This is a genomic window from Sporosarcina sp. FSL K6-6792 (assembly GCF_038004885.1).
GTDB classification, from domain to species: domain Bacteria; phylum Bacillota; class Bacilli; order Bacillales_A; family Planococcaceae; genus Sporosarcina; species Sporosarcina psychrophila.
Genome location: NZ_JBBOSA010000001.1, coordinates 1,942,672 through 2,000,342, shown reverse-complemented (window position 1 = coordinate 2,000,342; position 57,671 = coordinate 1,942,672). Strand labels below are relative to the sequence as shown.

The 57,671-nt window shown below is 40.2% G+C and carries 53 protein-coding genes, 1 pseudogene and 1 riboswitch (2 of these 55 only partly in view); of the genes and pseudogenes, 40 read left to right on the top strand and 14 right to left on the bottom strand.

Annotated elements, in window-relative coordinates; genetic code table 11:
* The 4 genes from MKZ26_RS09640 to MKZ26_RS09625 form a co-directional block, all read left to right on the top strand.
* On the top strand, positions 1-308 hold the final stretch of the coding sequence (locus MKZ26_RS09640) for a response regulator transcription factor (RefSeq protein WP_340765995.1). Its footprint begins 379 nt before the window's first position; the window shows 308 of its 687 coding nt (coding positions 380-687); its start codon lies beyond the left edge, outside the window; its stop codon occupies positions 306-308.
* Entirely contained in the window at positions 301-1,599 is a 1,299-nt protein-coding gene (locus tag MKZ26_RS09635; protein ID WP_340765994.1) for a sensor histidine kinase, read from the top strand. The genes MKZ26_RS09640 and MKZ26_RS09635 overlap by 8 nt, the downstream gene beginning before the upstream one ends.
* A 115-nt stretch (positions 1,600-1,714) precedes the next feature.
* Positions 1,715-2,524, top strand: a complete 810-nt coding sequence (locus tag MKZ26_RS09630; RefSeq protein WP_340765992.1) for a polyphosphate polymerase domain-containing protein — start codon at positions 1,715-1,717, stop codon at positions 2,522-2,524.
* Complete coding sequence (locus MKZ26_RS09625; protein ID WP_340765991.1) at positions 2,493-3,179, top strand: DUF4956 domain-containing protein; 687 nt, start codon at positions 2,493-2,495, stop codon at positions 3,177-3,179. The genes MKZ26_RS09630 and MKZ26_RS09625 overlap by 32 nt, the downstream gene beginning before the upstream one ends.
* 790 nt (positions 3,180-3,969) lie before the next feature.
* Here MKZ26_RS09625 and MKZ26_RS09620 read toward each other — a convergent pair.
* Complete coding sequence (locus tag MKZ26_RS09620) at positions 3,970-6,354, bottom strand: polyprenyl synthetase family protein (protein WP_340765990.1); 2,385 nt, start codon at positions 6,352-6,354, stop codon at positions 3,970-3,972.
* 345 nt (positions 6,355-6,699) lie between these two features.
* Here MKZ26_RS09620 and MKZ26_RS09615 point away from each other — a divergent pair, with 345 nt between their 5' ends.
* From MKZ26_RS09615 to MKZ26_RS09600, 4 genes are all read left to right on the top strand, one after another.
* A complete protein-coding gene (locus MKZ26_RS09615; RefSeq protein ID WP_340765988.1) occupies positions 6,700-6,894 on the top strand; it encodes a general stress protein in 195 nt (64 codons plus the stop codon).
* A gap of 15 nt (positions 6,895-6,909) precedes the next feature.
* A complete protein-coding gene (locus tag MKZ26_RS09610) occupies positions 6,910-7,131 on the top strand; it encodes a DnaB-like helicase C-terminal domain-containing protein (RefSeq protein WP_340765986.1) in 222 nt (73 codons plus the stop codon).
* A gap of 2 nt (positions 7,132-7,133) precedes the next feature.
* On the top strand, positions 7,134-7,583 hold the full coding sequence (locus MKZ26_RS09605; protein ID WP_340765984.1) for a hypothetical protein: 450 nt from the start codon (positions 7,134-7,136) through the stop codon (positions 7,581-7,583).
* 116 nt (positions 7,584-7,699) lie between these two features.
* Positions 7,700-8,197, top strand: coding sequence for an LURP-one-related/scramblase family protein (locus MKZ26_RS09600; protein WP_340765982.1), 498 nt, complete (start codon positions 7,700-7,702; stop codon positions 8,195-8,197).
* Between the two features lie 26 nt (positions 8,198-8,223).
* Here the strand turns inward: MKZ26_RS09600 and MKZ26_RS09595 are convergent, their stop codons facing one another.
* The 3 genes from MKZ26_RS09595 to MKZ26_RS09585 form a co-directional block, all read right to left on the bottom strand.
* A complete protein-coding gene (locus MKZ26_RS09595; protein WP_187046761.1) occupies positions 8,224-8,634 on the bottom strand; it encodes a hypothetical protein in 411 nt (136 codons plus the stop codon).
* Positions 8,635-8,858: 224 nt separating this feature from the next.
* Entirely contained in the window at positions 8,859-9,557 is a 699-nt protein-coding gene (locus MKZ26_RS09590) for a hypothetical protein (protein ID WP_340765980.1), read from the bottom strand.
* A gap of 211 nt (positions 9,558-9,768) precedes the next feature.
* Positions 9,769-10,203 (bottom strand): SMI1/KNR4 family protein, encoded by a 435-nt coding sequence (locus MKZ26_RS09585; protein ID WP_340765979.1) that lies wholly within the window; start codon positions 10,201-10,203, stop codon positions 9,769-9,771.
* Positions 10,204-10,955: 752 nt separating this feature from the next.
* On the opposite strand from MKZ26_RS09585, the gene sstT reads away from it, so the two are divergent.
* Together sstT and MKZ26_RS09575 are read left to right on the top strand one after the other, a co-directional pair.
* The gene (sstT, locus tag MKZ26_RS09580; RefSeq protein ID WP_340765978.1) at positions 10,956-12,188 is read left to right on the top strand and encodes a serine/threonine transporter SstT; all 1,233 of its coding nucleotides are present in this window, start codon (positions 10,956-10,958) and stop codon (positions 12,186-12,188) included.
* A 188-nt stretch (positions 12,189-12,376) separates the two neighbouring features.
* Positions 12,377-13,297, top strand: a complete 921-nt coding sequence (locus tag MKZ26_RS09575; protein WP_340765977.1) for an HNH endonuclease — start codon at positions 12,377-12,379, stop codon at positions 13,295-13,297.
* Positions 13,298-14,263: 966 nt separating this feature from the next.
* On the opposite strand, the gene MKZ26_RS09570 is transcribed toward MKZ26_RS09575, so the two are convergent.
* Positions 14,264-14,653 (bottom strand): hypothetical protein, encoded by a 390-nt coding sequence (locus MKZ26_RS09570; RefSeq protein WP_340765976.1) that lies wholly within the window; start codon positions 14,651-14,653, stop codon positions 14,264-14,266.
* Positions 14,654-14,964: 311 nt separating this feature from the next.
* On the opposite strand from MKZ26_RS09570, the gene MKZ26_RS09560 reads away from it, so the two are divergent.
* The 11 genes and pseudogenes from MKZ26_RS09560 to MKZ26_RS09510 all read left to right on the top strand — a co-directional run bounded on the left by MKZ26_RS09560 (position 14,965) and on the right by MKZ26_RS09510 (position 25,015).
* Positions 14,965-15,393, top strand: coding sequence for a hypothetical protein (locus MKZ26_RS09560; RefSeq protein ID WP_340765975.1), 429 nt, complete (start codon positions 14,965-14,967; stop codon positions 15,391-15,393).
* Between the two features lie 575 nt (positions 15,394-15,968).
* Positions 15,969-16,700: pseudogene (locus MKZ26_RS09555) on the top strand (class I SAM-dependent methyltransferase).
* A gap of 176 nt (positions 16,701-16,876) precedes the next feature.
* Positions 16,877-17,386, top strand: coding sequence for a DUF3916 domain-containing protein (locus MKZ26_RS09550; protein ID WP_340767632.1), 510 nt, complete (start codon positions 16,877-16,879; stop codon positions 17,384-17,386).
* Positions 17,387-17,768: 382 nt separating this feature from the next.
* Positions 17,769-18,176, top strand: coding sequence for a hypothetical protein (locus MKZ26_RS09545; RefSeq protein ID WP_340765974.1), 408 nt, complete (start codon positions 17,769-17,771; stop codon positions 18,174-18,176).
* Positions 18,177-18,479: 303 nt separating this feature from the next.
* Positions 18,480-18,992 carry an NUDIX domain-containing protein gene (locus tag MKZ26_RS09540; RefSeq protein WP_340765973.1) on the top strand — a complete coding sequence of 171 codons (513 nt, stop codon included), beginning with the start codon at positions 18,480-18,482 and terminating at the stop codon, positions 18,990-18,992.
* A gap of 562 nt (positions 18,993-19,554) precedes the next feature.
* Complete coding sequence (locus tag MKZ26_RS09535; RefSeq protein ID WP_340765971.1) at positions 19,555-21,237, top strand: hypothetical protein; 1,683 nt, start codon at positions 19,555-19,557, stop codon at positions 21,235-21,237.
* A 218-nt stretch (positions 21,238-21,455) separates the two neighbouring features.
* Positions 21,456-21,797: a hypothetical protein gene (locus MKZ26_RS09530; protein WP_067206265.1), complete on the top strand. Its 342-nt coding sequence runs from the start codon at positions 21,456-21,458 to the stop codon at positions 21,795-21,797.
* 475 nt (positions 21,798-22,272) lie between these two features.
* The gene (locus MKZ26_RS09525) at positions 22,273-22,752 is read left to right on the top strand and encodes a hypothetical protein (RefSeq protein WP_340765969.1); all 480 of its coding nucleotides are present in this window, start codon (positions 22,273-22,275) and stop codon (positions 22,750-22,752) included.
* Positions 22,753-22,827: 75 nt separating this feature from the next.
* Positions 22,828-23,208: a hypothetical protein gene (locus tag MKZ26_RS09520; RefSeq protein ID WP_340765967.1), complete on the top strand. Its 381-nt coding sequence runs from the start codon at positions 22,828-22,830 to the stop codon at positions 23,206-23,208.
* Between the two features lie 261 nt (positions 23,209-23,469).
* The gene (locus tag MKZ26_RS09515) at positions 23,470-23,907 is read left to right on the top strand and encodes a hypothetical protein (protein ID WP_340765965.1); all 438 of its coding nucleotides are present in this window, start codon (positions 23,470-23,472) and stop codon (positions 23,905-23,907) included.
* Positions 23,908-23,998: 91 nt separating this feature from the next.
* On the top strand, positions 23,999-25,015 hold the full coding sequence (locus MKZ26_RS09510) for a serine hydrolase domain-containing protein (protein ID WP_340765963.1): 1,017 nt from the start codon (positions 23,999-24,001) through the stop codon (positions 25,013-25,015).
* 65 nt (positions 25,016-25,080) lie between these two features.
* On the opposite strand, the gene MKZ26_RS09505 is transcribed toward MKZ26_RS09510, so the two are convergent.
* From MKZ26_RS09505 to MKZ26_RS09495, 3 genes are all read right to left on the bottom strand, one after another.
* A complete protein-coding gene (locus MKZ26_RS09505) occupies positions 25,081-25,779 on the bottom strand; it encodes a ZIP family metal transporter (RefSeq protein WP_340765962.1) in 699 nt (232 codons plus the stop codon).
* A 171-nt stretch (positions 25,780-25,950) separates the two neighbouring features.
* The gene (locus MKZ26_RS09500; RefSeq protein ID WP_340765960.1) at positions 25,951-27,465 is read right to left on the bottom strand and encodes a glycine betaine uptake BCCT transporter; all 1,515 of its coding nucleotides are present in this window, start codon (positions 27,463-27,465) and stop codon (positions 25,951-25,953) included.
* Positions 27,466-27,668: 203 nt separating this feature from the next.
* The gene (locus MKZ26_RS09495; RefSeq protein WP_340765957.1) at positions 27,669-28,631 is read right to left on the bottom strand and encodes a hypothetical protein; all 963 of its coding nucleotides are present in this window, start codon (positions 28,629-28,631) and stop codon (positions 27,669-27,671) included.
* A gap of 1,023 nt (positions 28,632-29,654) precedes the next feature.
* Between MKZ26_RS09495 and hutU the strand changes: the two genes are divergently transcribed.
* The 3 genes from hutU to hutH are packed head-to-tail and all read left to right on the top strand — an operon-like array spanning position 29,655 to position 34,092.
* Positions 29,655-31,331 (top strand): urocanate hydratase, encoded by a 1,677-nt coding sequence (hutU, locus tag MKZ26_RS09490; RefSeq protein ID WP_340765955.1) that lies wholly within the window; start codon positions 29,655-29,657, stop codon positions 31,329-31,331.
* Positions 31,328-32,587 (top strand): imidazolonepropionase, encoded by a 1,260-nt coding sequence (hutI, locus tag MKZ26_RS09485; protein ID WP_340765954.1) that lies wholly within the window; start codon positions 31,328-31,330, stop codon positions 32,585-32,587. The genes hutU and hutI overlap by 4 nt, the downstream gene beginning before the upstream one ends.
* 26 nt (positions 32,588-32,613) lie before the next feature.
* Positions 32,614-34,092 carry a histidine ammonia-lyase gene (gene hutH / locus MKZ26_RS09480; protein ID WP_340765952.1) on the top strand — a complete coding sequence of 493 codons (1,479 nt, stop codon included), beginning with the start codon at positions 32,614-32,616 and terminating at the stop codon, positions 34,090-34,092.
* A 98-nt stretch (positions 34,093-34,190) separates the two neighbouring features.
* Here the strand turns inward: hutH and MKZ26_RS09475 are convergent, their stop codons facing one another.
* A complete protein-coding gene (locus tag MKZ26_RS09475; protein WP_340765950.1) occupies positions 34,191-35,429 on the bottom strand; it encodes an NAD(P)/FAD-dependent oxidoreductase in 1,239 nt (412 codons plus the stop codon).
* Positions 35,430-35,546: 117 nt separating this feature from the next.
* Here MKZ26_RS09475 and MKZ26_RS09470 point away from each other — a divergent pair, with 117 nt between their 5' ends.
* Entirely contained in the window at positions 35,547-36,434 is an 888-nt protein-coding gene (locus MKZ26_RS09470) for a 5'-3' exonuclease (RefSeq protein WP_340765949.1), read from the top strand.
* 767 nt (positions 36,435-37,201) lie between these two features.
* Here the strand turns inward: MKZ26_RS09470 and MKZ26_RS09465 are convergent.
* The 4 genes from MKZ26_RS09465 to MKZ26_RS09450 form a co-directional block, all read right to left on the bottom strand.
* The gene (locus MKZ26_RS09465) at positions 37,202-38,509 is read right to left on the bottom strand and encodes a sensor histidine kinase (RefSeq protein WP_340765948.1); all 1,308 of its coding nucleotides are present in this window, start codon (positions 38,507-38,509) and stop codon (positions 37,202-37,204) included.
* Between the two features lie 1,133 nt (positions 38,510-39,642).
* The gene (locus MKZ26_RS09460) at positions 39,643-40,155 is read right to left on the bottom strand and encodes a C39 family peptidase (RefSeq protein WP_340765947.1); all 513 of its coding nucleotides are present in this window, start codon (positions 40,153-40,155) and stop codon (positions 39,643-39,645) included.
* A 639-nt stretch (positions 40,156-40,794) separates the two neighbouring features.
* Positions 40,795-41,259 carry a histidine kinase gene (locus MKZ26_RS09455; RefSeq protein WP_067206293.1) on the bottom strand — a complete coding sequence of 155 codons (465 nt, stop codon included), beginning with the start codon at positions 41,257-41,259 and terminating at the stop codon, positions 40,795-40,797.
* 116 nt (positions 41,260-41,375) lie between these two features.
* Positions 41,376-41,696: a thioredoxin family protein gene (locus MKZ26_RS09450; RefSeq protein WP_067206296.1), complete on the bottom strand. Its 321-nt coding sequence runs from the start codon at positions 41,694-41,696 to the stop codon at positions 41,376-41,378.
* A 215-nt stretch (positions 41,697-41,911) separates the two neighbouring features.
* Between MKZ26_RS09450 and MKZ26_RS09445 the strand changes: the two genes are divergently transcribed.
* The 3 genes from MKZ26_RS09445 (at position 41,912) to MKZ26_RS09435 (ending at position 47,653) form a co-directional block, all read left to right on the top strand.
* A complete protein-coding gene (locus tag MKZ26_RS09445; RefSeq protein WP_340765946.1) occupies positions 41,912-44,296 on the top strand; it encodes a 3-hydroxyacyl-CoA dehydrogenase/enoyl-CoA hydratase family protein in 2,385 nt (794 codons plus the stop codon).
* A gap of 32 nt (positions 44,297-44,328) precedes the next feature.
* On the top strand, positions 44,329-45,504 hold the full coding sequence (locus MKZ26_RS09440; RefSeq protein ID WP_340765945.1) for an acetyl-CoA C-acetyltransferase: 1,176 nt from the start codon (positions 44,329-44,331) through the stop codon (positions 45,502-45,504).
* A gap of 361 nt (positions 45,505-45,865) precedes the next feature.
* Positions 45,866-47,653: an acyl-CoA dehydrogenase family protein gene (locus MKZ26_RS09435; protein ID WP_187046785.1), complete on the top strand. Its 1,788-nt coding sequence runs from the start codon at positions 45,866-45,868 to the stop codon at positions 47,651-47,653.
* A gap of 41 nt (positions 47,654-47,694) precedes the next feature.
* Here MKZ26_RS09435 and MKZ26_RS09430 read toward each other — a convergent pair whose 3' ends face one another.
* The gene (locus MKZ26_RS09430; protein ID WP_340765943.1) at positions 47,695-47,829 is read right to left on the bottom strand and encodes a hypothetical protein; all 135 of its coding nucleotides are present in this window, start codon (positions 47,827-47,829) and stop codon (positions 47,695-47,697) included.
* 525 nt (positions 47,830-48,354) lie between these two features.
* Between MKZ26_RS09430 and MKZ26_RS09425 the strand changes: the two genes are divergently transcribed.
* The 12 genes from MKZ26_RS09425 to MKZ26_RS09370 all read left to right on the top strand — a co-directional run.
* Entirely contained in the window at positions 48,355-48,714 is a 360-nt protein-coding gene (locus MKZ26_RS09425; protein ID WP_067206307.1) for an arsenate reductase family protein, read from the top strand.
* Positions 48,715-48,789: 75 nt separating this feature from the next.
* Positions 48,790-49,173: a glycine cleavage system protein GcvH gene (gcvH, locus tag MKZ26_RS09420; protein ID WP_067206310.1), complete on the top strand. Its 384-nt coding sequence runs from the start codon at positions 48,790-48,792 to the stop codon at positions 49,171-49,173.
* A 74-nt stretch (positions 49,174-49,247) separates the two neighbouring features.
* A complete protein-coding gene (locus tag MKZ26_RS09415) occupies positions 49,248-49,589 on the top strand; it encodes a toprim domain-containing protein (protein ID WP_067206312.1) in 342 nt (113 codons plus the stop codon).
* Positions 49,590-49,603: 14 nt separating this feature from the next.
* Positions 49,604-49,903, top strand: a complete 300-nt coding sequence (locus MKZ26_RS09410; RefSeq protein WP_338653378.1) for a thioredoxin family protein — start codon at positions 49,604-49,606, stop codon at positions 49,901-49,903.
* A 54-nt stretch (positions 49,904-49,957) separates the two neighbouring features.
* Positions 49,958-50,063, top strand: a riboswitch (SAM riboswitch).
* Between the two features lie 223 nt (positions 50,064-50,286).
* Positions 50,287-51,312, top strand: a complete 1,026-nt coding sequence (locus MKZ26_RS09405) for a methionine ABC transporter ATP-binding protein (protein ID WP_067206317.1) — start codon at positions 50,287-50,289, stop codon at positions 51,310-51,312.
* Positions 51,305-51,973 carry a methionine ABC transporter permease gene (locus MKZ26_RS09400; RefSeq protein WP_340765940.1) on the top strand — a complete coding sequence of 223 codons (669 nt, stop codon included), beginning with the start codon at positions 51,305-51,307 and terminating at the stop codon, positions 51,971-51,973. Before MKZ26_RS09405 ends, MKZ26_RS09400 begins: the two co-directional genes overlap by 8 nt.
* Positions 51,974-52,042: 69 nt before the next feature.
* Positions 52,043-52,903 carry a MetQ/NlpA family ABC transporter substrate-binding protein gene (locus MKZ26_RS09395; protein ID WP_340765938.1) on the top strand — a complete coding sequence of 287 codons (861 nt, stop codon included), beginning with the start codon at positions 52,043-52,045 and terminating at the stop codon, positions 52,901-52,903.
* A gap of 74 nt (positions 52,904-52,977) precedes the next feature.
* Entirely contained in the window at positions 52,978-53,814 is an 837-nt protein-coding gene (locus tag MKZ26_RS09390) for a MetQ/NlpA family ABC transporter substrate-binding protein (RefSeq protein ID WP_067206326.1), read from the top strand.
* Between the two features lie 149 nt (positions 53,815-53,963).
* Positions 53,964-55,187, top strand: coding sequence for a dicarboxylate/amino acid:cation symporter (locus MKZ26_RS09385; RefSeq protein WP_340765936.1), 1,224 nt, complete (start codon positions 53,964-53,966; stop codon positions 55,185-55,187).
* Between the two features lie 248 nt (positions 55,188-55,435).
* Positions 55,436-56,215 carry a Fe-S cluster assembly ATPase SufC gene (gene sufC, locus MKZ26_RS09380; protein ID WP_067206330.1) on the top strand — a complete coding sequence of 260 codons (780 nt, stop codon included), beginning with the start codon at positions 55,436-55,438 and terminating at the stop codon, positions 56,213-56,215.
* 19 nt (positions 56,216-56,234) lie between these two features.
* Entirely contained in the window at positions 56,235-57,542 is a 1,308-nt protein-coding gene (gene sufD, locus MKZ26_RS09375; RefSeq protein ID WP_067206333.1) for a Fe-S cluster assembly protein SufD, read from the top strand.
* On the top strand, positions 57,542-57,671 hold the beginning of the coding sequence (locus MKZ26_RS09370; protein WP_067206336.1) for a cysteine desulfurase. It continues 1,100 nt past the right edge of the window; only the first 130 of its 1,230 coding nucleotides appear in the window; its start codon is at positions 57,542-57,544; its stop codon lies off the right edge, out of view. Before sufD ends, MKZ26_RS09370 begins: the two co-directional genes overlap by 1 nt.

Sequence of the window (57,671 nt, the reverse complement as noted above, 5' to 3'; positions counted from 1 at the left end):
TAACTTTTAAGGAACTACATTTGAATATCAAAAATAAAACTGTGGAAATTAATAGGGAAACACTTAAGTTGAATGGCAAACAATTTGATTTACTGGAGTATTTGATGAACAATAAAAACGCTATTTTGACTAAGGAACAGATTTTTGATCGAATATGGGGATTTGAGTCTGATACTTCTACTACAGTTGTGGAGGTGTACGCCAGTAATTTACGAAAAAGTCTCAAGAAGTTTGGCTATGATCAATACATTAAAACCTTCCGTGGGCTAGGTTATATGCTGGAAGACCATGGTGAAGGAAATGTTTAATAAACTAATTTTCAAGAAACAGCAGCTAAAATTTATGATTTTCAACTTGATCGCTTTTACTGTGATTTTCACGATCTTTAGTATTATCATTTTCGGCCAAGTTCAAAATACATTATTTTCAAAGACAGACGAGGAACTGTTATCATTTAAAGAAATGATGATAGATAACAATCCAAAGGGGTTACGGCCGCCTCTTAAAGATGGAGACTTAGATCAGCCTGTGCCGGATGAAGAAAGACGGAAAAATGCACCAAATCCCAGGGTGATTGTCATGCATTGGGATAACGCAGGAAATATACGTAATGAAAATGAAATCGGAACCTTATTTTATGAAAACTATCTAACCGATTATAAGCTGGATAAAACAACTATGGACAAAATTACAATGACGAAAATCAGTGAACTGTATCACTTTAGATATATTCTTTTTGAGGACCATAATGATGAGGATGAAATTGCCTATACACAGCTGATGATCAACGTGGATGCTGAACAAACCATCATTTCCAACTTTGAGAATCTGTTCATTATCTGGTCGGTAATCTTCATCGTCCTCTCTATTTCTGCAAGTTTCATCTTATCTAAAAAGATGATGAAACCAATTATTCATTCTTGGAATAAGCAGGCGGAGTTTGTTGAAAATGCTTCACATGAACTCAGGACGCCTTTGACGATTATTCAAAATAAGCTGGAGCTTCTCCTAACAGCACCGCAAGAAAGAATTTCAGATAGGTTTGAAAATATAGCCCTAAGCTTGTCTGAAACAAGGCGTTTGTCCAAACTCACTTCGGATTTATTGACCTTGGCAAGAGCAGATTCGGCAGAAACACAGATTATGAAGCAATCCATTCATATCGATACATTCATCCGAAGTGTATGTACGCCTTATAAGGAAATTGCTGAGTCGCAGGAGAAGCATTTTTCGCTAAATTGTCAAAGCCCTTTTACTATAGAAGCAGATGAAACTCGGCTACATCAACTGATAGTAATTTTAGTGGACAATGCTTTAAAATATACGAGCGAAAACGATAGTATTCGTGTGAAAACATATGGCGAGGATCAGAAAGTCATAATTGAAGTGAGCGATACGGGGATTGGTATCAAAGAAGAAAATATCCAGTACATTTTCGATCGCTTTTACCGAGAAGACAAAGCCCGAACTAGGGAAACTGGAGGTATGGGATTAGGCTTGTCTATCGCCCAGTGGATTGTATCGATGCACAATGGAACGATTAATGTCATAAGGAACCAGAATAAAGGAACCACTTTTATAGTCAAACTTCCAAAGTAAGAGATCACATCATCGTGATCTCTTTTTTTGTATTGATAAATTGTTTTAAGGTTTGTTTAAGGTTCTTCTTTTAGTATTTAGTTCATAGAGCGACAGCAAAAAGGAGTAGATAGATATGGCGATCGAAATCTTCAGTCGGAAAGAGCAAAAGTATTTAATCACTCGCCGCCAATACGAAGAACTTGTGGAACGGATTGGACCAGAGATGCGAAATGATAAGAATGGCGTCGATGGAAAATATTCAGTCACTAGCCTGTACTTTGACAATGCGGAGAAAGGCATTTATTTTGAGACGAAAAACAAACTAAAATACCGCCAGAAATTACGTTTACGCGTATACGACAATGCAAATCTTACCAGCGTGGCATTTTTTGAAGTGAAGCAGAAACATAAGAAAGTCGTCAATAAAAGACGGATGCTTTTGCCGCTAGGGGAAGCGTATCGCTATTTAGAGGAAGACGGTCAAGCGGGTTTGGATCACTACAAAACCTCCAATTCACAAGTCATGAAGGAAATTGATTACTTCCGTAAATTCTATCAGTTACGTCCCGAAATGGTCGTATCGTATAGCCGTCACGCATTGCACGGTATCCATGATTCAGAATTGCGTATTACCTTCGACTTCGACTTACGTTGCCGTAAAGAAGATCTGCATATCGAGAATGGTCCGTACGGAGAGCATTTCATCGATCCAGATCTCGTCGTGTTAGAAGTGAAAGTCGATCACAGTGTGCCGCTTTGGCTAGCGCGTATTTTACAGGAGCTTCAGTGTGAGCAGCGCAGTGCTTCAAAGTTTTGTACCAGTATGGAACTGCTGAGTGGAGATGGATTACCGCAGGCAGGCTATTTTGAACCGAAAGAATTGGAAGAACAACTAACAGGAGGAATAGAAAATGGATCAACTCACGAACTTGTTTTCGTCTAATGGATTGGAAGGAGCCACTCCGACCATGTGGATGAGTATTACCGCGATGGCACTTGCTGCGGTCCTAAGTTTAATCATAACGAAAGTTTATCAAATTACATTTACAGGAGAGCGCTATTCACAAGCGTTCGTCCATACAATCATTATGATGAGTGTTGTCGTGTCAGTTGTTATGAACGTAGTAAGCGGAAATGCCGGTGTGGCGTTTGGTTTATTCGCCGTATTCTCCCTCATCCGCTTCCGAAGTGCCGTGACGAACGCCAAGGATATCGCCTACATCTTTTTCGGATTATGTGTCGGGATGACAGCGGGACTGTTTCAATTCCCTCTGGCCATTGCATTGACGTTATTCGCCAGTCTGATTTTCTATATTCTGTACAAAGTGGACTATGGCAAAGGGAAAGATACGCAAATCCTTAAAGTAACTGTCCCAGAAAATCTAAATCACGAAAATTTATTCGACGATATTTTGAATGAAAAAACCGAATACTTCCAACTTCGACAAGTTGAAACAACGAACTTGGGGACGATGATTCTCTATACATTTGCCATCCGAAGTAAGACTGATACAAAAGATCAGGACTTGCTGAATGAAATTCGTGTGCGTAACGCGAATCTGAAAGTATCCCTATCTTATCTTGAGATGCGAGACTGAACTGTAAGACCGAATTATGAAAAAAGCCGTCTACTACGATTTTTAAAAATCGAGGAGACGGCTTTTTTTTTCTTGCTGTACTTTAATGCTTATGGTTTGGCCACAGCAGGTAATGATCAAAACTTCACTATATGAATGTGTAATTGCATTTAACAAACAGAATATTCTCCGTTTGTAGGACACTTTGAAGCTTTGGTAGGACACTTGGCCGAGTTCGTTGGATAGCTCTGGGCTTTGGTTGAAGACTTCGAAGAGTTTGTTGGAAACCTGGTTGTTGGTAGGACACTTTGAAGCATTGGTTGGACACTTTGCCGAGTTCGTTGGACAGCTCTGGGCTTTGGTTGAAGACTTCGAAGAGTTTGTTGGAAACCTCGTTGTTAGTAGGATACTTTGAAGCATTGGTTGGACACTTTGCTGAGTTCGTTGGACAGTTCTGGGCTTTGGTTGTAGGCTTCGAAGAGTTTGTTGGAAACCTCGTTGTTAGTAGGACACTTTGAAGCTTTAGTAGGACACTTAGCCAAGTTCGTTGGACAGCTCTGGGCTTTGGTTGAAGACTTCGAAGAGTTTGTTGGAAACCTCGTTGTTGGTAGGACACTTTGAAGCTTTGGTAGGACACTTTGCCAAGTTCGTTGGACAGTTCTGGGCTTTGGTTGAAGACTTCGAAGAGTTTGTTGGAAACCTCGTTGTTAGTAGGACACTTTGAAGCATTGGTTGGACACTTTGCTGAGTTCGTTGGACAGTTCTGGGCTTTGGTTGAAGACTTCGAAGAGTTTGTTGGAAACCAACAAACTCAATGGTCTCGGTTCACGAGATAATTCAATAAATGCTTCAAAAAAGTCGTATTACGTGGTATTTCTTGTAACGTTTCCATCGCAAAACAATAATGTTCCCACATCGCTTTTCTGGCACCGTTAGCACCTAGGATTGATACAAATGTCGTATTGTTGTTTTCAGCATCTTTTCCAATGGGTTTCCCGAGTACGTTCTGATCTCCTTCCACATCAAGCAGATCATCCTTAATCTGAAATGCAATGCCGGCATGACGGGAGAATCTTTTCAAAGCTTCCATTTCCAACTCCGTTGCATGGGCCAGAATTGCAGGCATTATAAGAGAAGCTTCAAATGCGATTCCGGTCTTATAAAAGCACATCGTATTCAATTGTTCCAGCGTCAATTGTTTCCCTCTGGAATCCAAGTCCATCGCCTGTCCTCTACACATATCCCCTACGATTTGGGACGAATATCGAATCAAGCGTAGCACCGTTTTTGGATCATACTGGTCAAGAGATGTTTGTTCTTCAACCGCTTTTTGGGTCAGGAAAAGTCCAGTTAATTCAGCTGTGGCAACGTCATAGACCTGATGTAAGGTTGGACGCCCTCTACGCTTGGGCGCATTATCTTGGGATGGCATATCATCAAAAATGAGGGATGCCGTATGCATATATTCCAATGATCTCAGAAGCGGGACGATTGATGACTTATCCAATCCATATTCGTTCACACCCATGACCCAAGTCATGATTGGCCTTAGTCGCTTTCCATCACTTTTCAGACTGTAATTTGCCGCATCGATTATCGGTTCACTCATCGAAGAGGTATTTCCTATTTCGGAAATAGATAATACGTCGTTGATCTGGTCACGTACAGTTTCGATTGTAACTAAAAAGGCTTCCTGCTCTTTCCGTTCACTTTTCAGATTCGTAATCATATGATCTCGAAGCAGTTTATCAAAGAAATCAACATCATCCGCTTTTCGAACCATACGTTGAATGACTTTGCTGAATGTAGGATTTCCCGAAGCAAATAACTTCATAACTTCGTTGTATTTATTAGTGCCCATTCGTTTTTTAAATCGTTTCAGCCCGTTTATGGCACGATCGAGTATCACCTCACGCGTCTTGCTATCAGAGCTATAGACATTATGGATCAAATTATAGATGACTGTCCAGTACAATTCAAAGGGATTTACGAGGTCCGAGCGCTTATCGTGATATTTCAAATAATAGGTATAGGGTGTTACTCTTTCTTCATTTAAGTCATCAAACATATCCGCAAAATCATCCGCTAGCTGGTTGTAAATGCCATATAAAAATGTTCGGTTATGGAAGCCCTCATCCTCAGGAGCACTGATGACTGAACGGGTAATCAAACGTGAAGAAGAGGATTTTAAAATGACAGGTATATAAAGTTCTTCATTGGTGTAATTCGCATTGGATAGAACCTTTACACGATCCACTTCCTGGGAATTGAAAAACACATAAGACTGCTCGAAAAAACTTTTTCTTGTCTCTGGTCGTTGAAGGCTCTTAATATACTCAAAGGCATCTCGGAGTTCCGAATGGGCAAATCTGATGAATTCCGCGTTTTTTCCAGTCCACTGATCCAATTCAGGAACAGATCCTGTGATAAGTGTGGACCGTATTAGATCGGAATATCGTTTTTTCTCTTGATTTGATAAAACACCGGCATCCAGAAGGTCGTCAATGAATGGATACGTCAGACCATAGGAATACCCAAGCCTAATCGCTTCTTCGAGCTTCCGGGTACGTTCTTCAGGCGTAATCTCAGCGTCCATCTCTTCAACCACATGTAGGATGACCCCGGCTATGATTTTGATAAGTTTCCGCTTGGCTTCCTCAGCATCCATCCCCTCTGGAATATGGGATGATACAGTCTTTAATTTGTCCATCACCCAGATCATGGTGGATTCAACGCCTTCCTTCTGGGCAAGCCGATACATCCCAGCCATAGTAAACATCTCCAATTTACTTCCAGGGTTTTTCGGATTAGAATCAATTAGGTGATTTTTTAAACTATCAACTGTACGTTGAACCCTGGTCTGTGTGTCAGGTGAGTCCAAAGCTTTGCCCAAATCTCGCATGTAAATATAGGAAATGCTTCGATCTAAATAATTATCTAGTTTACCTGTGTAATCCAGCCATTGGATATAAGTGTGATACCCCTCTGAACCAGTTTTTCCCTTTCTACGCGAAAAAATAGATAATAACCGGAAAGGATGAATATGGTTCTGTTTCCAAGACTGTATATCTTTTATCAAAACAGGGGCAACCATGTTTTGCACGAGCTGTTCAGAAAGTGATTTAAAATAATGAGCAGCCTCCTGCTCAGCCAACCGATAGCATGCATCGGCATTTTTTAGTAACTTCTCATTCATACTAATCAATACCTCTACTTTAAGTTTTCATATATATGTATGCAATATTGATCAAATCAATGTTAATAATCTAAACACTATCCCAAACTTTTCACAAAAACTAAATTTATTTTATTCAAAATAACATTTTCATCATAAGAAAGCTATACACAGCCTCTAATAACCCTATGATTTACCATTGCTCCTTACTCAATTTCTCTATCCAACACTAACACTTTATTAATGAATATTTCAGCTGGGGGCTTTTCATGATAATATTTTGCTGAATTTTTGTTGAACAACTCCCAGATTTTGATGGAACCCTGGTAAGCGTAAAATAATGAAAATCTTAGGAGGGAAATTGATATGGCTTACAAAAAGTTTGTAGGCACATTCCAAAATGAAACTGAGGTTTTGAATAAGATCGACGAGTTAAAAACACAGGGGTATTCTGATAATGATATTTACATTGTGACAAATGATGCGGATACATTATCGATTGTCCGCGGGAAAATAAATCGTTTGTCTAACCCAGCTAAACCGCGGTGTCGAAATCCGTGATACAACCCCCACGTTATGAGCAATTTACGTAACTCAGGCAATATTGAACGAGATGTGGATGTGATCGGTTTTTTATACCGTTACGAATACTACAATAAAGAAACAGATATGCCGGACCTATTAGAAATAAATATCGTAAAACATCGCAACTGCCCAACAGGCACAACAACTGTCCTTTATATGAAAGAAACGGGCATTTTCCACAACATCGATCGCTCAAGAGAAAAGATGGCGTGAACATGGTAACTGTACAAGACATGTTTCGGTTGGCCCATCGGACTTTTTGGGCAATTGCCGAGGGGGAAGTGAAAGTGGAGGAAGATTCCGAATTACTGGATGCCATCGACTATGACGACGAGGCAATTTCGAAAATGGTTGCACGAAATCAGTTAAGTATTGGCAAGATTAAGCTGTACGTCATTGAAACTAGAGAGCCAGAACTATTCGCATTTTATTACAGTGAGAATGTTTTGGAAGCGCACGCACTCCATCAGGACATGTTCCGAGAGACGCCAAAACGAATGACCAATGCCTCCCATTTAATGCCGAAGCTTTTTCATTTCGATGAACTGGATGCTGCGAATATATTATACTTCCACCGTAACAAAGTTGTCGCATATCCGAATTATTTAGGACTTGCCAGGGCGGGGGAGCGGGTGTTGGCACGGATGCGGGCTAGAGTAGAGTAGCAAGACTATATGTTTTCCCCATATATTTATGGAGAAAGTGAAACGTATTGTCATCCGATACGTAGTAGAGAGAACGGGTTTTACTGAAAAGGGGTTTCTAGTACAGGGGGGATTACATGAGACAGTTGTATATTAAGCAAAAGGTATTTAGTTTGAGCGGCAAGTTTTCGGTGAAGGATCAAGAAGAGAATGAAGTGTATTTCGTAGAAGGAAGCTTTATGCAAATACCGAAGACGTTTTCGATTATGGATGTAGCTTGTCAAGAAGTGGCGATGATCACGAAAAAAACGTTTAGTTTTCTACCGACTTTTTTTGTCGAAGTACACGGCCAAGAAATGGTAACGATAAAAAAGGAATTTTCTTTTTTAAAAGCACGGTATTCAATTGACGCGGCAGGGATAGAAGTACAGGGGAATTGGTGGGATATGGATTTCGAAGTATACCGAAATGGGGAACTGATTGGTGCTGTCAGCAAAAAGTGGTTCACATGGGGAGATAGCTACCAGTTGATAATTGTAGAGGATGAGATGGAACCACTTCTCGTGTCGCTTGTTGTGGCGATTGACTGCGCAAAAGCAGCCCAGTCTGCTGCGGCGGCTGGGGGTGGGGCGTGACAAGACCAGTAAAGTGTCAATATCAGCTATTTTTTAATAATTAATAAATCATTCTTTGGTGTCAGCATACCGTTCTTTTCGTAATAATTACCTACTTTTCTTGAAAGTACTACCGTTTTTATAGCATGGTTTCCCTTAGCAAATACGAGTAGAAAAATATCTTCTCTAAAATCAATTCCATTAATACTGCCCTTAAATTCAACATTCAATGATTCTTCTATGACATCTACTGTTGTATATGGTCCATAGACTGATGCCTTCTCCCAGTCAAAATCAGTTAAAGTAGACAGTGAGATTTCTGTTGTACCACTTTCCGCCTGCTCTAAAATCTTTCTAGCGAGCATGGGATCTTCACTAGCCCTATTAACAAAAAACAAACTAAGTATTAAAGAGGTTAATGCAGCTCCACCAATTAATAAAATCCATTTTCTTAACATAAATTACACCCCTATTAAACTGTGACTTTCTTATTTACAAAAACTACGGCAAGGTAAATAAAAAGAAGATATTCAACGAGATAGATTGACCGTAACAGCAGACGACCAGATAAGCTCAATCGCTTCACCTTTGAGCTACTATCGATCCCATTTGCTAATACTGCCTAATAGCAACGAAAAGCCTTTATAAAACGTAACATCCCATAAATATTCAAGTCATATTGTTATTTAAATATAAATTTTCTCTTACCATTGTCATTCTGCAATTCAAATAATGTTGGTTTACTAACGAAGCGCTCTAGAAGCTCATAGGCCCTATAATCCGTTATTTCATCAGGAATAGCAATTCCGCTAAATGACGTAGAAGAAATTAATGCATGAAAATCATATCTGAACTCGTAATCACCTGTATAAGCCAGCGCCAACTTACCTTTCCAATCAATTTGATAAGACTGGCCTTTTTCCTTAGTAAACTTAATAATGTGATAGGCTGTCGCATCGTGACCGAGCAAATAAACATCAAATGCAGTCAAATCTAGATTCAAGTTTTCCTGTTCATCCTTGGATAGAAAGTCAATTTCATATGCCTTCCCATCTAGTGTCTCTAGGTCAAATGGTGCCTCATCACTTCCTACATGAAAACCTTTATAATCCCATTCTTGAGATGACATAGTACAACTATGATAGTTGTTCCATACAATTTTAGCGTGCCAATCGTCTACTTCTTCATCGTCATTCTCATCTAAATCTAAATCTAAATCTTCCTCATAATAATCTGCAGTTTCCAAATGTAAATCGAAATACAATCCTGTTCTTTCTTTCAATACTTCCTCTTCTTCATATTTGAAATGTGCACTCCACTTAAAGTTGATTATTCGATGACCATTAGGCCAAGGATTGTCTACAAAATAAATTCGATCCATAATTATAGTCCTTCCTTTTCATCGTAATTAGTCTATCCTACCTTGTCTCCTTCTTATTAAACTACCTCGACATGTAAGTTGAATAATTAACTTTACCACATAATTCCAATTATCTTATTGAACTATTTTGCTCTTTTAGTTGAATAAGAAAAGGGTGCTTAACCCCTAATTGAAGTAAAACACCCGTTTATTTAAGAACGAAACCTCCTATTTATATAGAAATTTCGGAAGTAATCCAATCTTTTATAAAATCTTCTAACGAAGAAGCAATCCAAGTTCGGCTATCATCCTCATGATTCCATACATATATGTCCTCTTTTTGAATACTCCCATTTAATATAGCAAAACCGAACAAATCCCCATTTCCCCCATCAGAAAAAAACATTAAATTATCAAATGGCATATAAATATCTTTATAATCATCAAAATTTCTAAAAAACAAGTTGTCTTCTACTATTTTTCCAGTTGACCAAATCAAAGGACAATCAAATTTGTCAAATACTCCATTTGTTTCATTTAATAGGTCTAATAATTTTTTTGGTAATTCAATATTTAATTCTTTTTTTATAAAAGTTATTTCAGAATTGGTTGCTGGTGCTTTGAAATAATATTCTTTCGATATTTTCTCAATGTAATTCTTCCACATACATTAATCCCTGCCCCCTTTAAAGTTTTCTATCAATCAATAATTCACCACTGTTCATATGTTATCCTTGTTGAACTATCGTGCCGCGTTAGTTGAACAATGGGCATATCAGTTCATGATACAGTATAACTTATTTACAAATATTGGTGTAGGGAAGTGGGTAAGCCTAGCCAGTTTGTTTACCTGTTATTTCAACGAGACGAGCAGGTTTAAGTGTCTTAGAATCATTTATGATGAACTACACGTAGAACCTGTACAGATTGCTCTTAGCGAATGTGATGTCATAGAGTAGCGTTAAATAGTTTAAGTGGGTGAAACTTCAAAGATTCGATACTCGAAATATTATTTGATCTGGTTATTAATCGTATTTTTGAGAGTTATAATGGCTCTCTTTTTTACTGTCCTAGGCGGGCCCAATTCCCACCATATCCATAAAAACATTCGTGAAATTGAATGTAATTTATGGGATTTAAAGCAATAATTACTGAAGGAAATTCAGTGATTGTTGTTTTTTTGTTTTCATTATGTAGCTACACTGTCCATATGATCCAAAATCTCTGACTAGCGCCCAAACGATTTTAATAGTAAACCACAAAAAGTATTCTAATATAATGCACAATTCTAAAAAGGATGTGTTAAAATAAAGTTTCAGTCTACTTCAAGGTGAAACAAGTACATTTTGCCTCAACGTGGAGAAGTGATTGCGCATTTTTTATAATACGAGTTTAAAGAAAAATTTGGAGGATAGTATAATGAAAAATTTATTTGTTAAATGGAATCAAATAAGTCTAGTAAAAAGGATAGTTATTGGTATTATTGCCGGCCTTATTTTAGCTTTAACCGTTCCTACTGCAGCAAGTTGGGTATCCATTTTCGGTTCTTTATTTGTAGGTGCATTAAAGGCAGTGGCACCAGTCTTAGTATTATTCTTAGTAATGCACGCAATTGCAGCGCATAAAAGCGGTACGAAAACAAATATGAAAACGATTCTTGTTCTTTATGCGATTGGTACATTCCTAGCAGGGGCTGTCGCTGTCGCTGTAAGCTTTATGTTCCCAGTTACACTAACGTTGACAACAGGAGCAGAAAACCTTTCTCCTCCAGAGGGCATTGTTGAGGTTCTTGAAACATTACTCTTTAACGTAGTTGCCAATCCGGTTAATGCGTTACTAAATGCAAACTATTTAGGTATTTTAATGTGGGCAGTTGTTCTTGGACTTGCATTGAAAAATGCCAATCAAAATACGAAGGACGTGTTAGGTAGTTTTTCAGATGCAATTACTAAAGTCGTACAATGGGTGATCAATTTAGCACCGATTGGTATTATGGGTCTTGTTTTTGATGCTATTGTAACAACTGGTCTTTCTGCTTTACTTGTATACGGTAGATTAGTTGTAATTTTAGTTGGATGTATGTTGTTTATCGCACTTGTAGTGAATCCGTTAATCGTATATGTCTATATACGCAGAAATCCATATCCAATTGTTTTCAAGGTTTTAAGAGAAAGTGGTATCACGGCATTCTTTACACGTAGTTCAGCTGCAAATATTCCGGTAAATATGAAATTATGTGAAGAACTTGGCTTAGATGAGGATACTTATGCAGTGTCAATTCCTCTAGGTGCTACGATTAATATGGCTGGTGCAGCAGTTACAATTGCTGTACTAACTCTTGCGACAGTCCAGACGCTTGGGATTGAAGTTGATTTCGTGACTGCACTTCTGCTTTCTGTTGTAGCGGCTATCTCTGCAGCAGGTGCCTCAGGCGTAGCAGGCGGATCACTTTTACTTATCCCGCTAGCATGTAGTTTATTTGGAGTACCAAATGATATTGCCATGCAAGTGGTTGGTGTAGGCTTTATCATCGGTGTTGTTCAAGATTCTTGTGAAACTGCACTGAATTCATCTTCTGACGTACTGTTCACAGCTACAGCTGAATATGCTAAGGAACGTAAAGAGGGTAAAATCGTTACTGTGAAGTCTTAAGTATTACGATGAAAAATTAAAAGCCACGATTACCGAAGATGATTCGGGGATCGTGGCTTTTGGTTGTGCAGAAATCATTTTTTTACTCATTCAGGTCAATTTGAAACTACAATAAGCAGCCTAAAGGAAAAAAACAGCTATAATGAGTATAGAGCTAGTTGAATTGCGATTTAGGGAGTGTTCCATACATGCAAAGTTTCGTTGTGATGCAAGGTCAGACATATCAAGAAGAAAAAGAATTAGGGATCATTTGGTCACTGCAACAAGACAGTAGTGGGAAAGAACGTCATTCACGGCTGCGAATGATAGAGGTAAATGAAGGGGATCGCATATTTCATTATGTAAAAGGAAATATTGTAGCGATTAGTGTTGCTAAAACAGGATGCTTGATAGCGAGTAATCCGTCAACTATGCAAAATCAAGAACGCTTGATTGATGATGGGTATTTAGTGGAATTGGACTATCATGAACTTGAAGTACCTGTGAATGTACTCTCGAAATTTGATGACATTTTGCCACTTCTGCCAATTAAGTATTCACCATTTCAAACAGATGCAAATGGTAATCAAGGGTATTTATATCCTTGCAATGAGGAATTAGCAATAAAGTTAATAGAATTAATTGGCGACCTTAATATTTATCAAGTAGATGAAGAGCAGCTCGAATTAGCAATTGGTACGGTGCTTCAAACAGAGCGTAACACATTCATTCCCATGATTGCTGAAACAGAATCGGAATTGAAAACAAAGATTCGTTTAGGGCAACAAAAGTTTAGGGAAGGTTTACTACCACTGTGGGATCATAAATGTGTTCTTTGTGAGATTGAGTTACCTGCACTGCTTCGCGCAACCTACTCTAAGCCATGGAAAGACGGTACGAGTTTTGAAAGAGTGGATCCTTATAATGGTGTCCTTCTATGTTGTAATCATGATGCGCTCTATGAGAATGGATTTATCGCATTCGATGGACAAGGTAGATTGCATATTTCATCACAGATTTCGGAAGAGGATTATGAAAAGTACAGTATGCATTCAAAAATGAAAATCGCCAGAACTGAGGAGAACAAGCCTTATTTCAAGTGGCACAAAAGAAATCTATTTAAAAACTAGATGATGTAGAAGTTATGGTTGTCACTTTTGGCGTCATTGTGCACAACCAACTTTACAACCCAGCAAGCTTCATATGAGAAGATTGCTGGGTTTTGTATATTTTTACAACCAATTATTAAAGAATGATTCGAATCTGGCTAGTAACAATGCGCCTGCACATTGTTCGACAATCGTGTCCCTTAACGGCAGACTGTTTATTTTACTATATCCGATGAGAACAAAAAAAATTTAACGTTCATTCTTCACACGTGTTGATTAACCAAAAGTAACCAATTAATAACTTAATTGACTACTAGGCGCTCGGTTTACAGTTGCTTCTGGCTCGCTTTGGATTGAACAACTTCTATACATAACTGAGCTATTTTTATGTATAGGAATGCGACTTCGCCGCATTCCTATACATTTTCTTCAGTAATCGTCTAGTGGTCGTTCATCCGTCGCTCTCCAAAGGCAAAGGTACACGAAGTGCTACTGCTTTTGGGAACGAGGGAAGAGAGGGGCTCCTCACTGGATAAAAGCCGCCAAAGATGCAATTTTGGCGGCTGAAGCTTTCTCAATGGTCTTTTCTTATTTTAGGAAGTGTCACTTTCGATAGGGGTTTACATGATGTGAAGTATAAGCCTTACTAAAGAACACCTTGTACAATGTACTAGAGTGCCCGAAATTGCATATTCGGGCACTAATAACTTATGAAAAAGGTAGTTCTTCTTTACTTCTAAAGCAACTGCATTTTCCACTTAAATAGTGTAGGTTTGCGACAGGTACTTATTCACAATAAGATGACCGAAAAGGGTGTGGCAAGGAATGACGTAGTCATTCCTTGCCACACCCGCTCCCCCGTTACTCATATCGTGAATAGTGTGTCGAAAGCGAACCGGAAATGATTCAGTGAAAATGGCGATATTCAAGCCTCTTCTTACTTGTTATTTATGCAAGAAAATGGTTAATCAACAGACGTGTTCATTCTTATTTATTTGCGTTCTTTACGATTTTTAAAGTCCTCAGATATCCGAGAAATAATAAAAGAACAAGTGTATATATAAGTACACCACAAATCGAATAGATAGCTGTTAATTTGGTACTTACTGGAAAATAACCACTGTGAGCATTATAATGCCATTCTACGTTAGCATATCCTGCCCAAATGCTGATTAACATAAATCCTAATAATGCCGCAGCTAAAACAGCCTTTTTATGAATAACCATTTTGACTAAATTATCTTTGAAAACGGATATAAAGGATACTTGACTTTGTTGGTAATATTTTGATTGTACTCGACTTTGTAATGGAACTAAAAAGAAAATCATAAGTCCACTATAAACCAATAATAATACTACAATTTCGGAAACCCCCATATTAACGCCCCCCTTATTTCTAATTGTACTTCCGAATATGATGAGTTTCATCTTTATTAATTTTATTTACTTGATTCCAATAATTAAGCTATCTCGTGTGGCTTCAACAACTTCTGTTGTTATCTTTTCCAGATTATCAGTTTCAAGTATTCTTTCAATCTGGGGAAAAGTCTTTGTATGGGCCTAAAAATTTCTCCAGTAATCGGGAATGGTTTGTTCAATTTGAAACCATTAATTATCAATTCTGTCAAAACTTAAAATTATGTTAGTATGTAAATTAATAACGAGCAAGAAAAAAAGGGGGGATATTAATGAGCCCTACAGTAATTATTGGATTATTTCTAGTTACAAGTTGTGTCGTAGTTGTTAGCTTATTAGCTTTTCTAGTACCTAAAAAAATTAGAAAGAGTGTCTGGATTTTATCGGGTATCGTATTAATAGGCTATTACAGCTATTATGGAGCGATTAGACCTTATATAATAGAGTATCAAACGAATAAAGCTATTGAGGTTTTGGAACAACATTTAGAAGAAAGCTATCCAGAGGATTCATGGAATATTTCTGATACTGATGAAATGGCAATAAAACCTGTCATATATTTTCATGTAATTTTTAAAAGTGAGTCAAGAATAGTTTATGAGTATGCAGTTAAAGACAAAGTAATTTATCAAGAGGATATATGGACCATAGCAGGCAGTCCTATTGAAGAAACTGATATTAAACCCCAACATGCAGAATAGATATAGGACATTTACTTTCTTAAATAGTTGTGAAGTATTGAACTTAAATTAAACGGGTGCTTTAGTGTAACAACAGTAATGCTTTTCTTATTGTGCTAACGGGGCAGTTCAGTGAAGAAGTAACGAGAGCAAAATAATCACGTCTAATTTTATTTTAACATTTTTATTAATGGGGTTATTTGGTTGCCAACAAAATAATGAAAAGAAGGCTAGTAATACACCATCGAATACTGAAAGCATAGAAAAAGTTAATAGTTATTAAATGAGAAGTTTTTCTGGGATTAATGAGGAGTCGTTAATTATAATTAGTGTTTTTTATTTGTGATGAAGATATGTACGATGTGAATGAATTGGAAACTCTTTTTAAGGAGTTTAGCGACTAAATCTTATTAAACTAACGCGGCAGGTGAGTTCAATAAGGAATCGTTTATAGCGATAATTTTTCATTTAATTTTTTACTGAACGTAAATAACTTCCTACTTGTTAATTCTAGAAAACAACTTATAGAATAAATTAATTTGTGTATGTGGCGATGATTCGCCCGACATCTCAAGTATTAAAGGGGAGACGTTTCGATGGAATTTAAAGGACCTAGCGTCTACGACCAAACCGATTTTTTGAAAAATTATATGATTAGAATAAACAGAAACGATAGTCCAAATAATGCAATTGAAGGACCAATTATCTATGAGTTAATTGGGAGTTTTCAAGATAGTAGCGTCTTAGATTTAGGGTGTGGTGATGCATCGTTTGGAAAAGAACTCTTACATTTAGGAGCAAAAAACTACACAGGAGTAGAAGGTTCGAAACAAATGGTGGAAGTAGCACGCTCTAACATACTTCAACAAAACGGGACAATACACTTTGAAACAATGGAATCTTATGATTATCCAAAAGAAGTATTTGATCTTGTGACATCTCGATTTGCAATCCATTATGTTTCAGACATTAATCGCCTGTTTCGAGATGTTCATAAAACACTTAAAGAAAACGGGAGATTTGTTTTTAGTATCCAGCATCCACTTACAACTTCGTCTTTTGCTAGTAAGCAATCTGGAGATAAACGCGGTAATTGGATTGTCGATGACTACTTCCAGGAGGGGGAAAGAAAAGAGCCTTGAATTGACCAAATAGTGGTTAAGTATCATCGAACAATCGAAAATTATTTTATAGCACTTAAACAAGCTGGATTTTCAGTTCTAGATTTACGTGAGGGTACACCAAAGCGTGAACATTTTAGTAGTGAAGATGAATTTGTTAGAAGACAACGGATTCCTATTGTACTGGCTTTTTCTTGTGTGAAGTAAAAAAAATATCCAAATATTGAATGCTGAACGAACAGGTGCTTTACTTCATTAATGAGTAAAGCTTTTTTCTTTTTGAATTAACTGACAGGTTAGTTGGATAAGGAGACGGGGAAAATAAGCAACTATATACTAAACAAAAAAGGTTAAATTGTATGGAAAACAGAAAGGAGATAAAAATGCGTAATAAGAAGTTAAGGGGGTTAAAACGAAAAACAAGAGATATGATAAAACGAATCTGGGAGGAAACTTCTGATTTCCCTTTGGATTTTTATAATGGGTATTGGCATCTTCATTTACCAGTTGCCCAAGGTTTTATTGATTCCGATAGGACTCCTTTTGGAATTAAGAGACTTTGTGTTCAAACTTTATTAGAACAGGCTAAACATTTGATTGAAATCAATCTAAATGCTCCTGATAAGTGTCGAGTGGTTGTTTATATTAGTTTCCAAGCATTGTTTGATTCTCAAATTATAGTGTTTGCTGGTGATTCTCATTTCGAGGGGTTCTTTAATAGAAATGACGAATTTCAAAAATGGATTCCCCTGTCCAAAGAAAGAAGTTTTGAGAGTGATTGGGGAATAAATATCCCCAAGGATATGGAGATTTTAGGATTTAAAGAAGAAATAACCGATGAAGATGGGGAAATTTATAAAAGAGATATTTGGTTTATAGGTGAATTAAAGTAGGCTTAATATTTCATTCTTATTCAACTCCCATGAAAATTAAAAAACGCTGAGCCTACAAAATGATTATATTAAGTTGAAAGTTAATCAAGAACCAACTCCATTCTTCATAGAATAAAGGCAGGCTTGTGCAATAACTAGAGTAGGATTAATCTCCCATAAGTGCTACTCGTATAGAGTGCGACAGTCTGTGATGCACCGTTGTCGTTGGAGTCAGACTAACGGATGGACTCAATGGCACCATAGTTCATCGACCTTCTTCGCCAGCCGTCGTTCTGCACACATTTTCATCCTCTGTGGTGTAGCACTGATTTTGCGTTACATGTATGGCTAACGGGGCAGGTTTGTTTAATAAAAGCTATTGTATAAAAAAGGGGGGGACTCAATGAAAAAATTTTCATTTTATTTCGTTTCTACAATAGTTATTGGATTTATTTTGTATCTAGCAATGGGTTATCAAGAACGATTAAGAAAAGAAGTGGCAGAGACATTTAATTACATGACTTCTATAGCACCCGTAACTATATTTCCAATTTTATTTGGATTGTTGTTACGATTACCTAAATTGATTCTAGAAATTAAAGAAAAAAAACAATGGTCGTTTGACTGGATTAAGTTTGTTGCAATTGGAATCCCGTCTCTTTATATTGCGATGATGCCAATGCTGCAAGTCTTTTTCGGGATGAAACTGTTATTCGGAAGAGAGATTCTACTGCTAGGTGATCCTATTGCATTCACAAAAATAGCTGGGATTGTATTTGGTTATGTTTTGTTAGGTAGCTTAAAAAAGTAACAAATCCTTAACTAATGAGTGCGTTACTTGAAGATCGTTGAGTTGTTTAGACAACTTATTTTCTTGTTTAACTAAAGGGGCGGTTTAGTTGAAGAAGGCTTATTGAAATGATCAAATTTTTTTGTAAAAAAGACGAACCGGAATTTCCTATCTCTATAACAGAAGGGATTTCGGTTTTACCTGTAGATCAGGTACCTGTTAAGTAATAATAATGTTATTCCATTGAAGGGCCATTATATGTAGTAGGATTTTTGATCGTATAATGCACTTTTAGTTTAAAAAATAATTGTAGAATTAGAGAGGATGGTATTATTGGAAGTCCGACAAATGGCTACTGCATTCTTAATTCATCAAGGAAGTGTACTAATGATGAAAAAGAAAAAAAGTAAAATCTTTAATTTTGAATTTTGGGGTGGAATTGGAGGTCATATGGAATCCGATGAACTTAATTCTCCAATGACGGCAAGTTACAGGGAAATTGAAGAAGAGACAGGATTTAAAAAGGATGACATCAAAAATTTCAGACTTGAATACATACTGCTTGAGAAAAATAGCGGGGAAATACGTCAGCAATATGTCTACTTTGGAGAAACAAAGTATATGAACTTTATTCCTTCAGACGAAGGGGAATTATTTTGGGTTCCTAAGAATGAATTATCAGGTTTATACACCTCAAAAGTTATCAGTTCAACTATTGAACACTATTTGAATAACATAACTAATACCGATGATATATTTGTTGGAACGATGATGACTAGCAATGAATTTAATCCCGAAATTCAATGGTCAACTATCAAAGAGACCGTTAATTTTTAATTTTTTTTATCCTAACTAGTTATACAGAAACTTGTTTTTTTACAACTACTTAAGTCTTATTTTCAATAGTTCAACATAAAGGATCTCCCGTAAAAGGGAGTTTTTTTAATGGAAGAAAGAATGGCCTGGATTTTCATTATCAGGCCATTTTATTGAAAATCAAAAGAAATTAAAAGGATGGTAATTATGAAAGAGGTTCATTCGGAAAGCATTCACTTACAAGAGAGCTGTCATCTTATTAAGCAAACGGGTGCGTTAGCGGAGCGAGTCTATAACTGCTCATGCGGTTCTGTGCTTAATAGAGACTATAACTCTACCTAATAAATTTTTGATGTAGTTAGTTAGTCAGATTAACTAGTTCAATAATTTTTAAAGTCATATGCTATCCAGACAGGTTGATTATTATTTTTCAACTTGATCATTATTTAGAAAGGAGGTACAAAAATGAGTAATTGGAAATGTGAATATTGTCATTACAAAAGTGAAAATCTTGAAAAATTTTGCAGACGATGCGATGCTCGGTATCCATGGATAGTTAACACTGACGCTGACGCAACTGCTGATGCTGACGCAACTGCTGATGCCGACGCAACTGGTGACTCCGACGCAACTGCTGATGCCGATGCAACTGGTGACGCCGATGCAACTGGTGACGCCGATGCAACTGGTGACGCCGATGCAACTGGTGACGCCGATGCAACTGGTGACGCCGATGCAACTGGTGACGCCGATGCAACTGGTGACGCCGATGCAACTGCTGATGCCGATGCAACTGGTGACGCCGATGCAACTGCTGATGCCGATGCAACTGGTGATGCCGACGCAACTGCTGATGCCGACGCAACTGCTGATGCCGACGCAACTGCTGATGCCGACGCAACTGCTGATGCCGACGCAACCGCCGACGCCGACGCAACTGCCGACGCTGACGCAACTGCCGACGCCGATGCAACTGGAGATGCCGATGCAACTGGTGACGCCGATGCAACTGGTGACGCCGACGCAACTGGTGACGCCGACGCAACTGGTGACGCCGACGCAACTGCCGACGCCGATGCAACTGGAGATGCTGATGCAACTGGAGACGCCGATGCAACCGCCGATGCCGATGCAACCGCTGATGCCGATGCAACTGGAGACGCCGATGCAACTGGAGATGCTGATGCAACTGGAGACGCTGATGCAACTGGAGATGCCGATGCAACCGCCGATGCCGATGCAACCGCTGATGCCGATGCAACTGGAGACGCCGACGCAACTGGAGACGCCGATGCAACTGGAGACGCCGATGCAACTGGAGACGCCGATGCAACTGGAGACGCCGATGCAACTGGAGATGCTGATGCAACTGGAGATGCCGATGCAACCGCCGATGCCGATGCAACCGCTGATGCCGATGCAACTGGAGACGCCGACGCAACTGGAGATGCCGATGCAACTGGAGATGCCGATGCAACTGGAGACGCCGATGCAACTGGAGACGCCGATGCAACTGGAGACGCCGATGCAACTGGAGACGCCGATGCAACTGGAGACGCCGATGCAACTGGAGACGCTGATGCAACTGGAGATGCCGACGCAACCGCCGATTCCGATGCAACTGGAGATGCCGATGCAACTGGAGATGCTGATGCAACTGGAGACGCCGATGCAACTGGAGATGCTGATGCAACTGGTGATGCCGACGCAACCGCCGATGCCGATGCAACTGGTGATGCCGACGCAACCGCCGATGCCGATGCAACTGGAGATGCTGATGCAACTGGAGATGCCGATGCAACTGGAGATGCCGATGCAACTGGAGATGCCGATGCAACTGGAGATGCCGATGCAACCGCCGATGCCGATGCAACTGGTGACGCCGACGCAACTGGAGACGCCGATGCAACTGGAGACGCCGATGCCACTGGAGACGCTGATGCAACTGGAGATGCCGATGCAACCGCATCTGGTGATGCAACTGCGACTGGAGACGCTGATGCAACTGGAGATGCCGACGCAACCGCCGATTCCGATGCAACTGGAGATGCCGACGCAACCGCCGATTCCGATGCAACTGGAGATGCCGACGCAACCGCCGATTCCGATGCAACTGGAGATGCCGATGCAACTGCCGATTCCGATGCAACTGGTGATGCCGATGCAACTGCCGATTCCGATGCAACTGGAGATGCTGACTCAACTGCTACCGCAAACGCTGGAAACAATACCTTTACAAATGGAAACAATACCGTTATCAACGTAACCGATAATAGTGCTGGATTTATGGCTATGACTCTATCTAATCTTATTATGATGGAAAGCTTAATGGGTAACCAGAATTCAGACAATATAGAACCTCTAGTTTCTAAATTCACTAATATAATGAATGAGTTATTACAAAGTGAATATAGTAATCGCAAAGCTATCCTTGACGCTATTAATTCTCTCAAAAAAGAATAGAAAAGAATCGGAGGAGGCTACATGACAAAAACAAATGTCTCACGCTGTATGATTTCTACGGAGGAAGATAGCGATAACCTATATGTAAAAGTTAAAAATAAGAACCAAGAACTTAGTCGTCAATTCACCATAAATGCATACAGTAAAAATTCACCGACAAAGGAATTATTACCTGTTTATGTCGATAATCAACCTGCACATATAGATACCCTAGATCCTGATGCAGAAAAAGTCTATAGAATAGACGTGTCAAATGTAAAGGGGCAGGTTATTTTCGAGATTATCCAAAAAATGGGCAGCTCAAGTATTAAGGTTTCCAAAAACAGCAAAAACCCCTTTTCGGTAGAATTACACATTAAATAAAAATAGCTTGGATTTTCGTAGCAACTAAATCCACCTAAATAAAATGATAGACATAATTTTGATCTGAGAATATTTTTCTTGAAATATAATTTCTTCAACTAACAAGTTACTTTAGTTAAACAATCGGCTGCCTTTACAGGGCAGCTTTTTCTTAATGAGATTAAATATTTCCTAAAACGGGCATTGTGTCTACTAGATCTGCTTGAAAAAGTTATGAATCAAATACAATATAAATATGTTAGATTTGCGAAAAGTCCCTCTTTCATTTATATAGGAAGACTTTTATCTATTGCATGTGTCATAACTTATTGAGTAATGAAGTTAAATATTTCCATGAACGAATTTTAAGTTGATCTGGATTGGAGATATATAAGGTTTGATCTCATGGAGACAATCCTTTACCTTCTACTTCAACTAACGCAGCAAGTTAATTGAAAGGGTTAACCATATTAAGATAATTAAGGGTGTGAAGGAAATGACAAAAGAAAATATTAATGTTGATTTCACTATGAACACATTTGATACAAGTAAAATGGACATGTGGACTAAAGAACAGTGGAAGGAATGGGTTGGGGATCCAGAGGATAATATAGGAATTCAACTATTGTTGATTAATGATACTAAGTTTTATTTGAAAGTAATGGGGATTTATTATAACGAAGAAACAGGAGACATGTTTTTTGGTTTTGATACACAAAATAAACTTGATCGAGACATAAATATTCAATTCGGCAAATGGGAAATAGATGAAAGTATTAATGATTTATCCCATGAAAAGCCCCAGTATATGGAGAAATACTCTGAAATAAGAGGTTTTCAAAGGTTTGTGAAGCGTACATATTTGGAAAGTTGGGATACGATAACAATAGAAATAAGTATTCTCGACGCAGAAACAAACTTAAGTATTAGAGAATTTAAATTTAAAATAGAAAAGCATTTAATCCAGGTTTTTTAGTAAAGTATCGTAGGATTGCCATGGGTAATTCTAATTGATTTTTCATACAACGCGGCAGTATATAGGAGGAAGTGAATGACAATATCTATTCACGATGGTGTGTTAATTGGGTACTCAGTAAATTTTCTTGAAAATGAATTGCTATTAGATATCGAAACGGTGGCAGATGAAATTGTAACAGTTACATTCGAGGATTACTTAGCACATTATTTCGAACATGTAATGGCGGGAAGTATTTTATTTGATATTGAAGAAGTAGATTTGAATACATTTTTTGTAGGGAACAGAGAACAGTTTGAGTCCCATAAATTATATGCTTGGCCGATTTGCTACGATGATACGAATGAACTCGAAAAATACTTACAAAAGAATAATTATAAATGCTATGTGATTAGTGCGTCACTAGGATTAAGTGGTTATGTATTTGCAAAAACGCTTAAAAATATAAGGAAATGATAAAGTTGGAGGAGAAAAAAGTTTGTGAAGTATTCTACTAAACTCCCATGAAAATAAAAAAACAGCCCCATTCTTCAGAGAATATAGGCAAGGCTGGTGCAATAAGCAAGGGAGGATTAATCGCCCGTAAGCGCTACTCGTATTGGGTGCGACAGTCTGTGATGCATCATGGTCGTTGGAGTTAGCCTAACAGGTAGGGTTGTTTAATAAGAATGAAAAGTTAAGGTGCATTGTAAAGTGAAGTGAGGCTGATGAATAAAAATGAAAGAATGTTGTTTTAAAATTAATTTATCTTTAGAAGAAGCTAAAAAAAAATATTGTAGTTGGATGAATGAAGAGATTGAATTTGAGTTGGATGAGTACGGGGATTGTGTTGATAAATCAGTACACATTTCTGAAACTGAAGATGGATGGACATATTTTGTGGACTTTGAAGGAGGAGCATTCTTTGGTTTATCGAATCAGGCATGGACGAAGCTGGCAAATGGTAGATCTGTTATCTATGCTTACTATGATGAAGATTTAAATGCAGAGCTTATAGTAATAAAAAATGGTGCGTTAATAAGAGAGTTTTCACTTTATGAAGATGAACCAGATGCTAATGTGAATTTTGGAGCAGTTGAATATGAAGAACATTCACCAATAGAAGATTGGAATGATGTAGTTACTTTTCTTGAAAAAGAATTCACACTTAAATAATAGGTGCTTATTGTAACTAACGGGATAGGTTAGTTCAACATGGTTTAATCTACTTTTTGTTGAATTTGACAAAAGAAAGGAGAACACAAAGTTGGATAATAGATATCAAAAGTTAATTTCATGGGTTGAAGATATAAAGGAGCGAAATTACTGCTCCGCATCGGCATTGCTTATACTTAAGGATGATGAAATGGTACTAGAGCATTACAGTGGAAGCCACTCTAATAGAGAAGGTTCATTGCCTATAACGCAATTTTCACAGTTTAATGTTGCATCAGCGAGAAAAAGTTATTTAGGGCTAGCTGTTGCATATGCAATCCATGAAGGTAAAATTAAAAGTCTTGATGATTATGCAGTAAATTACTTTGAAGAATTTGATAAAGAATTACTTGGTAGAACAACCATTAGAAATTTAATTACGCATTCTCATGGTTTAAATGAGGACGAGTATGGAACGGTTTATAGAGAGTTCGACCCAGGCCAAGGGTGGGCGTATAGAGGGGTTAATGTGTTAATGATGACACAATTAATTAAACAACTATACAACCAAAGTATTCCTGAATTGCTACACGAAAGAATCTTTTTACCTTTAGGTTATAAGGAAACGGTTTGGCAAACAAAGGAGAACGAAAATTTAGTTAAAGTTATTGTTAATCCTAACGAAGAGGCAACATCTAAACTGGGCAATTCAAATGATGGCACTGAGTCTAACCTGTATGTCTCTGCTCGAGAATTTGCACATTGGGGCAATCTTCATTTAAGAAAAGGAAATATAAATGGAGAACAAATTGTTCCAAAAGAAGTAATTGAAATTGCAACACAAGTTCAAAGCCCTACATATAAAAATGAAGAAACTCCATTGAATGGTGCGTTTTGGTTTGTTCAAGGAACTCCATCATTAAAAAGCGAGATTGGAGACCGAGTGCCTAAAGGTGCTTTTCAAATAATAGGGGTAACAGGACCAACTTTATTAGTAATACCTGAATATAATGTTGTTGTTGCAAAGATGTATAACAAAAGATATAACTATGAAGGAATTGACGGAAAAAATTATCTCTATTATTTAAGAGAATTTAGTAATTTAGTAGCTGATATATTTTCTGAATAATTTCTCATTTGACTAACAGGTGCTTAAGTGAAGGGTCGGCTATCTTTCATCCATATTGCCTAAAGTTATAACAACAGATGAAATAGAGTACTTAGTAAATAACCCGTAACAATATAGGTGATAAAAGATCTTGGAGGTACCATCTTTAGATTATGCAGGATGAATTCACTAATGCTTGTAGCTGCAATGAGGCCAATGGAGATCCCCATTAGAACACCTTGCTCTTTGGTAGACAGATTTACGTAATGTCCGATCCAGATGAATAGGCTAAAGCACAGCGATAAGCTGAGGAAACCTAAAAATAACTTCCATGGCTTTTTCCTTTGCGAAAGAAAAGCAGTTGTAAGTGCAAAACCTTCCGGAAGATGATGCAGAATGACAGAAGCCGTAATTGTGATGCCGACTATCGAACTCTCCATTAAGCTGCCAATGGTCATACTTAGCGGGATTGTATGGATGAGTATGGCAAGCAAGAGCAAGTAAACGGAAGGACTTTGACTATCAGATGGGTGGAATAAATTGCGAAGCACTAGAAAAAATAGGTATCCAATGAATACCCCCAGTATGATACCGAAAGACTTATACATCTTCAATGCGCTTGGAATGATATCAAGTGCTAGTAATCCTACTAAAAATCCACCGCATAGGAGTGATAATCCTGCGGTTGAATTGTGGAATAGTTTAGATACTAGCCAAGCAATTCCGCCTCCGAAGCTTACACTTAAAAAAAGAAAACTGCCAAGTAATATTGCACTCACTTCCATCACCTACCCATTATAATTCGTAAAACCTCTCTACGAAATATATGCAGATTGCTCGCATCTATGAAGTACAACTTTCAAAGCAATAATGTGGAGAGGCGTTTAAATAAGTTGGAGAACATAAAAAGAAAAGCCAAGGTTGAGCACACGGCTCAGTCTTGGCTTTTCAAATTACTATTTCCTCTTCTTCGAATAAGGTCTCACCATCAGCCCCATCTCCGTTCGTTCTTTATCAAGAGCCTTATAAAACGAAATCATCATTAAAATGATGACGAAGGAGAAGGGGAATGCAGCAATAACCAATGCATTCTGCAGTGCGGTTAGCCCGTTGGCAGAGAGCAGAATGATGGAAACTGCTGCTTGTGCAACACCCCATGTCAGTTTCACAATATTTGGCGGATTAAGTGATCCGTAAGTTGACTGCATTCCGAGCACGAATGTGGCAGAATCCGCGGATGTAATGAAAAAGATGGCAATGAGGATAATTGCTAAAATCGATAGAAACATTGACATTGGCATCCCATTGAAAATGGCGAAAAGTGTCTCTTCCGTTTTCAATCCAGATAAGTCAGTCCCTTTCATTTGTAGATCCATTGCCGTGGCACCGAAAACGGAAAACCAGAAAAAGCTAAGCAATGTGGGGAGCATCAAGACACCAACCAAAAATTCCCGAATGGTTCTTCCACGTGATACGCGGGCAATGAAGATACCAACAAATGGGGACCATGAAATCCACCATGCCCAATAAAAAATAGTCCAACCATTAATCCACGTACGATTGGCATCATCAAGCGGTGCTGCCCGGAAACTCATACGGGGTAAGTTTTGCAAGTAAAGACCGATTGTATCGGTAAATGTATTGAAGATTAACAAAGTAGGTCCAAGTATGATAACAAGAATTAGTAAGATGACCGCAAGTACCATATTGATATTAGATAAATATTTAATTCCTTTACCTATACCTGACCAAGCAGAAGCAACAAATAAAATCGTTACTATAATGATGATGATAATTTGAACGGTAAAATTGATGGGGATATCGAATACATAAGATAATCCGCCGTTGATTTGAATAGCTCCAAACCCTAGAGTCGTTGCAACCCCTACTACCGTCGCGAAGATAGCGAGTAGATTGACCAATGTGCCTAAAGGACCGTTCATCCGATCTCCAAAAAGCGGCTTCAAAGTTGAGGAAATCAATCCAGGTTCCCCTTTACGGAATTGGAAATACGCAAGTGACATGGCAACTACAGCGTAAATCGCCCATGCATGAATACCCCAATGGAAAAATGTGAAGCGCATCGATTCACGAAAAGCAGCGTCGGTTCCTGGCAGTTCAGTTGCGGGGTCTATAGCAAAATGGGATAAAGGTTCGGCTGCTCCCCAAAAGACAAGTCCAATCCCCATTCCTGCTGAAAACAGCATTGCGAACCAGCTCATTCGAGAATACTCAGGCTTCTCATCAGGCTTTCCGAGCGTAATCTGACCAATTGGACTGACGATAAAGAACAGACAGAACAGTACAATTCCAGTGACAACGAGTAAATAATACCAGCCGAATGATGAAGTTATGAAGTTTTTCATATTCTCTGTTACGTTTTCGAAGCTTTCAGGTGCAAATGCCCCGAATAAAACTATCAATCCTACAAGACCGACCGAAATCCAAAAAACACCTGATACCTTTTTCATCAAATCACCTTTTTTTCTTATAAGATAATGGTACACATCATTTAGACTAATCTTGTCCATTATTCTTCATTACCATGCACGCACCTCTAATTACATTCCCTCTCTCTGTCATTGTTAAACAGATAAGCTCAATAAAAAACGATTCCATTGGTGATGGAATCGTTTTTTTCATTGAGTGAGCATAGGTAGTAGAAAGTAGCTAATTAAAAACAGGAGAACTTGTCGATTCGATTAAGGTCAATTCCCATGTACTCCCATCTTCTTTGCCTATTACGCCATCTGTAACCGGCGACAGAAGTACGTCCGACAAAGACTGGGAAAAACCAAAAACCTTGTCTTCTGGATAGCCAGACATAGGTATAGCGGTAGAGACAACCACGGATTGCGCCTGGATCTACTGCAAACAACTGGGTACTTGGATAAGTTGGTATGGTATTTGGTGGCGGAGATGATGGGGCTTGTTGTCCGCCCGGTTGTCCTTGGCCCGGTGGTCGTCCTGGAGGACCAAATCCAGGCGTCCCTGGTCCCGGTGGTCGTCCTGGAGGACCAAATCCAGGCATTCCTGGTCCCGGTGGCCATCCTGGAGGACCAAATCCAGGACTACCTTGGCCTGGCGGTCGTCCTGGAGGACCAAATCCAGGCATTCCTTGGCCCGGCGGCCGTCCTGGCGGAGCGAACCCCTGCATGTCGTGTCCTGAGTGGAAAGCAACCATTTCCTGTTCAGGCATCCCGTAACCTGAAATCTCTTGCCCTGGAGAAAAAGCTTGCATGTCGTAGCCCTGTGCCTCTTGCCCTGGAGAAAAAGCTTGCATGTCATAGCCTTGCATCTCTTGCTCAGGAGAGAAAGCTTGCATGTCGTAGCCCTGTACCTCTTGCCCTGGAGAGAAAGCTTGCATGTCGTAGCCCTGTACCTCTTGCCCTGGAGAAAAAGCTTGCATGTCGTAACCTTGCATCTCTTGCCCTGGAGAGAAAGCTTGCATATCGTGTCCAGACATCCCTTGCCCAGATGAAAAACCTTGCATCCCCTGTCCGGACATTCCCATACCTGGTGACCAGCTATCATTCGCATACCCAGACGTATCTTGCGCCCGGTTTGCTTCATATCCTTCAGGTAATTTTGGGTACCATTGCTGTTCCCCTTGACCACCTGGTTGCATGTTGACCATTCGTTCACTCCTTCCAAGCGATTCTCTTTATCCTATGCGACGATGGGTGAAAGGGAATGGACTTTTTTTTTCGGAAGGTTTTTTAGTTTCGCTGGTCTAATCTGACAAAGGGAATGGGGGGAACTGACTTGGAATTGGTGGAAAAGCAATTGCGGGAAATGACAATGCTTACTATATATGTTGACCAAACGAATACGTCGTTTGGGCTTTACAATGGCTTTCGAGAGGCGGCTGAAAAGTTCTGATACTTGGAATGAAATAGAAATCCTACGAATACCGCTTCGCCGCTTTGTGGATGCCTCCCGCGATAAGCCAGAAAGAAGACCCCTTGGAAGGGATTGAACTGCACCCTTCCTTAGTCTTATCGCTCCGGCTACCATGAAGAAGCGACTTCGCTGATAGTCTATTTGAGAAAGCGCATTTCATTAGCTGTGATGAAATCCGCAACCTAGAGTGTGTCTTTCTTGACTATAGCAAGCAACTGCAATTTTCGCTTGAACGTTGTAGGTATGCGACAGGCAACTAATCGCAAAAGGACGACCAAGGAGGAATGAACTGCAATTCCTCCCCAATAGGTAAAACTGTCGTGATTAGTTTAGCCGAAAGCGAGCTGGAAACGAACTAGTCCAAATGAAAAATTTTGTGCCTACATTATTAGTATCTTTTGAAAGAAAATGGTTAATCAACAGACGTGTTTATTGGATATAGAATTGTCGCTGTTGTAGAGTATCCAATTCCTGTTGTACGGTTCGTACTATGGATTACTCAGTTTATCAAAGCCACTCTAACTATATATCCGGTACTACTTACTTGGAATCAACTGGGTTGTATACCTCGCTAGTTTAACGAAAAAAGCGGTGTTAGAAGAACATTCTATTTATTAAGAGCCGACAATATAGTGACTTCACTACTTTATCTCACTACAATAGCACCCTATTAGCACGGACTAAATTTTCTGAATACCGAACAATAAAGCGCTTTCATCGTGTACGATACTAGTAGAATAGTAAGGAGGGGTTCATAGTGGGGAAAGCATTTGAAAAAGTCATTCGTTACCGTGGGACTGAGTTGAACACAAAGGGGTGGCAGCAGGAGGCGGCGCTTCGTATGCTGATGAATAACTTAGACGCGGAAGTGGCTGAGCATCCGGATGACCTTGTTGTTTACGGTGGCATTGGAAAGGCGGCACGAAATTGGGAGTCGTTTGACGCAATTGTCCGCTCGTTGAAAGAACTTGAAAATGATGAAACATTACTTGTGCAATCTGGGAAACCGGTTGCGATATTTAAGTCACATACAGACGCACCGAAAGTATTGATTGCGAATTCGAATCTGGTACCTGCCTATGCCAACTGGGAACATTTCCATGAACTCGATAAAAAAGGGCTCATGATGTACGGACAAATGACGGCGGGAAGTTGGATTTATATTGGTTCGCAAGGAATCGTGCAAGGGACATACGAAACGTTTGCGGAATTGGCGAAACAGCATTTCGGAGAGTCGTTGAAAGGGACAATTACACTAACTGCCGGACTTGGAGGCATGGGTGCTGCACAGCCGCTAGCGGTAACGATGGCCGGGGGAGTTTGTATTGGTATCGAAGTGGATGAAACGCGAATTGATCGCCGAATTGAAACACGCTATACCGATGTGAAAACAGATTCACTTGAAGAGGCGATCCATCTTGCTGAAGAAGCAAAAAAAGAGGGCCGTGCACTGTCGATCGGTCTGTTAGGTAATGCATCGGAAGTGCTTCCTGCGATGCTTGCGATTGGATTTATCCCAGATGTGTTAACTGATCAGACATCTGCACATGATCCGTTAAACGGTTATATCCCATCTGGTATGTCACTAGAGGAAGCCGCGAAACTGCGCGCTGAAAACCCGGAGGCGTATATCAAACGGTCGAAAGCATCGATGGCAAAACATGTTGAAGCAATGCTTGACATGATGGATAAAGGTGCAATTACGTTCGATTACGGTAACAACATTCGTCAGGTGGCGAAAGATGAAGGCGTAACTCGCGCATTCGATTTCCCAGGATTTGTTCCCGCCTATATCCGTCCACAGTTTTGTGAAGGAAAAGGGCCATTCCGGTGGGTTGCTCTATCAGGAGATCCTGAAGATATTTATAAAACAGATGAAGTTATTTTACGTGAATTCAGTGACAACACACATTTGTGCAACTGGATCCGAATGGCGCAAGATAAAATTCAGTTTCAAGGACTGCCGTCACGGATTTGCTGGCTAGGTTACGGAGAACGTGCCCGCTTTGGAAAAATCATTAATGATATGGTCGCTTCGGGCGAATTAAAAGCACCGATTGTCATTGGGCGAGATCATCTCGACTCGGGGTCAGTTGCATCGCCAAACCGCGAGACGGAAGCGATGAAAGACGGTTCGGATGCAGTAGCTGACTGGCCGCTGTTGAATGCAATGATTAACGCAGTCGGCGGAGCTACTTGGGTTTCCATTCATCATGGGGGCGGCGTTGGCATGGGTTACTCCGTTCACGCAGGTATGGTTATTGTCGCGGATGGAACCAAAGAAGCAGAAGCTCGAATCGAACGTGTATTAACGACAGATCCAGGAATGGGTATCGTCCGTCATGTTGATGCGGGCTATGAACTTGCCGAAAAAACGGCGCGGGAAAAAGGGGTCAACATTCCGATGATGGCAAAAGAGGCGATTGAAGAATGACAAAAATTATATGGATTAAACATGCAGCGCAACTTGCGACGTTAGCCCAAGCTGGTACAGCCCCGCGAATAAAAGAAGCGATGAATGATTTATCAATTATAGAAGACGGCAGTATCTGGATAGAAGATGGGATCATAAGAGCAGTCGGCACGACTCAACAATTAGAAGAGCAGTTCAAAGACCGCGCTCATGAAGCGGAAATCACAGACGCAACTGGTCATCTCGTTACGCCAGGCCTCGTCGATCCGCATACACATGTCGCCTATGGTGGCAGTCGCGAACGTGAATTTGAAATGCGACTTGAAGGTGCGACCTATATGGAAATTATGAATGCAGGTGGCGGTATTCATGCGACAACAAAAATGACTCGTGAAGCAACTGAAGATGAACTTGTTGAGCAGACCAAGAAACGCCTTGATTCGTTTCTTAAACACGGCGTCACAACTGTCGAGGGGAAAAGTGGGTACGGCTTAGATTTGGCAACGGAACTAAAACAGCTCCGTGTCATGAAACGCTTGCAGCAAGAACATGCGATTGACCTTGTGCCAACGTTCATGGGTGCACATGCAGTGCCGACAGAATTTAAAGGTCGGGAAGACGAGTATATAGATCTTGTCGTCAATGAAATGCTTCCTGCTGTTGCCGATGAAAAGCTTGCGGTATTCAATGATGTATTTTGTGAAGTTGGTGTTTTCACGCCTGAACAATCACAACGGATTTTAGAAGCAGGGAAAAAGTATGGTCTGACACCAAAAATCCATGCGGATGAAATTGAACCCTATGGCGGCGCGGAACTGGCGGCGAAAGTTGGAGCGATTTCAGCAGAGCATTTATTGAAAGCGTCTGATGAAGGAATTAAAGCGATGGCAGATGCCGGAACAATCGCTTGTTTATTGCCAGCAACCGCCTTATATCTTAGGGAGCAAGCAGCACAAGGGCGCAAGATGATTGACGCTGGCGTACCGGTCGCGATATCGACAGATTGTAATCCCGGATCTTCACCGACGACATCGATGCCACTTGTTATGAACTTAGCGTGTATATCGATGCGACTAACACCGGCAGAAGCGCTTACTGCCGCGACGTATAACGCGGCTTGTGCAATCCAAATGGCAGATAAAACAGGATCATTGGAAATAGGTAAACAAGGGGATGTCGTTCTATGGGACATTTCAAACTACCAAGAACTTCAATACTTGTTCGGGGTGAACCATGTTAAGTCCGTCTGGAAAAAAGGTATAAAAGTCGTTGGATGATTAATATTAATTAAAGGATGGTTGTCATGATTGAATTAACAGGATCGTCACTAAATCTGGCTCAAATGAACGACATCATATATAAAAAAATCGGGGTTTCATTGAACGATGAAGCCTTGGAACGTGTCAATAAAAGCCGGGCTGCGGTCGAGAAAATTGTTAGGGAAGACCGGACCGTATACGGGATTAATACGGGGTTTGGTAAGTTCAGCGACGTTAAAATCGATGAAAAGGATACGAAAGCATTGCAATTACACTTGATCCGATCGCATTCATGCGGCGTTGGAGAAGCGTTTCCTGAAACTGTGTCGCGTGCAATGGTGGTACTACGTCTGAATGCGCTTTTGAAAGGTTTCTCCGGAATCCGTGCAGAAGTGCTAGAACGGTTTGCTTATATGGTGAATAATCGCATTCATCCGGTCATTCCGCAGCAAGGCTCACTTGGTGCATCAGGTGATCTGGCGCCATTGTCTCATCTCGCGCTTGTTTTACTTGGCGAAGGATTTGTCTGGCAAGACGGCTTGCACGTTCCAGCTGCAACTATTTGGAATGAGCATGGCATGTCGCCAATTGTGCTCGAAGCGAAAGAGGGGCTAGCGCTCATTAACGGGACGCAAGCAATGACTGCGCAAGGCGTTGTCAATTATTTGGAGGCAGAATCACTTGCGTATGCTAGCGAGTGGGTTGCTGCAATGACAATGGAAGCACTCTATGGAATTACGGACGCATTTCATCCGGCGATTCACGAAGCGCGCGGTTATCCGGAACAAGTGGATGTGGCGGCGAGGATGCTGGATTGGTTGAAAGGGAGTCGTCTGACAACCATTCAAGGCGAAAAACGTGTCCAAGACGCTTATTCAATTCGTTGTATTCCACAAGTGCACGGCGCGAGCTGGCAAGTACTTGGTTATGTAAAAGAGAAGCTAGAGATTGAGATGAATGCCGCGACGGATAATCCACTTATTTTCGATGATGGCGATACGGTTGTATCTGGCGGTAACTTCCATGGTCAACCGATTGCGTTTGCGATGGACTTCTTGAAGCTGGGCGTAGCAGAACTTGCAAGTATTTCCGAACGTCGTATTGAACGGCTCGTTAATCCACAATTGAATGAAGGATTGCCGCCGTTCCTGAGTCCAGAACCTGGGTTACAATCGGGTGCAATGATTTTACAATATTCAGCAGCCAGCCTTGTTTCTGAGAATAAAACACTTGCACACCCGGCGTCCGTTGACTCGATTCCATCGTCTGGCAACCAGGAAGACCATGTATCAATGGGAACAATTGGTGCTAGGCACGCGCATGCTATCATAAAAAATGCGAGAAATGTACTCGCAATTGAAGCGCTTTGCGCACTGACAGGCTGTTCCATTAGAGGGGCAGAACAAATGGCACCAAAAACCCGTGTCAAATTCGACCAATTGCTGGAAATCGTGCGACCAATTGAAGAAGATCGTATTTTTACGCCGGATATTGAAAAGCTTGCTCAATTTCTGATCGGATAACTAGCAAAAACCGAAGCGGATTGTAGTGGCTTCGGTTTTTTGTATTGTCTCTCTATGAGAACTTTGAATTTTTTACTCGTTGTCCTCTTGTTCATTGGTCAGTCAATCCCGCTTCTTCCACCGGCTAAAGCGTTTGCGGAGCGTTCGAGTTGAACGATATGCGCATCAGAATTGGCTTTGCCCGTCATAATATCAGCGAGAATTTTTGAACCAAGCATACTGTAAACAGTTCCATTACCTCCATAGCCAAGTAGATAATAATGATTTCTTTTTGATGGATGCTCTCCGATGAATGGTAAGTTGTCCAGAGATTCTCCAAATGTTGCACAATAAGCGTAGTCAATTTCAATCGGAAGTTCGGGGAAAAGTTCTTGCAGCTGTTTTTTTAAGATAGCACCGTGCTTCATAATCGATTCATTTGAAAGAGGGGCTTGGGGTTCGTCCTCATCGAGCCCACCTACAATGATTCGGTTGTCCTCCGTTGTCCGCATATAGAGATACGGACGCTTTGATTCCCAAATGAGTGCATTTTCATGCCAAATCGGGGAAGCATCTAGTGGTTCCGTGACAATGACGTATGAACGGTTAATGTCGGCACCAATTCGTTTTCCTACAGGAAGCGTCTCGTATCCAGTTGTAAAAAGAACATTATCCGCATAAAATTCCCCTGCAGATGTGGAAATGTGCAACAGTCCATTTTCGTCGTTTATGCCCGTCACTTCTGTAAATTCGAAGAGATGGACGCCCATTGATTCGACCAATTGTAATAGTCCGTTGACGAATTTGTAAGGGTTCACTTCAGCATCACCGTATGTCACGATTGCTCCCGGTTTCGAAAACGGCAGATGCTTACAAATTTCTTCCTCGTCCCAAAAATCGCAAGGAAATCCATAATGCGTTAATGTATCATATTCTTTCCTAATGCGTTTTAAATCATTGTCGTCACTTGCATAATAAATGCTTGGCCGACTGATGAAATCAGAGTTAAGCGGCAGTCGTTCAGCTGTCTTTTTTAGGTTTTCCATTGCTTCCAAGCATAACTGATAAAAACGTACAGCATCCTTTTCTCCAATTTGTTCGATTAATTCATGGAGCATGATGTCATTTGAATATTGAAGCAATCCCGTATTTGCCATTGTGCTGCCAGTAGCCATCTGCCGCTTGTCTAGCACTGCGATTGAAAGACCTTTGTCAGCCAATGCAAGTGCCGAAAGAGCTCCCGACATCCCTCCACCTACAATAATGACATCATAATGTGACGCGATTTCTACTTTTTTTCGTTCGAGGGGAATTGGCATCGTTTCTGGCCAATACAATGAACCTTCGTGAATATGCATACTTACAACCTCCTTTATGAAATCTATTATTCTTTACCCGCAAACTACTGATTGAAAGCATGTTATCATTGATGAAGTTCTACTAATAAAGTTTGGCAGATGGAGGAAGAAGATTAAATGACTATAGAAGAAAAACCACATATTTTAATAATCGACGGAATGGCACTCTTATTTCGCTCCTTTTTTGCAACTTCGGCGATGGGGCATTATTTCCCAAATGACGCTGGAATTCCGACGAATGCAGTGCAGGGGTTTGCCCGTCATACTATGACAGCGACCTCGATATTCAAACCTACACATATGGCGGTTTGTTGGGATATGGGCGCGCAAACGTTCCGCAATGACTTATTTGAAGGATATAAAGCAAACCGGCCTGCACCGGCGCCGGAGCTCGTACCGCAGTTTGATATGGCAAGAAGTGTTTCTGAATTAATTGGTTGGAAAAACTACGGAGTGCCAGGCATGGAAGCAGACGATCTGATTGGTTCATTCGTTCAGGCTTGGGAGGGGAAAGCGGAGATTACAATTGTGACTGGCGATAAAGATATGTTGCAGTTGCTTAGACCGGGTGTCCGTATTGCATTTACGAAAAAAGGTTTTAATGTTTACGATATTTACACAGAGGAACGTTTCATTGAAGAGTATGGAATTACACCTATCCAGTTTATTGATACAAAAGCATTCACTGGGGATACAAGTGACGGCTATCCTGGAGTGAGAGGCATCGGACCAAAAACTGCACTTAAACTCATTAAAGAATATGGATCGGTGGAAGGCGTGATTCAATCATTGCATGAGTTGACGCCGGCAATACGCAAGAAAATCGAGGAAGAGATGGACATGCTCTTATTATCCAAAAAACTTGCAGAAATCCATTGTGAATTAAAAATGGATGATCCAATCGAAACCCTGAAAATACCTGTTTATGATGGAGTTGTAAGGGAACTGATAGATAGAGAAGGTTATTCCATGATTGTTAGACAAGCGGATTCGCTATTTCTATAAATATACGAGGGGGACGCATGTGGAAAATGGTCTTGTTCTTCATAGTTTCAGGAGGGATTCCCCATAGAAGTACTGCTTCTTCCGGCGTCATATAATTATTTATGTTAAACATCCTCTCATCCTCTATTTCATTTAGATTGAACGTATTCGAAGCCCACTTTACTGACGGAGAATAATCAGTCTTTCGACTAATGACATTCGGACGGTTGGTGTTTTCAGCTGGATTATTATCGATTTCAATTCTGTAGCAAATGATGAGGTATGAGTTCAGTACTTGCCATCAACGAAAAACACTAAAGCTGCTTGTGACACTAAATAAAATAGCCATCTATACGATTATAATAATCGTATAGATGGCTATTTGTCATGCGTACCGTGATATGCTTTATTTTTTTTTTTACTTGGGACGTGGAAATCTGTTGGCAGGGTCTTTTGCGTCTTTCTTCGATTGAGAGAAAAGCAATTTTTTCGACCAATCACGAAGGGCTTAATTGCTCGTTCACTTCGATTATTATGCGGCCATTCTGTTAAAAGCACACTAATCCGTGCCAAAAGAGAAGTAACTAAAGGATTACTTGAGTTTAAGAAATGGAGCTAAATACTTCCGTGAATTGGTGTTATGTCTACTAGACATGAATACGGAATACATATGAATAATCATTCGAATTAAGAAAGCACAAAATAAGAAAATTAGTAGCATAAACCAGCGAGATAAATGAAAAAACTCCCCACAACTAGTAGTAGGGAGTTTACACTTTCATTCAAATTTACTTTAGAGGGATTCCCACAAGGGCTATAGTCTCTAAATCATTTATTGAATCAATTGAGATCTCCCCATTATATCTATTCACAACTTCCTTCACTATAAATAAACCTTGCCCTCTTATCTTTCCTTGTTCTGCATTTTTTGTTGAATATCCTTGTTTAAAAATATGTTCATTGTCACTAATTTTAGGTCCAGTATTCGTAATCTTAAATAGATACTGCGTAACATCCGTTTGACAGCTAATTGTTATTTTACGTTCAGCTACAGGTAATGCAACTGTTGCATCAATTGCATTATCAATTAAATTCGACAGTATTATGATTAAATCTGTTGTTTTTATTTTATCGAATGCATCATGAGAAACCGTAAAATTCATATCAATATGATAATTTTGTGCAGCCAGTTTCTTTGTTTGCAGTAAGATTGAAAGACCAGGATGATCTATATTTAGTTTGAGAGTTTCTAGCGCCAGAACTTCTTTAGACAAAGATGATATGTATTGCTGAGCTTGCTTAGATTCCCCTAGTTGAAGTAGCCCATGTAAAACCTGAATATGATTGGTGAAATCATGTCTTAAAGAAGATATGGAAGTGATTAACGTTTTAAGTTCAGCTTGGTATGTATCTTCTGTATAGCCGACTTCCTTTGCCACTTCTTGTTGATACCATCTTTGCAAAAATAAAAAAGATCCGATTACGACCAAAATAAAGGCGCCATTAAAGACGAAGAGAAGGATATTATTTTTCAGTACCGTCCCTTTAATATAATCAAGTGTATCAACACTAATATCGATACCTAAGTATCCCATGACAATTCCTGCTTCATCCTTTATAGGCACTCCAACAGAAAGAAAAGTGCCATAAACGGCATCCTCAATTACATCTGTAATATATGTATTTCCTTCAAAGGCTATTTTGACCTGCTTTTCGGGCACTGTACCAATCGATCCAATGCTATAGCTCTCTTCTAATTCCTTGGGTAATCCGCCTATCATTGAGTTCGATACTATTGGATTATCGATTTTCAGTGTATACACAAATAATGCACCCAGTTTTTCTCTTGCATCAACTAGGTAGTTTGTTAATTCCCAATAATAGTCGTTTTTCGCAGGATTATTCAAAAATTTCTGATACGTTTCTTTGTCTATTGCAGACGCAATGGATTCTGCTGCTGCAAGACTTTGATTGGCGATTGACTCTTCAACTGTCTTTTTTATCTTCACGTAAGAGGTAAAGACATTTAAACTTGTAAACAACAATAACAAGATAGCAGATAATACTAAAATAAGTTTAATTTTACGATTTTTCATAAAAACTAGTACTTCCTCATCTGTTTTAATTGAAAAGCATAGATTATCCGAATCTACTATAAAATATTCTTTTGCCTATGAAATTAAAAATTATCTTATCACAAATAGCATGACTATCATATTTTCTTGAAGATATTACTTGTTTAACCTACTGTAATAGAATCACGAAATCTAATAAGGTCAATCGCTTCCCATTAGGTTCGATGTTTGTTGAAGGTAATATGATATCGCGATTGAGTTCTTCACTTTCATAAGTGTAGCCATTTGTGGCAGTACTAATGACCGTATATAAACCACTTGTGACATTTGAAACATTGATGTAAAAGTCGTTTTGATATTCATTATTTGTTGGACTCACTTCAAAAGCTGCTGATAAATATTCATTGATAGTTCTTTAGGTGAATTGACTTGTCCCTCGACTAAAGCGGAATAATTCACTGTTAAAATAGAAACGATTAATAGAATTGTTTCTATACTTAACCACCTTTTTCATCATAAGCATCATCACCATAAGATTATTATAGCAATTTTTGGAGTATTTACCTAATCGTACTATACCAATTGATGTTTTTCTTAGTGAGTAACAAAGCTAACTACTTCCGTGAACGGGTGTTATGTCTACTAGGGGGGATGCAGCATTCGAACTGGAATTAGAGCACTTTCCAATCTAACAAAATACTCCATATTTATATTTGCAATTTCTTTAGATGCGTTAAACCTACTACCTATTTAAGGTCGTCAATGAATCAATATATTTCTAAAATTAACAATTTAATACATGATAAATAGTGCATTATGTGAAACAATGTCAGGATAGTGTTGTAGTAACTCATGATTATTTGGTTAACTAATTTAAAATAGGCGGGAACTATATATGTTGAACAAATAAATACGGCGTATGCGCTTTACAAGGGCTTTTGGAAGGCAACTGAAAAAGCCCTACTACTTGGAATGAATTAGGATTCCCACTAATACCGCTTCGCCGCTTTGTGGATGCCTCCCGCTGTCGTAAAAACGCTCGTACAGCTAGGATCAAAAGTTTGGCCACGCTAAGCAGATGTTAGCGTATATAGAAAAATGAAAAAATCCTTATCCAAGTCAGAAACTGATTCGGGTAGGGATTTTTGGATTTACTATTCAGTAGGCTCAATCTTTATAAAAGATAAAATTGACCTATTTTTCTTATAGGAAATATGCCGGACCTGGCTATCCCGGTTTCTTCCCCCGTTGTCATGAATAAAGAGATAAATATCGTCAGCTGTCTCTTCATAGCCTATGACAGGTACCCAATGATAGTCGAATCCATACTTGCCGCGCCAACGAAATGTAAACCATTTATCAAATTTTGCAGCGACGGGCCGGCCGTTGTCGAGTTGTCTTTTCACTTCATCAATCGTGCATCCCGCAACTGTCCATTCTACTCCAAGCATTTTGCGCATATTTCGGATGAAGCGGTATTTGAATAGACCAATTTTTGTGCTACCTAGGAGACGATATAATTCATTTGTTGTGTAAGGGCACCCCTGTGGAAAAAGATGTTGAGTCATTACAAATGCTGTTACCGGTCCGCATGCTGATGATCGAATCGATTGTTCAACGTCCTCATCGAATTGGGATTTTCCTTTGACGTTCAATATAGTTTTCATTCATCTGCCTCCAGAAAAAGCTCTTCACTAAGCGTTAGGGAAGAGCACTTAGAATAGCAAAATTTTATTATATATGTTGAATTAAAGAATCCTATTGAATCTGCCGTGGCGCTCAATAATGAGAGAGTTATAATTCGGGGTATGGATTGTAGAACGCTTGGCGCTTTGGGGATGCCTCTCGCCGCAAGCCTGGATTAGCGCTTCGCATCCAGTCTTACGGCTTCGGCGATCCCTTTGCCGCGCCTGCGCTAGGGTGTTCATTATCGAGAAAAATATGATTTTGAGATGTATATAATGTGATTACTTTGTGCTACTAATTCTATTCAAGAAAGACACACTCCAGGTTTCAGATTTCATCGCAGTTAATGAAAAGCTTATTCTTACATAGACCATCCAGCGAAGGCGCGACTTCGTGGTAGCCGGAGCGATAAGACTGAAAGTGGTCTCCTTTCTGGCTTATCGCGGGAGGCATCCACAAAGCGCCGAAGCGGTATTAGTGGGAATCCTAATTCACTCCAAGGACTAGGTTTTTTTCAGTGGCCACCCAAAAGCCCTTGTAATGCGCATACCCCGTATTCATTTGTTCAACATATGTAGCAAGTGAAGGTATTCAAATTTGGTAGAAAAAAACTCACTTCATTAAAACAATTGAAGTGAGTTTTCTGTTTCGTTAAGTAGTACTGCTAATGAAGTTCTGAAGTTTACATAGGTTTCAATTTCCAAGTGGATGCCGGCGGATACGATTTCTCTGACAATCCTCGGATTAAAACCGACAAAAATCGGACGTACCCCCATCAGTTTCAACGTGTTATTCAGTTGATTGATTTCAAGAGTAAGTATATTAAAATCATATTCCTCAACGTCTTTGTGGCCTACCCCGGTGAAATCGAATACTGCACACACCGTACTTCTATGAATTCCAACATAATCGAGGACGCGGGTGCGGATCAAATTAAAACGATCTTGGCCGGTGTGACCCGAAATCGGGACGAGTATCGTATTTTCGACGATTGAAGGAATGATTGGTGCTGATGTTTCTAGTATAATCTTTTCATAGGAAGCAATTTTAGCTTTAAGCAGTTGGATTTCATTCTCGTAGTCCACTAATACACACCTCGTTATCATTTTTTCTAGTATACTTCATCTAGATAAAAGGTGCACCGAAAATGAAAAAACGGATAGACATAAGTCCATCCGTTTAGGTAAAGCTTCTATTACAGTTACGCTTTTACGCCTTCAAGGAAATCCGTCACTTGTGATGGCGATTTTGCATTTGCACTATGCAGATGCGCTTGCTTTTCACCGTTCTGGAAAATCAGTAAACTAGGAATTCCCATGACGTCATACTTATCAGCGATTTCCGGCAGTACGTCACGGTCGACATCATACCATGTGTATTCATCATATTTCTCGACGATTGGATCAATAAACATATCCATGCGTCTGCAGTCAGGGCACCATCCTGCCTGGAATTTAACAAGTGCTTTAGAATCGCCGGCAATAATTTCATTAAACTGTTCAACTGTTGTAATTGGTTTCATAATATATATTGACCTCCTTTATATGGACAGTGTACAACGTAATCACTTTAGTCGGGTAATGATATGTTTCAGATAGGAAGTTGAAAAAATATAGATTTAAATATTGCGAAAACTAGCAATATGTTCTACACTGAGAGATATAGAAACGGTTTCTATTTTTTTTGCCCATTAAATGAATGAGTGTTCATTCAAATGAAAAAAGGGAGGCTTCGCAAGTGACTTATCAAATTAAAAAAGCGGCAGTTTTAGGTTCAGGCGTTATGGGTTCGGGTATTGCAGCTCATCTCGCTAATATAGGAATTCCAGTTTTACTTTTGGATATCGTTCCTGGAAAGTTAACTGAAGAGGAAGCTACAAAAGGGCTTACGCTTGAAGATGGCATCGTACGCAATAAAATTGCAGCAGGTGCTTTGCAGAAACTAGTGAAACAAAAACCTGCACCCCTAACGAAGAAAAGTAATCTGTCCCTTATAGAAGCAGGGAATTTCGAAGATGATCTGGATAAATTAAAAGATGTTGACTGGATTATTGAAGTGATTGTTGAAAATCTTGATGTTAAAAAAGGTTTGTATGAAAAAATAGATGCAGTTCGTAAACCAGGTACAATCATCACTTCAAATACATCGGGTATTAGTATTGAAGCGATGGCGGCAGGACGTTCGGAAGATTTCCAAAAACATTTCATGGGCACACATTTTTTCAATCCACCGCGTTACTTGAAATTACTTGAGATTATTCCAGCGAGCACAACGGCTCCGGATGTTATAGAGTTTATGACCCGTTTTGGTGAAGATACGCTTGGTAAGGGAGTTGTCATTGCAAAAGATACGCCGAACTTCATCGCAAATAGAATCGGTACATATGGCCTTCTTATCACATTACGCGAAATGGAGAAACGCGGCTATTCGATTGGAGAAGTTGACTCGGTGACGGGTACCTTGATTGGCCGCCCTACATCGGCAACATTCCGTACGCTTGACGTTGTTGGACTAGATACGTTCATGCATGTGGCGAAAAACGTTTACGACAAGACGGAAGGCGAAGAGCAAAAAGTGTTTGAATTGCCGCCATTCATGAAGAAAATGATTGATAATGGCTGGATTGGTGCTAAAGCAAAACAAGGATTTTATCTTAAAAAAGGGAAAGAGATTCTTGAACTAGATACAGAGACATTTGAATACAGTCCAGCTAAAAAGTTGAAAACACCTTCTATTGAAATGGCTAAACAACAAAAAGGACTTGCTAATAGAGTGAAAACGCTCGTCTATGCGGATGATCGCACTGGTGAAATCTTGTGGAGTATCCTGTCACCAACATTGCTTTATTCTGCAGAACTAAACGGTGAAATTGCAGATGATATCGTTGCAATCGACAATGCCATGAAATGGGGCTTCGGATGGCAACAAGGACCATTTGAAATCTGGGATGCAATCGGCGTAGCAAAATCTGTTGAGAAGATGAAAGATGAAGGCGGGAAAGTTCCAGCATTCGTTCAAAGTTTGCTCGACAAAGGCTATGAAACTTTCTATAAAGAAGAAGACAGTGAACTTTACTTCTTCGATGGAGAAGAATACAAGCTTGTTCCTGTTAATGAAAAAGTAATCGACTTGAAGCGCTATAAGCAAAAACATGGCGTTATCAAAAAGAATTCAGGCGCTAGTTTAATCGACCTTGGCGATGGTGTGGCACTTCTTGAATTCCATTCACAATCGAATTCAATTGGTCCTGACATCATTCAAATGATCAACTTCGCCGTTGATGAAGTTGAGAAAAACTTCAAAGGGCTTGTCATTGGAAATCAAGGCAAAAACTTCTGTGTGGGTGCAAACCTAGGAATGATTCTTATGGAAGCGCAGGATGACAATATCTTTGAACTTGATTTCACTGTTCGCTCATTCCAAAACGCCATGATGAAAATCAAGTATTCCTCAAAACCTGTTGTTGCAGCACCATTTGCAATGACGCTTGGGGGAGGGACTGAGGTTTGTCTACCGGCAGCTCATATTCAAGCTTCAATGGAAACGTATATGGGACTTGTTGAAGTCGGCGTTGGCTTGATACCGGGTGGTGGCGGAAACGTAGGACTTTATACGAAACATTTAAAAGGATTGCCAAAGGGCGTTCATATTGACTATCAATTTGTTGCCAATAAAGTTTTCGAATCAATCGCGACTGCGAAAGTGTCTACTTCGGGAGACGAAGCACGTGAAAATAACTTCCTCGATTTCGCAGATGGTATTAGTGTCAATGCAGATCACTTAATCTATGATGCGAAACAGGCAGCTATTGCATTGTTTGACATGGGTTATAAAGCACCTAAACGTGAGAAATTCCCTGTTACAGGTGATTCGGGTTATGCAACGATGCTTCTCGGTGCAGAGGGCATGTTCCTATCTGGCTTTATCAGCGAGCATGATCTGAAAATCGCGAAGAAGCTGGCGTTTGTTTTATCCGGCGGAAAAGTACCATACGGAACACTTGTTGACGAACAATATATGTTGGACCTTGAACGTGAAGCGTTCCTTAGCCTTGTGGCGGAACCAAAATCACAACAGCGTATGCAACACATGCTCGTAAAAGGTAAACCGTTACGTAACTGATTTAAAGTGCATAGCAAAGAGGAGGAAATTCAATGCGTGAAGCAGTACTAGTAGCCGGTGCACGGACACCGGTGGGAAAAGCGGGTAGAGGTTCTCTTGTAACCGTACGCCCGGATGACTTAGGGGCACTTGTAATTAAAGAAACGTTGAAACGTGCTGGGGGCTATGATGGCCCAATTGATGACTTAATTATTGGTTGTGCGATGCCTGAAGCTGAACAAGGGATGAACGTTGCGCGAAATATTGGTGCACTTGCAGGTCTTCCTGATACGACGCCTGCAATTACGGTAAACCGATTCTGTTCATCAGGTCTTCAATCAATTGCTTATGCAGCTGAACGCATCATGCTCGGTCACTCGCAAGCAATTATTGCAGGCGGCGTCGAGTCAATGAGTATGGTACCGATGATGGGGAATACAATCCGACCGAATGCTCACTTAGCAGAAACGGCTCCACAGTATTATATGGGAATGGGTCACACTGCTGAGCAAGTTGCAGTAAAATACGGTATCACGCGTGAAAAACAGGATGAATTTGCTGTACTGTCTCACAAAAAAGCAGGTGCAGCGATTGCAGCTGGAAAATTCGATGATGAAATCGTGCCAGTCGAAGTCGTGAAGCGTTCTGTAGATGATAACGGAAAATATAGCGAGAAGAATTTCACATTTAAAATGGACGAAGGAGTCCGTCACGGAACAAGCGTAGAGGGATTAGCGAAATTGCGTCCGGCATTCTCCGTAACAGGTACTGTTACGGCAGGTAACTCGTCACAAACATCAGACGGAGCAGGCGCAGTACTTGTGATGGACCGCGAAGTGGCAGAAGCGCAAGGCTTGAAGCCAATGGCGAAATTCCTGTCATTTGCTGTAGGCGGCGTGCCACCTGAAGTGATGGGAATCGGCCCAATTGTAGCCATTCCAAAAGCACTTAAAATTGCAGGGCTTTCTATTGAGGATATCGATGTATGGGAGTTAAACGAAGCGTTCGCGTCTCAGTCACTTCAAGTTATCCGTCATTTAGGCCTTGATATAGATAAGGTGAATTTCAACGGCGGAGCAATCTCCCTCGGGCATCCACTCGGAGCAACAGGATCTATCTTAACAATTCGTATGATGAGTGAATTAAAACGTCAAGGTAAACAATTCGGAGTCGTTACAATGTGTATCGGCGGCGGAATGGGTGCAGCCGGCGTGTTTGAGCTTTTGTAAACACTATATATTCGGCACCACTTATTTAGAATTAACTAGGTATGGTGAACTTATGATTCTATCTACTCTCCAGCGAAGGCGACTACTGGGGTAGCCGAAGCAATAAGACAGACAGTGGGTTTTCGTCTGGCTTATTGCGGGAGGCATCCCCTAGCGCCAAGCGTTCTTAGCAGGATTTTTTATTTCATGGTATACCTCACCAGTATAACGAACAAATCTAGCGTGAGGCCATCACCAAGCGACAAAGCGGTGTAGGAAGAACATTCTATTTATTAAGTGCTGACTATCTAGTAAACAAACCAGTGAATTTTATATTAATAGCGGATATGCAAACCCTTAAGATTAAAAGGAGGAAACAACATTGACTGAATTAAAAACAAACGAACTGATTAAAGGTGGAGCTTTTCTAACGGAAGACATTGAAGCAAACCGTGTATTTACGCCTGAAGATTTTACTGATGAACAGAAAATGATTGCGAAAACAGCAGAAGACTACGTGAAAAATGAAGTTCAACCTGTTGTCGAAAATCTTGAAAACCATGAATTCGAGCACTCTGTAAGACTACTGAAAACTGCGGGGGATCTTGGGCTTCTAGGAGCGGATGTTCCAGAAGAATATGGTGGCCTTGGACTCGACAAAATCGCGTCTGCACTTATCTCTGAAAAGATGTCCGTAGCAGGCGGATTCTCGATTACTCATGGCGCACACGTTGGTATCGGAACCCTACCAATCGTACTTTTCGGAAATGAAGAACAAAAGAAAAAGTATTTGCCAAACTCTGTATCAGGTGACAAAATCTCTGCATATGCACTAACTGAGCCAGGTTCTGGTTCTGACGCATTGGGTGCGAAAACAAATGCGAAATTGAATGCTGCTGGAACACACTACATCTTAAATGGTGAAAAACAGTGGATTACGAACGCAGGATTTGCAGATATTTTTGTTGTTTACGCGAAAATCGATGGCGATAAGTTCTCTGCTTTTATTGTTGAAAAAGAATTCCCAGGTGTATCTGTCGGAGCCGAAGAGAAAAAGATGGGTATCAAATCTTCATCTACTCGTACGCTAATCTTACAAGACGCAGTAGTACCTGTTGAAAATCTGCTAGGTGAAATCGGTCGCGGACACATTATTGCATTCAATATCTTGAACATCGGCCGCTACAAATTAGGAGTCGGCACAATGGGAGGATCTAAACGTGCGCTTGAGCTTGCAATTACTTATACAAATCAACGTCAACAGTTCAAAACACCAATTTCTTCATTCAACTTGACGAAACAAAAACTATCAACAATGGCATCTAAACTGTATGCGGCTGAAAGCTTGATTTACCGTACAGTTGGTTACTTTGAAGAGCGTCAAAGCCAGTTGAGTCTTGAAGAGCAAAAAGATGGTAAAGCAATTGCGGCAGCAATCGCAGAATACGCAATCGAATGTTCTATCAATAAAGTCGTGGGATCTGAGGTATTGGATTACATCGTTGACGAAGCAGTTCAGCTTCACGGCGGATACGGCTTCATGCAAGAATATGAAGTAGAGCGCATTTATCGTGATTCACGCATCAATCGTATTTTTGAAGGGACGAATGAAATCAACCGACTGCTAGTACCTGGTACATTCCTGAAAAAAGCAATGAAGGGCGAATTGCCATTGCTTCAACAGGCGCAAGCACTTCAAGAAGAACTTCTTATGATGATGCCTGAAGAAATCGGTGACGAAGCACTTGCACAAGAAAAAGCACTTGTGAAAAATGCTAAGAAAATCGGTTTGCTTGCTGCTGGTCTTGCTGCACAACGTTTTGGCACGAAGCTTGAAGCAGAGCAAGAGGTACTTGTAAATATTGCAGATATCGCTAATAATGTTTTTGCGATGGAGTCTGCACTTCTACGTACAGAAAAAGCAATTGCACGCAGCGGAGAAGAAAAAGCGCAACAGAAAATCCTTTACACACAAATCTTCTGCCAAGAAGCATTTGAAGAGATTGAAAGAGATGCAAAAGAAACACTTCTTGCGGCTGTCGATGGTGATAATCAACGCATGATGATTTCAGCGCTGCGTAAATTGACTCGCTCGAATCCGTATAATATCATCGCTAAAAAACGCGAAGCTTCAGTTAAGCTAATCGAAGCGGAGAAGTATATCGTATAACACGTCTGTAGATTAAAATTACCTTGATCACACACTGGGCGTTACGTGTATAGTTGTTTTTGTATCGCTTTGAATTGAACAATTTCAATACCATTATCGAGATGTATTGATAAGTAGGGATGCGACTCTGTCGCATCCCTACTTATTCTTTCGGTAATCGCATTGTTTTTGTTCATTTGCCGCTCTCGAAAGACATTGATACAAGAAGTGCCGAAGCTTTTTTGGACGAAAGAATGGCTAGCTTCTCACCTAGAGATTAGCGGTCAAAGATATAATTTTGACCGCTCAATCCTTCTCTATAGTATCTCCATATTTATTTTAAGGAATTGTCAATTTCCTATAAGGCATCACATAATCTTTGCAAAAGTAAGCAAAGAACGCAATGTACAACGTGCGAGAGTGCCCGAAATTGCATCTTCGGGCACTTACAATCTCTATAGAAAGTCATCTTTTCTATTCTTTCAAAGCACCTGCCCCACGGTAATAATATCGTAATTAATTCGGCGAAAGCGGGCCGAAAATAGTAAAGGGTTATAGCGGTTTTCAAGCCCTGCTCGCTATCGTATTATGCAAGTCAATAATTAATCGACAGACGTGATTGTTTAATGAAGTAAAATTGCCGATCTCACTTTGACGTCCAGGTACCAATAGGCGCCCAGGTGTTTTTTCTGTTATAATGGCGAAAATGGAGGCGTTGCGGTATGGGATTAGTTTATTACGGTTATCCAAAGTGCGGGACATGCAGGAAAGCAAAAAAATGGCTTGAGACGAACAACTTGGACTTTCAGGAAGTGAACATAGCGGAAGCTCCTCCTTCAGTAGAAGAACTTGGCAAAATGATTGCGGCATCGGATTTGGAGTTGAAAAAGTTTTTCAACGTTAGTGGGACGAAATATAGAGAGCTAAACTTGAAAGACAAATTGCTCACAATGACAGATGAAGAGAAAATTAGCTTGCTGTCATCTGACGGTATGTTGATTAAGAGACCAATTGTCTTCGGTGATGGTAAGGTGACTGTCGGATTCAAGGAAGAAGAGTTCGACAAAGTATGGACTAACTGATTTCCTATCTTGTCTTTATTCGAGAAATATGACAGAATTGAAGAGAATGAAACTATTTATTTGGAGGGATACGGAATGAGCACACCAAAAGATCTGCGTTATTCTGAAGAGCATGAATGGGTAAAAGACGAAGGTGGTAACTACCGCATTGGTATTACTCACTTTGCACAATCTGAACTAGGCGATATCGTATTCGTTGAACTTCCATCTGTCGGAGATGACATCAAAGCGGACGAGCCTTTCGGAAGCGTTGAATCTGTTAAGACAGTATCAGAACTTTATGCACCAATCAGCGGAAAAGTAATTGAAGTGAATGAAGGACTTGAAGACAGCCCTGAATTTGTCAATGAATCACCGTATGAAAATGCATGGATGATCGTTGTTGAACCTTCAAATGTTTCTGAACTGGATGAACTTATGTCAGCTGAAGCGTATGAAAAAATGACTGTCGGAGAATAACTAAGACAAGGCGCCGGTACTTTTCCGGCGTTTTTTGCATCTTTATATAAAAAAGAGCGAAGGAGGGGCTTCTTGTGTCGGATGAAAGAGTAATTATCGTCGAGGGCGGTTCGGATAAGAAACGTTTGGCACGAATACTTGTTGAGCCTGTCGAAATTATTTGTACGAACGGCACAGTAAGTCCTTATCGGCTTGAAGAATTGCTTGCACCTTACGAAGAACATGAACTATTTGTCTTCGTTGATGCGGATGAAGATGGAGAAAAGACCCGTGTTTTATTCAAAAGAGAGTTCCCGGCAGCAATCCATTTGTACACAGAAAAGGTTTATCGGGAAGTGGAGACGACCCCATACAAAGTGTTGGCTACAATACTACAAGGTGCGGATTTTAAAATCCGACCGGAATTTCTAATTTAAAGGATGTAGAATTAATGGAAACTTGGACACGCGAACAATGGGAGATGGCTTTGAAAGAGTCTTCAGTGGCAGCGTTTTATTTATATACACCAATGTGTGGAACTTGTGCAGTCGCATCTAAAATGATGGACGTTATTACCGTCATGAGACCGGGAATACCAATCGGGAAAGCGGATTTGAATTACGTACAAAATATTGCAATTGACTATGAAATCGAAAGCGTTCCTTGCCTTCTTATACAAAAGGATGGCGTTTTAACCCATAAAATTTATGCATTTCAATCAGTACCGTATCTACTTGAAGAAATAGATTGACAATAGATATGGAACTTTGATATACTTCGTCTTAACATTCAATTGAATAGGTCACTCTTATTAAGAGAGGTGGAGGGATAGTGCCCTGCGAAGCCCGGCAACCGTCACGTAAGTGAAATGGTGCCAAGTCACACAAAGCATACGCTTTGAAAGATGAGAGATTGGACAACGTTTATTTTCGATAACGTCAAGCCTTTCTGCCCGTCTGCAGGAAGGCTTTTTTGTATTGAAAAGCGGAAGGCGCCGCTCAGCTCCGACAGGCACAAGTCAGATTGCGAAGGGGGCATACCTAAGCCACCACAGCGAACTGCCTTGTGACCCGAGGGGGGGCGCCTGAAGCTAAACAAAATTAGTAACAAAACAATTTTTCTGAGGTGAAAAAAATGATTTATTTAACGGATATAAATAAACGATACGGTGAAGGGCCAGGCAGTATTTCAGCAGTCGAAAATGTATCGCTTGAAATTACTGACGGTGAGATTTTTGGAGTCATCGGCTATAGTGGGGCAGGAAAAAGTACGTTGATTCGACTACTGAACGGTCTTGAAATGCCAACGTCAGGTAGTGTTAAAATAGGAAGTCTAGAAATATCAGCAATTAAAGGTAAAGAGCTAAGGGAAGCACGACAAAAAGTGAGTATGATTTTCCAACACTTTAACTTACTGTGGTCTAGAACAGTGAAGGAGAATATCGCTTTCCCTCTTGAAATCGCGGGTGTACGAAAAGCCGAGCGTGATAAGAAAGTGGCGGAACTGATTGAATTAGTTGGTTTGGCTGGTCGTGAAAATGCATATCCATCCGAATTGTCTGGAGGTCAGAAACAGCGCGTAGGGATTGCTCGTGCGCTTGCAAACGACCCTGAAGTCCTTCTTTGTGACGAAGCGACTTCAGCCCTTGATCCAGAAACAACGGATTCAATACTAGACCTTCTAACAGGAATTAATGAACGACTTGGACTGACAATTGTGCTTATCACACATGAAATGCACGTTATCCGGAAAATTTGCCACAGAGTTGCAGTTATGGAGGCAGGGAAAGTTGTTGAGTTGGGAGATGTCCTGGATGTGTTCCAATCACCGAAGGAACCGATCACAAAGCGGTTTGTCTCTCAAGTGACGGAACCCGTGGAGGCGAAGCAGGCAATGGCGCATATTAAGGAAGAATTTCCTGCCGGCACGCTTATCAAGCTTGTATTTGTAGGGGAGCGGACAGAACAACCTGTGCTCGCAAGTCTTATTCGGAAATTCACTGTCGATGTGAATATCGTGCAGGGAAACATATCCCATACACATGGCGGGGCATACGGCACACTGATACTTCAGCTGCTTGGAGATTCCTCAATCATTGAGGAAGCAATTCAATACCTCAATGAAAATGATGTTCAGACGGAGGTGATCGGTAATGACTGAAAACCTTTTTCCGAATGTCGACTGGACTAAAATGTGGGAAGCAACAGTGGAAACACTCTATATGACTGCGGTTTCTACATTGTTCACTTTAGTTATTGGGTTAGGACTTGGAATTTTACTCTTCCTATCTAGTCCCGGTCAACTTTGGTCGAATAAGTTGGTCAATATTATATCAGGAGCATTCGTCAATATTTTTAGATCCATTCCGTTTATCATATTAATCATTTTACTTATTCCGTTTACGAAATTTCTTCTTGGTACAATCCGCGGACCGGATGCAGCGATGCCGGCACTTATTATTGGGGCGGCTCCGTTTTATGCAAGAATGGTGTTGATTGCATTACAGGAAATTGATAAAGGTGTAATTGAAGCTTCGAAGTCAATGGGAGCGAAAACGAGAACGATTATTTTTAAAGTTCTTATACCGGAATCGATGCCTGCACTTATTTCAGGAATTACTGTAACAGCGATTGCACTCGTCGGGTACACTGCTATGGCTGGGATTATCGGAGCAGGTGGACTTGGGACTCTTGCATACTTAGATGGATTCCAGCGTAGCCGGGAAGACGTTACACTTGCTGCAACCATCCTTATTTTAATTATCGTTTTCATCATTCAATTCATCGGGGATTTTGCGGTGAGGAAATTCGACAAGAGATAATATTAGTACAGTAATATCAGGCCTAGCCTGTAAATTATATAAAAACATAGAAAAAGGGGAGAAAAAATCATGAAAAAGCTTTTAGGGGGAATAGTATTAGCAGTACTTGTATTGGCATTGGTAGCTTGCGGAGCGAAAAATGACAGCGATGATAAAAGTACAAGTGGGGAAGACAAAGCTGACAAAGAAACTGTTGAAGAAACGGAAATTGTCATTGGTGCATCTAACACACCGCACGCAATCATTTTAGAAAAGGCAGCACCGATATTGAAAGAAAAAGGAATCGAACTTGTCATTGAAACATACCAAGACTATATTTTGCCAAATAAAGATCTTGAATCAGGCGAATTGGATGCGAACTTCTTCCAGCACATTCCTTATTTAGATCAACAAGTAATTGACCACGGTTATAAGTTTGCGAATGCAGGAGCTATCCATATCGAACCGATGGCTGTTTACTCGACGAAATATAAATCAATTGATGAACTTCCAGACGGTGCAGTTATTATTTTTAGTAACTCAGTAGCTGAACATGGCCGTGTCCTTTCTTTGTTAGAGTCAGCTGGGTTAATCAAATTGGCTGACGGAGTAGATAAAGTAACAGCTGAAGTGAAAGACATTGTTGACAACCCTAAAAATCTGGAATTTGATGCGAATTACGAACCATCACTTTTACCACAATTGTATAAAAATGATGAAGGCGATGCAGTTGTTATCAACGCAAACTATGCAATCGATGCAGGTTTGAATCCACTTGACGATTCTATCGCGATTGAAGAGACAGAGTCGCCATATGCAAACATCATCACAGTAAGAGAAGGCGATGAAAATACTGAAGCAATTAAGACTTTGGTTGACGTGTTGAAATCGAAAGAAATCCAAGACTTCATTCTCGAAGAGTGGGGCGGCGACGTCATTCCTGTAAAGTGATTTGATGATGAAAGTGGACAACTATCTTTACCCATCACCTAGATTGTCATCTTAGAAAAAAGGGAGATTATGAAATGAAGAAATTTCTAACAGGTGTTTTATTAGCAGTACTGATACTCGCGCTTGCAGCTTGCGGAACAAAAAACACTAGCGGCAGCAATAATGTAGGCGAAAAAGAAACAACTAAGATTGTTGTTGGAGCTTCCAATACACCGCATTCGATCATTCTAGAACAAGCAAAACCATTGTTGAAGGAAAAAGGTTATGACCTTCAAATCGAAACATATCAAGACTATGTGTTGCCGAATAAAGATCTTGAATCCAGTGAACTCGATGCAAACTACTTTCAGCATATTCCTTATCTCGAATTACAAATTGAAGATGCGGGATATGACTTTGTAAATGCAGGCGGCATCCATATTGAGCCAATCGGCGTTTATTCGAAAAAGTATAAATCACTTGATGAACTTCCAGACGGTGCGACGATTTTAATGAGTAGCTCTATTTCAGATCACGGACGAGTGCTTGCGATGCTTGAATCAAAAGGGCTTATCAAACTTGACGAAAGTATAGATAAAACAGCTGCTGAACTGAAAGATATTGTTGAAAACCCTAAAAACATCAAATTTGACGCAAACTATGAGCCGGGATTAATGCCACAGCTTTACTCAAATGATGAAGGCGATGCATTGCTGATCAACTCGAACTTTGCAATCGATGCGGGTTTAAATCCGATTAAAGACTCTATTGCTATCGAAGACGCGGATTCACCTTATGTAAATATCATCGCTGTAAGAAAAGGTGATGAAGATAAAGATTCGATCAAAGCTTTGATTGAAGTATTGAAGTCAAAAGAAATTCAAGACTTTATTTTAAAAGAATGGGATGGCACAGTCGTTCCGGTAAAATAAGTATGAAGAAAACTCCACCGAAGGTTTTGGACTCGGTGGAGTTTTCTTTTTTCCAATAGATGTTAATCACAAATAGATGTTCCAATAACAAAAACATTATGGTATTGTTGTCTCTTAAATACATATATTTATCATAGGGGGATATGGTTTTGAAGTTTAAAATTGGTCTAATATGGCGTATTGTTATTGCCATTGGGTTAGCAATTGTACTCGGGGTACTTCTACCGAAGATACCGACAATCGGAGCAGCCTTTACGGACTGGTTTGTCAGTCTTGCCGCAACATTTAATATGATTTTTGGAGGTTTCCTGAACTTTATAGTGCCTCTAATCATTATTGCGTTCATCACGCCCGGAATCGCTAAGCTTGGCAAGGGATCTGGTAAGCTCCTTGGACTGGCAACAGCATTTGCATATATATCTACAATTGTAGCTGGTATTATTGCATATTTTTCGGCAACAGCATTATTGCCAGGATTTATCGGAAGTCTTGGAGACGGCAAGGTAGAAAAAGCAGGTCGAGCTGCCGCAGAATCCTTTTTTGAACTTGAAATGACACCGATTATGGGTGTTATGTCAGCGCTCCTTCTCGCATTCGTCCTAGGTATAGGTATGGCATCCATTGGTAGTAAGGCAATGCTCTCTGTATTCGAGGAATTGAATGTTCTAATAGAAAAGGTGATTGCATTCGTTATCATTCCGCTATTACCATTCCATATTTTTGGGATTTTTCTAAATATGACATATACCGGTGAAGTTGCGAAGGTTCTTTCCGTGTTTGCGCTGGTATTCGTTATGATTATCGTTCTTCATTTCATCATGCTAACGATTCAATATACGATTGCTGGTTCTCTTTCAAAACGCAATCCGTTTTTCTTGATGAAAACGATGGCACCTGCCTATTTCACTGCACTAGGGACACAATCGTCTGCAGCGACTATCCCGGTTACGTTAAGTCAAGCACGTAAAACAGGTGCGTCGGACAAGGTGACTGATTTCACGATTCCACTTTTCGCGACAATTCACCTATCGGGAAGTACAATCACACTTGTATCATGTTCAATCGGTGTCATGCTTATGAATGGAATGCCAGTTGAATTCGGTGATTATCTTCCATTCATCTTCATGCTCGGTGTTGCAATGATTGCAGCTCCTGGAGTCCCAGGAGGTGCAGTAGTAGCGGCAACTGGACTACTCGTTTCGATGCTAGGTTTTGATCAGACGATGGTTGCACTTATGATTGCACTTTATATGGCACAAGACAGCTTCGGAACAGCAACGAACGTCACAGGTGATGGCGCACTCGCTATTATCGTTGACAGATTCACGGATAGTGACGATGCTAAAACAAATTTAGAGCCAGATCAATACTAATAATTCGTGTTTGAACCGGTACATTACGTGCCGGTTTTTTGAATTGTGTGGTTTCTCATTAAAACTGGATAATTGAAAATGAGCGAAGTCTAGAAGAATGTATGCATACAAGTCTTGAATTAAGGGCATTCCTTTCAAATGAAACGATTCTCAATGATTTGCAAGGCAATGCTTATTACGTTAAGATTAGAATGATACTAAATTGAGAATGGATATCCGTTCATCTTTAATATATTGGAGGTATTGGAATGGCTACTTTAGAAATTAAAGACCTTCACGTTGAAATTGAAGGCAAGGAAATATTGAAAGGCGTCGATTTGACGATTAATACAAATGAGATCCACGCAATCATGGGTCCAAATGGTACAGGTAAATCTACACTCGCGCAAGCGATTATGGGGCATCCCAAATATGTTGTGACATCTGGCACAATCAAACTTGATGGTGAAGATGTACTTGAAATGGCAGTGGACGAGCGCGCTAGAGCGGGTATCTTCCTTGGCATGCAATATCCAAGTGAAATTACAGGCGTAACAAACGCTGACTTCCTTCGTTCTGCAATCAATGCTAAACGTGAAGAAGGCGACGAAATTTCATTGATGAAATTCATCCGTGAACTCGACAGCAAAATGGAATTCCTTGAAATGGACGAAGACATGGCTACACGTTACTTAAACGAAGGTTTCTCAGGTGGAGAAAAGAAACGTAACGAAATTCTTCAGCTTACAATGTTGAAGCCTAAATTTGCAGTGCTTGATGAAATTGACTCCGGTCTTGATATCGATGCATTGAAAGTTGTTTCAAAAGGCATCAACGAAATGCGCGGCGAAGATTTTGGTTGCCTAATCATCACTCATTACCAACGTCTTCTTGACTATATTACACCAGACAAAGTTCACGTTATGATGCAAGGTAAAGTTGTTAAATCCGGTGGAGCTGAATTAGCACATAAACTTGAAGAACAAGGATATGACTGGATTAAAGAAGAACTTGGCATCGAAGACGAAACTGTCGGGCAGGAAGTTTAAGAAAGGAGGACGATTCAAAATGACGGTTGAAACAAAGTTGGCATTAACCGAACAGGACGTCCGTTCCTATTCCGCTAAGATGAATGAAGCAGATTGGATGGCGGATTTCCGCGCAGACGCATTAGTGAGAGCGGAACAGCTTCCAATGCCAAGACCAGATAAAACGAAAATTGACAAATGGAACTTTACGGAATTCCCTGCCCATACGGTAGAGAGTACTGTGTATGCTTCCTTGGACGAGCTTTCTGAAGAAGCGCGTGCACTTGTTGATAAAGAGCAACAGAACAGTATTTATGTACAGCATAACAACACACCAGCTTATTTGTTTTTATCTGAAGAGTTGAAAGCTAAAGGTGTCATCATGACAGATATTTTCACAGCATCACGTGAACATAGTGATCTTATGAAAAAATATTTCATGACAGACGGTGTGAAGGTAGACGAGCATAAACTGACTGCACTTCATGCAGCACTTATAAACGGCGGCGTTTTCGTATATGTTCCGAAAAATGTTGTTGTAGAAGAGCCAATTCAAGTGTTGTTTTTACATGATGATGAACAAGCTTCACTCTTTAACCACGTTCTTATTGTGGCAGAAGCGAATAGTTCAGTGACGTATGTCGAGAACTATTTATCGACTGTAGAAGAAGCAAAAGGATTAGCTAATATCGTATCTGAAGTATTCACAGGTGATAATGCACAAATTACTTACGGTGCGGTTGATGTACTTGCGAAAGGATTTACAACTTATGTGAATCGTCGTGGAGTTACAGGACGCGATAGCCGAATTGATTGGGCACTTGGACTGATGAATGACAGTGATACGATTTCTGAAAATATCACGCATCTTGTTGGTAACGGATCTCATTGCGACATGAAGACAGTTGTTGTTGGACGCGGTAAACAGCGCCAAAACTTCACAACTGAAATCGTTCACTGGGGAACGGATACAGAAGGATTCATCTTGAAACACGGTGTTGTTAAAGAAGAATCTACATGTATCTTTAACGGTATCGGAAGAATCGCAAAAGGTGCAACAAGAGCGAACGCTGTCCAAGAGTCACGCGTCCTTATGTTAAGTGAAAGGGCACGCGGAGACGCAAATCCAATCCTTCTTATCGACGAAGACGATGTAACAGCAGGACACGCGGCATCTGTTGGTCGTGTTGATCCACTGCAACTATTTTACTTGATGAGCCGTGGGATTACTCAACATGAAGCAGAACGCCTTGTCATTCATGGTTTCCTTGCGCCTGTAGTCAGCAAATTGCCGATTGAAGGCGTTAAGAAACAATTGACGGAGGTTATCGAAAGGAAAGTGCGCTAATGCTCAGTACAGACATCCGCAAACATTTCCCTATATTGGACCAAGAGATAAACGGGCATCCGCTCGTTTATCTAGATAGTGCTGCGACTTCTCAAAAGCCGCGGCAAGTAATAGAAGCAATCAGCAATT

Coding starts and splice junctions, on each gene's coding strand:
- sstT (WP_340765978.1), top strand. CDS start 10,956: ATGAAAAATTTATTTGTTAAATGGAATCAAATAAGTCTAGTAAAAAGG.
- MKZ26_RS09550 (WP_340767632.1), top strand. CDS start 16,877: ATGCGTAATAAGAAGTTAAGGGGGTTAAAACGAAAAACAAGAGATATG.
- hutI (WP_340765954.1), top strand. CDS start 31,328: ATGACAAAAATTATATGGATTAAACATGCAGCGCAACTTGCGACGTTA.
- gcvH (WP_067206310.1), top strand. CDS start 48,790: ATGAGCACACCAAAAGATCTGCGTTATTCTGAAGAGCATGAATGGGTA.
- MKZ26_RS09505 (WP_340765962.1), bottom strand. CDS start 25,779: ATGGAAGTGAGTGCAATATTACTTGGCAGTTTTCTTTTTTTAAGTGTA.
- MKZ26_RS09620 (WP_340765990.1), bottom strand. CDS start 6,354: ATGAATGAGAAGTTACTAAAAAATGCCGATGCATGCTATCGGTTGGCT.
- MKZ26_RS09545 (WP_340765974.1), top strand. CDS start 17,769: ATGAAAAAATTTTCATTTTATTTCGTTTCTACAATAGTTATTGGATTT.
- MKZ26_RS09520 (WP_340765967.1), top strand. CDS start 22,828: ATGACAATATCTATTCACGATGGTGTGTTAATTGGGTACTCAGTAAAT.
- MKZ26_RS09635 (WP_340765994.1), top strand. CDS start 301: ATGTTTAATAAACTAATTTTCAAGAAACAGCAGCTAAAATTTATGATT.
- MKZ26_RS09600 (WP_340765982.1), top strand. CDS start 7,700: ATGAGACAGTTGTATATTAAGCAAAAGGTATTTAGTTTGAGCGGCAAG.
- MKZ26_RS09525 (WP_340765969.1), top strand. CDS start 22,273: ATGACAAAAGAAAATATTAATGTTGATTTCACTATGAACACATTTGAT.
- MKZ26_RS09595 (WP_187046761.1), bottom strand. CDS start 8,634: ATGTTAAGAAAATGGATTTTATTAATTGGTGGAGCTGCATTAACCTCT.
- MKZ26_RS09460 (WP_340765947.1), bottom strand. CDS start 40,155: ATGAAAACTATATTGAACGTCAAAGGAAAATCCCAATTCGATGAGGAC.
- MKZ26_RS09575 (WP_340765977.1), top strand. CDS start 12,377: ATGCAAAGTTTCGTTGTGATGCAAGGTCAGACATATCAAGAAGAAAAA.
- MKZ26_RS09450 (WP_067206296.1), bottom strand. CDS start 41,696: ATGAAACCAATTACAACAGTTGAACAGTTTAATGAAATTATTGCCGGC.
- MKZ26_RS09590 (WP_340765980.1), bottom strand. CDS start 9,557: ATGGATCGAATTTATTTTGTAGACAATCCTTGGCCTAATGGTCATCGA.
- MKZ26_RS09405 (WP_067206317.1), top strand. CDS start 50,287: ATGATTTATTTAACGGATATAAATAAACGATACGGTGAAGGGCCAGGC.
- MKZ26_RS09610 (WP_340765986.1), top strand. CDS start 6,910: ATGAGCAATTTACGTAACTCAGGCAATATTGAACGAGATGTGGATGTG.
- MKZ26_RS09515 (WP_340765965.1), top strand. CDS start 23,470: ATGAAAGAATGTTGTTTTAAAATTAATTTATCTTTAGAAGAAGCTAAA.
- MKZ26_RS09615 (WP_340765988.1), top strand. CDS start 6,700: ATGGCTTACAAAAAGTTTGTAGGCACATTCCAAAATGAAACTGAGGTT.
- MKZ26_RS09560 (WP_340765975.1), top strand. CDS start 14,965: ATGAGCCCTACAGTAATTATTGGATTATTTCTAGTTACAAGTTGTGTC.
- MKZ26_RS09530 (WP_067206265.1), top strand. CDS start 21,456: ATGACAAAAACAAATGTCTCACGCTGTATGATTTCTACGGAGGAAGAT.
- MKZ26_RS09470 (WP_340765949.1), top strand. CDS start 35,547: ATGACTATAGAAGAAAAACCACATATTTTAATAATCGACGGAATGGCA.
- hutH (WP_340765952.1), top strand. CDS start 32,614: ATGATTGAATTAACAGGATCGTCACTAAATCTGGCTCAAATGAACGAC.
- MKZ26_RS09390 (WP_067206326.1), top strand. CDS start 52,978: ATGAAGAAATTTCTAACAGGTGTTTTATTAGCAGTACTGATACTCGCG.
- MKZ26_RS09410 (WP_338653378.1), top strand. CDS start 49,604: ATGGAAACTTGGACACGCGAACAATGGGAGATGGCTTTGAAAGAGTCT.
- MKZ26_RS09475 (WP_340765950.1), bottom strand. CDS start 35,429: ATGCATATTCACGAAGGTTCATTGTATTGGCCAGAAACGATGCCAATT.
- MKZ26_RS09465 (WP_340765948.1), bottom strand. CDS start 38,509: ATGAAAAATCGTAAAATTAAACTTATTTTAGTATTATCTGCTATCTTG.
- MKZ26_RS09625 (WP_340765991.1), top strand. CDS start 2,493: ATGGATCAACTCACGAACTTGTTTTCGTCTAATGGATTGGAAGGAGCC.
- MKZ26_RS09425 (WP_067206307.1), top strand. CDS start 48,355: ATGGGATTAGTTTATTACGGTTATCCAAAGTGCGGGACATGCAGGAAA.
- MKZ26_RS09630 (WP_340765992.1), top strand. CDS start 1,715: ATGGCGATCGAAATCTTCAGTCGGAAAGAGCAAAAGTATTTAATCACT.
- MKZ26_RS09605 (WP_340765984.1), top strand. CDS start 7,134: ATGGTAACTGTACAAGACATGTTTCGGTTGGCCCATCGGACTTTTTGG.
- sufD (WP_067206333.1), top strand. CDS start 56,235: ATGACGGTTGAAACAAAGTTGGCATTAACCGAACAGGACGTCCGTTCC.
- MKZ26_RS09395 (WP_340765938.1), top strand. CDS start 52,043: ATGAAAAAGCTTTTAGGGGGAATAGTATTAGCAGTACTTGTATTGGCA.
- MKZ26_RS09400 (WP_340765940.1), top strand. CDS start 51,305: ATGACTGAAAACCTTTTTCCGAATGTCGACTGGACTAAAATGTGGGAA.
- MKZ26_RS09500 (WP_340765960.1), bottom strand. CDS start 27,465: ATGAAAAAGGTATCAGGTGTTTTTTGGATTTCGGTCGGTCTTGTAGGA.
- MKZ26_RS09585 (WP_340765979.1), bottom strand. CDS start 10,203: ATGTGGAAGAATTACATTGAGAAAATATCGAAAGAATATTATTTCAAA.
- MKZ26_RS09540 (WP_340765973.1), top strand. CDS start 18,480: ATGGTATTATTGGAAGTCCGACAAATGGCTACTGCATTCTTAATTCAT.
- sufC (WP_067206330.1), top strand. CDS start 55,436: ATGGCTACTTTAGAAATTAAAGACCTTCACGTTGAAATTGAAGGCAAG.
- MKZ26_RS09535 (WP_340765971.1), top strand. CDS start 19,555: ATGCTGACGCAACTGCTGATGCCGACGCAACTGGTGACTCCGACGCAA.
- MKZ26_RS09440 (WP_340765945.1), top strand. CDS start 44,329: ATGCGTGAAGCAGTACTAGTAGCCGGTGCACGGACACCGGTGGGAAAA.
- MKZ26_RS09570 (WP_340765976.1), bottom strand. CDS start 14,653: ATGGGGGTTTCCGAAATTGTAGTATTATTATTGGTTTATAGTGGACTT.
- MKZ26_RS09495 (WP_340765957.1), bottom strand. CDS start 28,631: ATGGTCAACATGCAACCAGGTGGTCAAGGGGAACAGCAATGGTACCCA.
- MKZ26_RS09430 (WP_340765943.1), bottom strand. CDS start 47,829: ATGAACAAAAACAATGCGATTACCGAAAGAATAAGTAGGGATGCGACA.